The organism is Leifsonia sp. 71-9 (genome assembly GCF_001898805.1).
In the GTDB taxonomy this organism is placed as follows: domain Bacteria; phylum Actinomycetota; class Actinomycetes; order Actinomycetales; family Microbacteriaceae; genus Leifsonia.
The window spans coordinates 15,180-61,973 of the sequence record NZ_MKVJ01000017.1; the positions used below are offsets into that span (position 1 = coordinate 15,180).

The 46,794-nt window shown below is 71.0% G+C and carries 47 protein-coding genes and 1 tRNA gene; 28 read left to right on the top strand and 20 right to left on the bottom strand.

From position 1 onward, the window contains the following. Window positions 1-427, top strand: a 427-nt coding sequence (locus tag BGO91_RS09820) for a glycoside hydrolase family 3 C-terminal domain-containing protein (RefSeq protein ID WP_290472578.1), incomplete at its 5' end; no start/stop codon positions are given. 39 nt (window positions 428-466) lie between these two features. Here BGO91_RS09820 and BGO91_RS09825 read toward each other — a convergent pair. Then, the gene (locus BGO91_RS09825) at window positions 467-919 is read right to left on the bottom strand and encodes a hypothetical protein (RefSeq protein WP_290472579.1); all 453 of its coding nucleotides are present in this window, start codon (window positions 917-919) and stop codon (window positions 467-469) included. A 106-nt stretch (window positions 920-1,025) separates the two neighbouring features. Continuing rightward, a complete protein-coding gene (locus BGO91_RS09830) occupies window positions 1,026-2,174 on the bottom strand; it encodes a linear amide C-N hydrolase (RefSeq protein WP_366925295.1) in 1,149 nt (382 codons plus the stop codon). Between the two features lie 199 nt (window positions 2,175-2,373). Between BGO91_RS09830 and BGO91_RS09835 the strand changes: the two genes are divergently transcribed. From BGO91_RS09835 to BGO91_RS09865, 7 genes are all read left to right on the top strand, one after another. Then, window positions 2,374-3,534, top strand: a complete 1,161-nt coding sequence (locus BGO91_RS09835) for an ABC transporter substrate-binding protein (protein ID WP_290472581.1) — start codon at window positions 2,374-2,376, stop codon at window positions 3,532-3,534. Between the two features lie 24 nt (window positions 3,535-3,558). Continuing rightward, the gene (locus tag BGO91_RS09840) at window positions 3,559-5,361 is read left to right on the top strand and encodes an ABC transporter permease (RefSeq protein WP_290472582.1); all 1,803 of its coding nucleotides are present in this window, start codon (window positions 3,559-3,561) and stop codon (window positions 5,359-5,361) included. Then, window positions 5,358-6,215, top strand: coding sequence for an ABC transporter ATP-binding protein (locus tag BGO91_RS09845; RefSeq protein ID WP_290472583.1), 858 nt, complete (start codon window positions 5,358-5,360; stop codon window positions 6,213-6,215). The genes BGO91_RS09840 and BGO91_RS09845 overlap by 4 nt, the downstream gene beginning before the upstream one ends. Then, entirely contained in the window at window positions 6,212-6,937 is a 726-nt protein-coding gene (locus BGO91_RS09850; RefSeq protein WP_290472584.1) for an ABC transporter ATP-binding protein, read from the top strand. Before BGO91_RS09845 ends, BGO91_RS09850 begins: the two co-directional genes overlap by 4 nt. Further along, window positions 6,934-7,974 (top strand): putative FMN-dependent luciferase-like monooxygenase, encoded by a 1,041-nt coding sequence (locus BGO91_RS09855; RefSeq protein ID WP_290472585.1) that lies wholly within the window; start codon window positions 6,934-6,936, stop codon window positions 7,972-7,974. The genes BGO91_RS09850 and BGO91_RS09855 overlap by 4 nt, the downstream gene beginning before the upstream one ends. 77 nt (window positions 7,975-8,051) lie before the next feature. Beyond that, window positions 8,052-8,639 carry a CMD domain protein gene (locus BGO91_RS09860; RefSeq protein WP_290472586.1) on the top strand — a complete coding sequence of 196 codons (588 nt, stop codon included), beginning with the start codon at window positions 8,052-8,054 and terminating at the stop codon, window positions 8,637-8,639. Next, window positions 8,636-9,241: an alkylhydroperoxidase domain protein gene (locus BGO91_RS09865; protein WP_290472587.1), complete on the top strand. Its 606-nt coding sequence runs from the start codon at window positions 8,636-8,638 to the stop codon at window positions 9,239-9,241. Before BGO91_RS09860 ends, BGO91_RS09865 begins: the two co-directional genes overlap by 4 nt. Window positions 9,242-9,250: 9 nt before the next feature. Here the strand turns inward: BGO91_RS09865 and BGO91_RS09870 are convergent, their stop codons facing one another. From BGO91_RS09870 to BGO91_RS09895, 6 genes are read right to left on the bottom strand one after another with little or no spacing between them, the layout of a single operon-like run. Next, window positions 9,251-9,850 (bottom strand): DUF1349 domain-containing protein, encoded by a 600-nt coding sequence (locus tag BGO91_RS09870; protein WP_290472588.1) that lies wholly within the window; start codon window positions 9,848-9,850, stop codon window positions 9,251-9,253. Window positions 9,851-9,860: 10 nt separating this feature from the next. Continuing rightward, window positions 9,861-10,493 (bottom strand): hypothetical protein, encoded by a 633-nt coding sequence (locus BGO91_RS09875; protein ID WP_290472589.1) that lies wholly within the window; start codon window positions 10,491-10,493, stop codon window positions 9,861-9,863. Continuing rightward, window positions 10,490-11,062 (bottom strand): DUF6286 domain-containing protein, encoded by a 573-nt coding sequence (locus BGO91_RS09880; protein WP_290472590.1) that lies wholly within the window; start codon window positions 11,060-11,062, stop codon window positions 10,490-10,492. The genes BGO91_RS09875 and BGO91_RS09880 overlap by 4 nt, the downstream gene beginning before the upstream one ends. Further along, window positions 11,059-11,376 carry a hypothetical protein gene (locus BGO91_RS09885; protein WP_290472591.1) on the bottom strand — a complete coding sequence of 106 codons (318 nt, stop codon included), beginning with the start codon at window positions 11,374-11,376 and terminating at the stop codon, window positions 11,059-11,061. Before BGO91_RS09885 ends, BGO91_RS09880 begins: the two co-directional genes overlap by 4 nt. Then, window positions 11,373-11,564: a hypothetical protein gene (locus tag BGO91_RS09890; RefSeq protein WP_290472592.1), complete on the bottom strand. Its 192-nt coding sequence runs from the start codon at window positions 11,562-11,564 to the stop codon at window positions 11,373-11,375. The genes BGO91_RS09885 and BGO91_RS09890 overlap by 4 nt, the downstream gene beginning before the upstream one ends. After that, on the bottom strand, window positions 11,561-11,986 hold the full coding sequence (locus BGO91_RS09895) for an Asp23/Gls24 family envelope stress response protein (protein ID WP_290472593.1): 426 nt from the start codon (window positions 11,984-11,986) through the stop codon (window positions 11,561-11,563). The genes BGO91_RS09890 and BGO91_RS09895 overlap by 4 nt, the downstream gene beginning before the upstream one ends. Window positions 11,987-12,183: 197 nt before the next feature. On the opposite strand from BGO91_RS09895, the gene BGO91_RS09900 reads away from it, so the two are divergent. The 4 genes from BGO91_RS09900 (at window position 12,184) to BGO91_RS09915 (ending at window position 15,597) form a co-directional block, all read left to right on the top strand. Then, window positions 12,184-12,747, top strand: a complete 564-nt coding sequence (locus BGO91_RS09900) for an RNA polymerase sigma factor (protein ID WP_290472594.1) — start codon at window positions 12,184-12,186, stop codon at window positions 12,745-12,747. After that, window positions 12,744-13,268, top strand: coding sequence for a hypothetical protein (locus BGO91_RS09905; protein WP_290472595.1), 525 nt, complete (start codon window positions 12,744-12,746; stop codon window positions 13,266-13,268). The genes BGO91_RS09900 and BGO91_RS09905 overlap by 4 nt, the downstream gene beginning before the upstream one ends. A gap of 64 nt (window positions 13,269-13,332) precedes the next feature. Further along, entirely contained in the window at window positions 13,333-13,677 is a 345-nt protein-coding gene (locus BGO91_RS09910) for a hypothetical protein (protein WP_290472596.1), read from the top strand. 114 nt (window positions 13,678-13,791) lie between these two features. Next, window positions 13,792-15,597 (top strand): DEAD/DEAH box helicase, encoded by a 1,806-nt coding sequence (locus BGO91_RS09915; protein WP_290472597.1) that lies wholly within the window; start codon window positions 13,792-13,794, stop codon window positions 15,595-15,597. A gap of 230 nt (window positions 15,598-15,827) precedes the next feature. Here BGO91_RS09915 and BGO91_RS09920 read toward each other — a convergent pair whose 3' ends face one another. Together BGO91_RS09920 and BGO91_RS09925 are read right to left on the bottom strand one after the other, a co-directional pair. Further along, window positions 15,828-20,846, bottom strand: a complete 5,019-nt coding sequence (locus BGO91_RS09920; RefSeq protein ID WP_290472598.1) for an endo-alpha-N-acetylgalactosaminidase family protein — start codon at window positions 20,844-20,846, stop codon at window positions 15,828-15,830. A gap of 143 nt (window positions 20,847-20,989) precedes the next feature. Then, entirely contained in the window at window positions 20,990-22,027 is a 1,038-nt protein-coding gene (locus BGO91_RS09925) for a LacI family DNA-binding transcriptional regulator (protein ID WP_290472599.1), read from the bottom strand. A 150-nt stretch (window positions 22,028-22,177) separates the two neighbouring features. Between BGO91_RS09925 and BGO91_RS09930 the strand changes: the two genes are divergently transcribed. The 5 genes from BGO91_RS09930 to BGO91_RS09950 all read left to right on the top strand — a co-directional run bounded on the left by BGO91_RS09930 (window position 22,178) and on the right by BGO91_RS09950 (window position 28,630). Next, a complete protein-coding gene (locus BGO91_RS09930; protein ID WP_211235402.1) occupies window positions 22,178-23,482 on the top strand; it encodes an extracellular solute-binding protein in 1,305 nt (434 codons plus the stop codon). Between the two features lie 107 nt (window positions 23,483-23,589). Continuing rightward, the gene (locus tag BGO91_RS09935; RefSeq protein ID WP_290472600.1) at window positions 23,590-24,570 is read left to right on the top strand and encodes a carbohydrate ABC transporter permease; all 981 of its coding nucleotides are present in this window, start codon (window positions 23,590-23,592) and stop codon (window positions 24,568-24,570) included. Next, a complete protein-coding gene (locus tag BGO91_RS09940) occupies window positions 24,567-25,421 on the top strand; it encodes a carbohydrate ABC transporter permease (protein WP_290472601.1) in 855 nt (284 codons plus the stop codon). The genes BGO91_RS09935 and BGO91_RS09940 overlap by 4 nt, the downstream gene beginning before the upstream one ends. After that, complete coding sequence (locus tag BGO91_RS09945; RefSeq protein ID WP_290472602.1) at window positions 25,418-27,301, top strand: glycoside hydrolase family 35 protein; 1,884 nt, start codon at window positions 25,418-25,420, stop codon at window positions 27,299-27,301. The genes BGO91_RS09940 and BGO91_RS09945 overlap by 4 nt, the downstream gene beginning before the upstream one ends. 162 nt (window positions 27,302-27,463) lie before the next feature. Then, window positions 27,464-28,630 carry an AI-2E family transporter gene (locus tag BGO91_RS09950; RefSeq protein ID WP_290472603.1) on the top strand — a complete coding sequence of 389 codons (1,167 nt, stop codon included), beginning with the start codon at window positions 27,464-27,466 and terminating at the stop codon, window positions 28,628-28,630. Window positions 28,631-28,685: 55 nt separating this feature from the next. Here BGO91_RS09950 and BGO91_RS09955 read toward each other — a convergent pair whose 3' ends face one another. Next, the gene (locus tag BGO91_RS09955; RefSeq protein ID WP_290472604.1) at window positions 28,686-29,597 is read right to left on the bottom strand and encodes a DUF6578 domain-containing protein; all 912 of its coding nucleotides are present in this window, start codon (window positions 29,595-29,597) and stop codon (window positions 28,686-28,688) included. A gap of 95 nt (window positions 29,598-29,692) precedes the next feature. Here BGO91_RS09955 and BGO91_RS09960 point away from each other — a divergent pair, with 95 nt between their 5' ends. From BGO91_RS09960 to BGO91_RS10000, 9 genes are all read left to right on the top strand, one after another. After that, complete coding sequence (locus BGO91_RS09960) at window positions 29,693-30,028, top strand: hypothetical protein (protein WP_290472605.1); 336 nt, start codon at window positions 29,693-29,695, stop codon at window positions 30,026-30,028. A gap of 103 nt (window positions 30,029-30,131) precedes the next feature. Then, entirely contained in the window at window positions 30,132-30,431 is a 300-nt protein-coding gene (locus BGO91_RS09965) for a lactococcin 972 family bacteriocin (protein ID WP_290472606.1), read from the top strand. A gap of 52 nt (window positions 30,432-30,483) precedes the next feature. After that, entirely contained in the window at window positions 30,484-31,134 is a 651-nt protein-coding gene (locus BGO91_RS09970) for a hypothetical protein (protein WP_290472607.1), read from the top strand. A 23-nt stretch (window positions 31,135-31,157) separates the two neighbouring features. Next, window positions 31,158-32,201, top strand: coding sequence for a peptidoglycan-binding domain-containing protein (locus tag BGO91_RS09975; protein WP_290472608.1), 1,044 nt, complete (start codon window positions 31,158-31,160; stop codon window positions 32,199-32,201). Next, window positions 32,192-32,812, top strand: a complete 621-nt coding sequence (locus BGO91_RS09980) for an ATP-binding cassette domain-containing protein (RefSeq protein WP_290472609.1) — start codon at window positions 32,192-32,194, stop codon at window positions 32,810-32,812. Before BGO91_RS09975 ends, BGO91_RS09980 begins: the two co-directional genes overlap by 10 nt. Beyond that, a complete protein-coding gene (locus tag BGO91_RS09985) occupies window positions 32,809-33,882 on the top strand; it encodes a hypothetical protein (protein WP_290472610.1) in 1,074 nt (357 codons plus the stop codon). The genes BGO91_RS09980 and BGO91_RS09985 overlap by 4 nt, the downstream gene beginning before the upstream one ends. A gap of 120 nt (window positions 33,883-34,002) precedes the next feature. Then, on the top strand, window positions 34,003-35,532 hold the full coding sequence (locus BGO91_RS09990; protein WP_290472611.1) for a SulP family inorganic anion transporter: 1,530 nt from the start codon (window positions 34,003-34,005) through the stop codon (window positions 35,530-35,532). A gap of 120 nt (window positions 35,533-35,652) precedes the next feature. Then, a complete protein-coding gene (locus BGO91_RS09995; RefSeq protein ID WP_290472612.1) occupies window positions 35,653-36,336 on the top strand; it encodes a DUF2510 domain-containing protein in 684 nt (227 codons plus the stop codon). A gap of 70 nt (window positions 36,337-36,406) precedes the next feature. Then, window positions 36,407-36,498, top strand: a tRNA-Ser gene (locus BGO91_RS10000). Window positions 36,499-37,025: 527 nt separating this feature from the next. Here the strand turns inward: BGO91_RS10000 and BGO91_RS10005 are convergent. The 6 genes from BGO91_RS10005 to BGO91_RS10030 are packed head-to-tail and all read right to left on the bottom strand — an operon-like array spanning window position 37,026 to window position 42,519. Beyond that, on the bottom strand, window positions 37,026-37,841 hold the full coding sequence (locus BGO91_RS10005) for an inositol monophosphatase (protein WP_290472613.1): 816 nt from the start codon (window positions 37,839-37,841) through the stop codon (window positions 37,026-37,028). Then, a complete protein-coding gene (locus BGO91_RS10010) occupies window positions 37,838-38,563 on the bottom strand; it encodes a glycerophosphodiester phosphodiesterase family protein (protein ID WP_290472614.1) in 726 nt (241 codons plus the stop codon). Before BGO91_RS10010 ends, BGO91_RS10005 begins: the two co-directional genes overlap by 4 nt. Next, a complete protein-coding gene (locus tag BGO91_RS10015; RefSeq protein ID WP_290472615.1) occupies window positions 38,560-39,588 on the bottom strand; it encodes an ABC transporter ATP-binding protein in 1,029 nt (342 codons plus the stop codon). Before BGO91_RS10015 ends, BGO91_RS10010 begins: the two co-directional genes overlap by 4 nt. Before the next feature lie 11 nt (window positions 39,589-39,599). After that, window positions 39,600-40,421 (bottom strand): ABC transporter permease, encoded by an 822-nt coding sequence (locus BGO91_RS10020; RefSeq protein WP_290472616.1) that lies wholly within the window; start codon window positions 40,419-40,421, stop codon window positions 39,600-39,602. Continuing rightward, a complete protein-coding gene (locus BGO91_RS10025; protein ID WP_290472617.1) occupies window positions 40,421-41,368 on the bottom strand; it encodes an ABC transporter permease in 948 nt (315 codons plus the stop codon). The genes BGO91_RS10020 and BGO91_RS10025 overlap by 1 nt, the downstream gene beginning before the upstream one ends. After that, a complete protein-coding gene (locus tag BGO91_RS10030) occupies window positions 41,368-42,519 on the bottom strand; it encodes an extracellular solute-binding protein (RefSeq protein WP_290472618.1) in 1,152 nt (383 codons plus the stop codon). The genes BGO91_RS10025 and BGO91_RS10030 overlap by 1 nt, the downstream gene beginning before the upstream one ends. 204 nt (window positions 42,520-42,723) lie before the next feature. On the opposite strand from BGO91_RS10030, the gene BGO91_RS10035 reads away from it, so the two are divergent. Beyond that, on the top strand, window positions 42,724-43,497 hold the full coding sequence (locus BGO91_RS10035; protein WP_290472619.1) for a DeoR/GlpR family DNA-binding transcription regulator: 774 nt from the start codon (window positions 42,724-42,726) through the stop codon (window positions 43,495-43,497). Between the two features lie 119 nt (window positions 43,498-43,616). Here BGO91_RS10035 and BGO91_RS10040 read toward each other — a convergent pair whose 3' ends face one another. The 3 genes from BGO91_RS10040 to BGO91_RS10050 form a co-directional block, all read right to left on the bottom strand. Beyond that, a complete protein-coding gene (locus BGO91_RS10040) occupies window positions 43,617-44,033 on the bottom strand; it encodes a GNAT family N-acetyltransferase (RefSeq protein ID WP_290472620.1) in 417 nt (138 codons plus the stop codon). 187 nt (window positions 44,034-44,220) lie between these two features. Beyond that, window positions 44,221-45,057 (bottom strand): alpha/beta hydrolase, encoded by an 837-nt coding sequence (locus BGO91_RS10045; RefSeq protein ID WP_290472621.1) that lies wholly within the window; start codon window positions 45,055-45,057, stop codon window positions 44,221-44,223. A 180-nt stretch (window positions 45,058-45,237) separates the two neighbouring features. After that, the gene (locus BGO91_RS10050; RefSeq protein WP_290472622.1) at window positions 45,238-46,176 is read right to left on the bottom strand and encodes an NADP-dependent oxidoreductase; all 939 of its coding nucleotides are present in this window, start codon (window positions 46,174-46,176) and stop codon (window positions 45,238-45,240) included. Between the two features lie 110 nt (window positions 46,177-46,286). Between BGO91_RS10050 and BGO91_RS10055 the strand changes: the two genes are divergently transcribed. Beyond that, window positions 46,287-46,794 (top strand): MarR family transcriptional regulator (locus BGO91_RS10055; protein ID WP_290472623.1); only part of this gene is annotated, 508 nt, incomplete at its 3' end.

The following is a 46,794-nucleotide window of genomic DNA, read 5'->3' on the forward strand; positions in this document are numbered from 1 at the left end:
CGTCGTGGCGACCCCGGCGGAGGCCGACTACGCGATCGTCCGCACCCACGCGCCGTTCGAGGTGCGGGCGACGACGTTCGAGAACTTCTTCCACCAGGGCTCGCTCGACTTCACAGAGGAGGCCGTGGAGCACCTCCGCTCGCTCGCCGCGGCCGTGCCGACCATCGTCGACGTGCACCTCGACCGCCCGGCCATCCTCACGCCGTTCGTCGACGCCCCCGCCGCGATCGTGGCGAACTACGGAGCCAACGCACGCGCTCTGCTCGACGTGCTCACCGGCGCGGCGACCCCCAGCGGAGCGCTCCCGTTCGATCTGCCGTCGAGCATGGCGGCCGTCGAGGCCAGCCGCGAGGACGTCCCGTTCGACACGAAGGACCCGCTGTTCCGCTTCGGGCACGGGTTGTCGCTGGAGCGGCGGAACGCCTGAACCGTGGGGCCCCGGAGGCTGTCCGGGGCCCCATCCGCGTCAGGGCGTGCTCAGCGGGATGCCGGCCAGGGGGAACGCGTCGATGAGGATCCACTGCCGTCGGTGGTCGTCGCGTTCGCGGCGCAGTTGCAGGAGCACGCCCGCCGACGACGCGACCAGGGGCCGCTTGGTCTGGAGCAGCCGCTTCGCGTCGACGCCATGGTGGCCGGCGCGGGCCAGGGCGTCGGCGAGCTCGCGACGGGTCGAGGCGTTGTAGCTCGACCAGGTGAGCGCGCAGATGAGGCTGAGGATCCCGAACAGCAGCATGAGGCCCGCGCAGAGGAGCACCGCTCCGAAGGCCCGGGTGGAGAACGAGGCCACGTACACGATGAGGTTCGCGAACGCGGCGGCCACGAACAGGCTGCCGGTGACGTAGTACGCGATCAGCCAGCCCCGTGCTTTGGCGCCGTGGTCGTCCGGGATGGCGATGCCGCTCGTGGCGGGCTGGATCATGGAACTCCCCCTGACGGTCGCGCAGCGGCGTCCGTGACGGCTGCGGGTCGTGATGGCCTCACTCACAACCTAGACGGCCCGAGCCGCCGCGGTCAGGAGTCGTGCATCAGGCCGCCTTCGGGTGCGCGCCGACCAGCTCCTGAACGGCCTTCGTGACGGCGGCGAACTCGTCCTGCTTCCGTGCCACGATCTCGAGGGCGTCGAGGCCGACCGCGAGGAGGTCCTCCGTCAGCTCGCCCGGGTCGTGGAACTTGTGGCTGACGTCGCCGGCGAGCCCGCCCTCCAGCGCGAGGCGGCCCACCAGGTCGAGCTTGAGCACCTTCGTGCCCTCGGCGAAGCTGACCTTGTCGAGATCGATCCAGACCATGTTCGGCCGCGTCGTCGACTCGAACGCGTAGCGCTTGTTGGTGAGGTCGAGCACGACCTGCCAGATCGTCTGCGACGCATCGGGCTTGCCCGGCTCCGGCGTGCGGAACGGCTGCGCGGCGTTGCGGATGATGCTGAACATGGCCGCCATCGCGTCGAGCTGCGTCTTCGGCTGCACCTGGTGCGCGACGTAGAACGAGGCGCGCGCGAAGCGATCGCTCGCGAGCGTCGATCCCGGGAGCGGCTGGTCGCCGCCGAGCCCCTCGACCTTCTTCACGAGCTCCAGCTGCTGGTCGAACGTGGGGGAGTTCGTCATCACCTGGTAGTCGCGGCTGTGGTAGACCTTCGGCTTGCCGTCGGTGTACTCGATGATCGCCGAGTCCCCGGTGGCGTCGTTGATCGCGAGGTGCAGCGTCGGCACGATGTGGCCGGTGGGATCGAAGAGCTGCGCGATCTCGACCTGCGACGTGTTCGTCCACTCCACGGCCTCGGCGACCGTCGCGAAATTGTCGAGGTAGTACTGCAGCCACACGGCCTGACTCAGCTGCGTGGCGTCGGCCTCCGGCGTGCCGTAGTCCGACTCCGCGAGCCACAGGACGTGACCGGCGAAACCCTCCTCGTTCATCCCGTCGGTCGCGATGAGGTCGAAGGCGGTGGCGACGATGCTGCCGTACTTCGCCTTCCAGGTCAGGGTGCCGTTGGCGCCGTCGGTGCGCTCGATCCCGCGCGGCAGCTTCCACAGGTTCGTCAAGAGATCCATGTGGAAGTCCATGTTCCGTCCGACGATCACCGATCCGTTGGCGTCGGGCCAGACAACTCGTGTGCACATCGCTCGCATCCGTTCTCTCGTTCCGGCCCTCGGCGTCTCGGAGGGCTGAGCACTCCCCATCCTGGTCGCCGCCACGCCGTGGCCGAATAGGTGATCTGGGGAGGTGCGGATCGCGCGAGCACACACCCCCCGCTACGCGCAAACTTTGTGACGTCCATTGCGTGCCGCTACCGACTGTGACGGGGAGGGTCGCGGTGGGCCGCTGGGGAGTCCTAGCCTCGGTCCACCCCCGACCCCCTCCCGTTCGAAGGACACCCCCATGAAGAAGCTCCTCCGTGGCGCGGCCGTTGTCTCCGTGGCCTCGCTCACCATCGTCGGCCTCGCCGCCTGCGCCAGCGACTCCGCAGCGTCGACGGACAGCTCGTCCGGAAAGAGCACCGTGTACTTCGGCGTCTCGGCCGCGACGACCGGCCAGTACGCGCAGTACGGCGAGCAGTTCAAGGAGGCCTTCGACCTGGCGGTCGAGCAGGTCAACGCGAAGGGCGGCATCGACGGGCACCCGGTCGCGCTGAAGTACGAGGACTCGCAGTCCGACCCGAAGCAGTCGGTGGCGGTCGCGCAGAAGTTCGTGGGCGACGACAGCATCAGCCTGGTGTTCGGCGACTACTCGTCGGCGGCCTCCATCCCGGCGTCGCCGATCTACACCGCGGGCAAGCTGCTGCAGTACGGCTTCAACAACTCCAACCCCGACTTCACGGCCAAGGGCACGCAGTACCAGTGGTCGACCTCCATCACCACGAGCGCCACGTACACGTGGACGGCCGACTACATCAAGAAGCAGGGCATCGACTCCGTCGGTGTCAGCTACCTCAACACCGCCGACTGGGGCATCCCCGCGTTCGACGCCTTCAAGGCGGAGGCCAAGAAGGTCGGCCTGAAGATCACCGACGCGGAGGGCGTGCTCGACACCTCCGACGACTACCGGCCGTCGCTGACGAAGGCCGTGGCCGGCAAGCCCGAGGCGTTCGTGCACATCGGCTACGGCCCTGACGCGGCGAAGATCGTCACGCAGCTGCGCGCGATCGGCTACGACAAGACCTTCTACGGAGGCCAGGACGAGGAGTCGTTCGACGGCACCAAGGACGCCGAGGGTGCGATCAACGGCGCCGAGTTCCTCGCCTCCAACCCGGCGAAGGAGGTGCAGGACTTCGTGAAGGCGTTCAAGAAGAAGTACCCGCAGGAGACCGAGGTGACCGGCTTCGAGGCCGGCGCCTACGACGCCCTCAACGTGGCCGTCGCGGCGGCGAAGATCGGCGGCACGAGCCGGGAGGGCATCCTCGCGGGCTTCAAGAAGGTCAAGGACGTGCCGAGCGTCGTCTACGGGAAGATCACCTTCGACCAGTCGACCCGCCGCGTCGCGTCGCCGCAGCTGACCCCGAGCATCCTGAAGGACGGCAGCTGGGTCGCGTACAACGGCTAGTCCGTCGACGCCACCGCACTCACCATGCTCGACACTCTGATCGCCGGCCTGCTCCGAGGGAACGTCTACGCCCTCGGAGCGGTCGGCATCTCCCTCGTCTTCGGCGTCATGAACGTCGTCAACTTCGCGCAGTTCTCGTTCTTCGGGCTCGGCGCGATGCTGTCCTGGTTCTTCATCGTGAAGATCGGGCTCCCGTTCTGGCTCGCCCTGATCGTCGTGCTCGCGATCTGCGGAGCGCTCGGCCTGCTCATCAACGTGACCGTCGTCCGCCCGCTGGCGAAGTACCTGCCGCTGGCGGCGATGCTCTCGACGTACGCCATCTCGCTGATCCTGGACAACGCGTCGCAGATGGCGTTCAGCGCACAGTTCCGCGTCTTCCCCGACGTGCTGCCGACCTCCAACCTGCACATCGGCAACATGCGGTTCGGCACCTCGGACGTCGTGATGCTCGGGACGACGGCGGTCATCATGATCGTGATGACGCTGTTCCTGAAGTACGGCAAGGTCGGCCGCGCCATCCGCGCCACCGCGCAGGACCAGGAGGCCGCCCTGCAGATGGGTATCCCCGTCGGCCAGGTGCAGCACGTGTCGTTCGTGATCGCCTCCGCGCTCGGCGGTCTCGCCGGCGTCTTCATCGCCCTCTACGTCGGCGTCGCGAACCCGACCTCGGGCCTGGATGTCGGCCTCACCGCGTTCGTCGCGGCCACGCTCGGCGGCCTCGGGTCGCTGGTGGGGGCGGTGATCGGCGGCTTCGTGCTGGGCGTGCTGGAGGCGTTCGGCATCCACTTCTTCGGCGACACGGCACGCGAGATCATCGTGTTCGTCATCCTGATCGTGGTGCTCATCGTGCGGCCGGGCGGGCTGCTCGGCAAGGTGCCGCTGGTCTCGAGCGAACCGCTGACGGGCACCTTCCTCGGCAAGGGCCGGCCGATCCGCATCCCGCGCTGGGTGTGGCTGGCCGCCTTCGTCGTGGGCGGGGTCGTCATCCCGCTCGTCGCGAACGACTACGTGCTGACCACGGGCACCCAGGTGCTGATCTACGCGATCATCGCGGCCGGGTTCACGGTGACCGCCGGGCAGGCGGGGGTGATGGCGCTCGGTCAGGCGGGCCCGATCGCGATCGGCGCGTACACCTCGGCCCTGCTCTCGCTCTACCTGCACTTCCCGTTCTGGGTCGCGCTGCCCGTCGCCGGGATCGTCGCCGCCGTGGTCGCCTCCATCCTCGCGTCGCCGATCTGGGGCGTGAAGGGCCACTACATCTCGATCGCGACGCTGGGCCTCGGCATCGCCATCGTCGCGGTGATCCAGCTGGTGCTGCCGCAGGGCCTCTACAACATCCCGGTGCCCGAGTGGTTCGGGACGCCGCTGAACACCCCGCAGGCGTACTACCTGATCGACTTCGGCGTGCTCGTGCTGACGCTGCTCGTGATGTGGCGGATCCGCCGGTCGCACCTCGGCAAGGTGATCTCGTCCGTCGGCTCCGACGAGGTGGCGGCGCTCGCCTCGGGAGTCCGCGGGCGCAACTACAAGGCGCTCTCGTTCGCCGTCTCGGGCTTCTTCGCGGGCATCGGCGGCTCGCTGCTCGCGCACCAGTACACGTACATCGACCCGACGATCTTCACCATGCTGATGTCGCTGCTGGTGGTGACCATCGTGATCCTCGGCGGGATCAACCTGCCGTACGGGGCCGTGATCGGCGCCATCGTGCTGATCGGGGCGATGGAGCTGCTGCGGTTCACGCCCGAGCTGCGCATCATCGTCTACGGGCTGGTCCTCATCCTCGCGGTGCGGTTCCGGCCGGGAGGGATCCTGGTGAAGAACGCATGAGCGAGCCGCTGCTGGACGTGAGCGACCTCGCGCGCCACTTCGACGGGGTGAAGGCCGTGGACGGCATCTCCTTCTCCGTCGCGCCGGGGGAGGTCGTCTCCATCATCGGGCCCAACGGCTCGGGCAAGACGACGACCCTCAACCTGATCACCGGCACCTTCCGGCCCAACAGCGGGACGATCTCGCTGGAGGGGGAGCGGATCGAGCGCGCCGACAGCGCGCGGATCGCCGAGCACGGCATCGCCCGCACCTTCCAGAACGGGCGCGTCTTCGCGACCCTGTCCGTGGCGGACAACATCGAGGTGGGGCTCCACTCGACCCTCCGCGCGAACCGCCCGTTCCGCCGGCTGTCGAACCTGTTCCTGCTGCGCTGGATCCCGCTGCTCGCGGAGCTGTACATCGCGATCGTCGGGACGCCGGCCTCCCGCCGCGAGCAGAAGGAGATCGACGCGGTCGTCGAGTCGGAGATCGACCGGTTCGAGGCGCGCCTCGGGCCGCGCCGCGACGACCCGGCGTACTCGCTCAGCTACGCCAATCGTCGCCGCACCGAGATCGCCCGGGCGCTGGCGCTCGCGCCCCGGCTGCTCGTGCTCGACGAGCCGACGGCCGGCATGAACCAGTCCGAGACGGGCGAGGTGCTCGAACAGCTGCTGGAGCTCAAGGCGGCCGGGCAGACCATCCTGCTGGTGGAGCACAAGCTCGACCTCGTGATGACCGTCTCGGATCGGGTGATCGTGATGGACGGCGGCCGCATCATCGCCGAGGGGCGCCCGGACGAGGTGCGCACGAACCCCGCCGTGGTCGAGGCGTACCTCGGCCGCCGCCGCGGCCTGGGAGGGGTGGACCTCAAGTGACCGAGCTGCTCGCACTGGACGACGTGAACGTCTACTACGGCCCGTTCCACGCGCTGCGGGGCAACTCGCTCACCGTGGGGGAGGGGGAGATCGTCTCGCTCCTCGGCGGCAACGCCAGCGGCAAATCGACGACGATGAAGACCATCCTCGGCCTGGTCCGGCCCAAGTCCGGCACCGTCCGGTTCGCAGGAGAGGACGTCACGCACGCCCCCACCCGCCGCCGGATCGCCGCCGGCATCGCCTCGGTCCCGGAGGCGCGGCGCGTGTTCCCCGAGATGACGGTCGACGAGAACCTCATCGCCGGGGCGTACACCCGGCGCGACAAGGCCGGCGTGGCCGAGGACCTCGAGCGGATGCGCACCCACTTCCCCCGCCTCGCCGAGCGCCGCCGCCAGCAGGCCGGGACGCTGTCGGGCGGGGAGCAGCAGATGCTCGCGTTCGCCCGCGCGCTGATGAGCCGGCCCCGCCTGGTCTGCATGGACGAGCCGACGATGGGACTGTCGCCGAAGCTCGTCGATCAGGTGCTCGACGAGATCGTGCGGATCAACCGCGAGCTCGGCGTCGCCGTGCTGTTCGTCGAGCAGCAGGCGGAGCTGGCGCTCTCCATCGCCTCCCGCGGCTACGTGCTCGCGACGGGCGCGATCGTGCTCGAGGGCACGGCGCAGGAGTTGCTCGACGACCCTCAGATCCAAGAGGCGTACCTCGGAAAGGCGGGACAGTGACCGGCACGGCCCAGCGACCCCAGCGGCTCGGGTTCTTCACCCGGCTGCTCGACGACGGGAGCGCACTCGACCGCTACCGCAACGCGATCGACCAGTTCGTGCGCGCGGAGGAGGTCGGGCTCGACAGCGTCTGGGTCGCCCAGCATCACTTCCACGAGAACGAGGGCGGCCTCCCGGCGCCGTTCGTGCTGCTCGCGCAGGCGGCGGCGCGCACCTCCCGCATCCACCTCGGCACCGGAATCGTGACGCTGCCCCTGGAGGAGCCGCTGCGCGTCGCGGAGGACGCCGCCGTGCTGCAGCTGCTGTCGGGCGGCCGGGTGGAGCTCGGGATCGGTTCGGGAGGCACGCCCTCCTCGTTCCCGCCGTTCGGCCACGAGTCGGGCGACCGCGCCGCGATCTACGACCGGCACCGCGAGACGCTGGTGGCCGCCCTGCGCGGGGACGAGCTCACATCGGACGGCGGTGCGCTGTATCCCGCCGCACCCGACCTGCTCGGGGCGATCTGGGAGGCGACCTTCTCGGCCGCGGGCGCCGAGCGCATCGGGCGCCGGGGCAACGGCCTCATGCTCTCCCGCACCCAGCCGCGGAAGAACTGGACCGACCCGACCTCACCCGAGCTGCAGGAGGCCATCGTCGACGCCTACCTGGCCGCGCTCCCGGAGGGCGTCGAGCCGCGCATCCTGGCGTCGCGATCGGCGCTGGTCGTCGACACCGAGGCGGAGGCGGCCGCGTGGATCCGGCGCGGCATCGACCGCGGGCGCAGCTTCATCGACGCGCAGGGGCTGGAGGTGCCGGACGGGGTCTCCGACGCCGAGCTGCTGGCCTGGCTCGACGTGCACATCGGGACGCCGGAGCAGGTGCTGGCGACGCTGCGCACCGACACGATCCTGGCGCGCGCGACCGACGTCGCCTTCCAGCCGCACCCCATCGACCCGCCGCACGCCGCGGTGCTGCGCTCCCTCGAGCTCATCGCCGCCGAGGTCGGGCCCGCACTCCTCGACTGGGCGCCGGCCCTGCCTGCGCCCGCGCACCGCTGACCCGCTGAACCCCGCGGAGAGCCCGCCCTTCCGCCCTCCGACCCACAGACCCCCGCGAACCATCGAAAGGACCGTCCATGCCCACCGACGTCATCGACCAACTGGTCGGCATCGCCCCCGGCGACGCCCTCGACGCCCTCCGCGACCAGCGGCCGAGCGCGCGCGCCAACGCGCAGGCCAGCTACGACGCCCTCTTCCACTCCGACGAGCGGGAGGAGGTCGGCCAGCGCGAGCGGCTCGCCATCGCCTACTGGACGGTCGCGCTCTCGCAGTCACCCACCGCCTCCCACTATCGCGACCTGCTCGCGGCGGAGGACGCCGACCTGCTCGCCGCCCTCGAGGCCGCGCTGCCCGGAGCGCTCACCGAGGGCCCGTACGGCGACTACCCCGCCGGGCCGCTGACCGTCGAGAACGTCGCCGGTCTCGTGTGGGCACCCGACGCGGCGCTGTCCGCGGCGGCCGGCGAGCGTCTCGCCGCCGCGCTCGCCCACACGCACCTGCTCGTCTACCGCCCGCGCGACTCGTCGGCCGACGCCCTGCAGGCCCTGCTCGACGCCGGCTGGTCCACCACCGGCATCGTCACGCTGTCCCAGCTCGTCGCGTTCCTCAGCTTCCAGCTCCGCGTCGTCGCGGGGCTCACCGTCCTGAAAGGAGAGCTCGCATGAGCGACACCGTCATCCGGCACGACTTCGAGGCCCCCAACGCCTTCACCCAGGCCGAGCTCGGCTGGGAGGCGTGGCTGGAGCCGCTGCCCCTCGACGAGCTGACCGAGCGGCACTACGAGGGACTCGTCGACAAGGGCCGGGCGAACAGCCCGTACTTCCGCCTGCTGGTGCGCGACCCCGACATCCTGGGCGCCCGCACCCGCACCGACAACGACATCTTCTACAACGAGAAGGGCGGCCTCACCCGCGCGCTGCGCGAGCTCTCGGCCGCCAGCGCCTCCCGCACCAACGGCTGCATCTTCTGCGCGTCCGTCCACTCCCGCTTCGCCACGCACAAGTCCAAGCGCCCGGACGACGTGCAGCGGCTGCTCGACGAGGGGCCGGCCGGGCAGCAGGACGACCCGCAGTGGCGCGCCGTCATCGACGCGTCGGTCGCCCTCACCGTGATCCCCGACGCGTTCGGTCCCGAGCACGTGCGGCAGCTCCGGGAGGCGGGGCTCGACGACCTGGCGATCATCGACGCGATCAACGGCGCGGCCTTCTTCAACTGGGCCAACCGCCTCATGCTGTCGCTCGGGGAGCCGACGCCGCCGGCCGCCTGAGCGGGCGGCTCAGTCGCCGTTGCGGAAGTCGCCCGGCACGTCGGTGGAGTACGCGATCGTGTCGAACACCGCGACGCAGGTGTCGCCCATCGGCGCCTGCGACATGAAGCCGACGTTCACCGGGCCGTCGTAGTCGAGCCGGAAGACGCGCACGAAGTCCCACGTCACGCCGTCCCGCGAGGAGTGGAACGCCCAGCCGGTGCCGGAGCGGACCACGCGCAGGTGGACGTGGTCGTCGGTGACGATCGTCGAGTTGCAGTCGTCGGAGAACGTGTTGGTCACGACGGACACGACCATCGGCTGCCCCTGCGGCGAGTTCTCGAAGCAGAGCTTCGCCCAGTGGTCCCGGTCGCCCCAGATCGCGAGCACGCCGGCGTCGAAGGTGGTGCGCGGGGAGGTCACCCGCACCCGCGCGCTGAGGGCGAAGTCCTCCGTCGGCGTGAAGCCGAGCGAGGTCGCCGCGTGCTGCTGCGGGCCACCGAAGGCGTCGTTGGTCCAGTCGCTGCCGGCGACCGCCGTCACGACGACCTCGCCCCCCGCGGTCTGCTCGGCCTGTCCTGCTCCGTTGCTCCACGTCAGCGGCGGGAGGTTTTCGACGACAACTGTCATGCGAACCAGGCTAGGGGATGGGACGCACCGCCGGCGTGGAGGTGTCGACCCGGACGGGGGTGCGGACGCGGGCCCGGAAGCCTCCCGTCAGCTGCGCGAAGACCGTCGGCTCCGTGCCGAGCGCATCCCCGAGCCGGAGGACCGCGTCGTCGATCGCGTCGACGATCGTGCGGGGCGACGCGCCGCGACGGCAGTCGACCGTCACCTTGAGCGCGGGCTGCCGCCGCACGCGGTACGCGCTGACGGCGACCCCCGCCACGCCGGGCACGCCGCGCAGGCGTTCGACGAGCAGTTTCGCGGGCACCGCGGTGTCGATCTCGATCTCGCCGTCCTCGCCGCGGGCCCGCACGACCGTGGCCGTCGAGCCGCCGCCCTGCCGGAGCGCGAAGGCGAGGAGCAGGACGATCACGACGACCGCGACGGCCAGCGCGATCACCGCGGCGAGACTCACCGTCGTCCCGGTCCAGAGCGGGCGACCGAGCACGTCGTCCGTCCAGGTCAGCGCCGCCGTCGACCAGGTGCGCCAGAGCGCGCCGGCGCCCGGGACGACGAGCAGCCAGACGAGGGAGGCCGCGATCGCGAGCGAGAGCAGCCCGACGACGGCGAGCAGTGCGCGGTTGAGCGCGCGGTTGGTGTTGTTCACGATCCGACCTTTCCTGCCGCGGAGACGAGCACGGAGACGCGGGCCGGGCGGGCCGGCGCGGCCTGGGCGAACTCCGCCGAGACGGCCTCCCGGACCGCGTCGCGGTCGACGCGCGTACCGGAGACGGGGATGATGCGGACGGTGGCGCTGCGGCGACCGAGCGCCACGCTGACGGCGTCGGGCGAGACCGCGGCCGTCCTCGCCGCCGCGCGGGCGAGCGCGGAGGCGAGCATGGTGTCGTTCGCGACCACGATCGCGTGCTCGGCCTCCAGCGGGCGGCGTGCCCGTCGGCCCGGCAGCAGCGCGACCGCGAGCAGCAGCACCCCGACGAGGCCGGCGACCACCGCGACGGCGATCAGCGGTGCCTGCGATGCGCCGGGGAACCCGGCGACGGCGGACAGCATCCCGCGCGGTGCGAGGAGGAGCGGACGGAGGCCGAGGAGCGACAGCACGCTTTCTGTCGCGACCCACGCGACGACCAGCGCCACGCACAGCGCGACGATCACGGCGGCGGTGGAGCGCGGCGAATGCGTCTCGCGTCGCACGATGCGGGTGGCGGGGATGCTCATCGCACCCTCCTCTCCGTGATGACGGCGCCGGTGGCGCGCACGTCGACGCGCGCGACCTCCAGGCCGGTGAGTTCTGCGAGCCGCCGACGGGCGTCGGCGGCGGCGTCGGCCAGCCGGACGGTCAGACCGGCGGCGGAGCCGGCGCCGAGCGGCGGGAGCGCCACCGGCGACTGGACGCGGACGGCGAGCGCGCCGCCGGCGTCCGAGATCCGCACGGAGGTCTCCGCCAGCCGGACCCCGAGCGCCTCGGCCGCGACCGCTCGCGCGAGGCGCTCCAGCGCCTTGGGGGCGATGCGGTCGCGCCCGGCCGTCATGACGACGAGCGGCGGCCGCGCAGCGCGTCGGCCAGACGTGCCACGTCGATCTCGCCGCTGAGCAGGCGCCCGACGAAGTAGCCGACCAGCATCGCGGCGGCCACGCCGAGGAACACCCAGAAGCCGAACACGGCCCAGACGACGGCGAGCGCGCCGGCGACCAGGACGCCGAACCGGGCGGAGGTCACTGGACTCGCGCCTCCTGCTCGTCCTCATCGTCGTCGGACGGGACGTGCACGTCGTTGATCGTCACGTTGACCTCGGTCACCTGCAGGCCGACGATCTGCTCGATCGCCTGGGTGATGGCGGTGCGGACGTCCGCGGCGACCTTCTGGAGGGCGACGGGGTACTCCGCGACGATGGTGACGTCGGCGGCGACCTGCGTCTCGCCGACCTCGACGCTGATGCCCTGGCCCAGGTCGGTCGCGTTGATGGCCTCGCGGATCGCTCCGAAGGCACGGGCGGCTCCGCCGCCGAGCGCGAACACGCCGGGGACCTCGCGGGCCGCGATGCCGGCGACCTTCGCGACGACGGCGTCGTTGATGACCGTCTTGCCCTGCGCCGACACGATGCTCGAACCGGCGGTGGTGGTGGTCGTTGTGTTTGCCATGCGTGATCCTTCCCTCTGTCCGCGGGGACGTCCCGCGGTGGTCACCGTGGTGACTCCTACCGCTGAGACGGGCGCAGGCATGCATTCGTCACGCTCTCGGGCGAAGTTTTTTTCCCGGCCCTCCGCTCGGCGTGCTGATCGTCTGTCTAACATGATGCGTGTGGTCGCCCAAGAGACCGCCGAGCAGAGGGGGTGCTGTGCCGAGGTCCAGCGTGTCCGAGCTGTGGGAGGCGGCCGACGGCCTCCTCGCCGGGCGCGCGGCCGACGGCGACACGGTCGCGTTCGAGGTGCTGGTGCGCCGGCACGGTCCGCTGATGCGCGCCTATGCCGCCCGGATGCTCGGGTCGACCGACGAGTCGGACGACGTCGTGCAGGAGACGTTCGTCACCGCGTGGCGGCGGCTCGGCGAGCTGGACGAGGGGGCAGCGGTCAAGAGCTGGCTGATGCGCATCCTGAGCCGACGGTGCATCGACCGCATCCGCGTGCGTCACGAGCACGACGACATCTCGGAGCTCGACGCACCGGCCCCGGCGCGCGAGGAGCCGAGCCGGCTGGCCGAGACGCACTCCGCGACGGAGGCGCTGGGCGCGGCGCTCGACCGACTGCCCGAGCTGCAGCGGCGATGCTGGGTGCTCCGCGAAGTGGGGCAGTACAGTTACGACGACATAGCGGAGGAGCTCGGCATCCCCGCATCCACGGTGCGCGGCCAGCTGGCCCGGGGCCGCAAGAGACTGCTCGAGGCGATGGAGGACTGGCGATGACCGATCCGCTCCTCCCGCCCGACGAGCTGATCGACGGGCACACCCTCGACGAGCTGAGCGACTACCTCGCGGCCGGCCGGCAGCCCGCCGACCCGACGATCGACGACTCGCCCCAGTGCCGGGCCGCGCTCACCGCCCTCGAGCGCCTCGGCCGCGCCACGCAGGACCTCTTGGACGAGGAGGCCGCGGCCAGCCCCGCCGACGACGACTGGGTCGGGCGCATCCTCACGGGCATCCGCCTCGACGTGCAGTCGGGGCGCCGCATCCCGATCGCGCATCCCGATCCGGCCGCCGACCTCGCACTGACCGAGGGCGCCGTGCGTGCACTCGTGCGCGGCGTCGGCGACGACATCGACGGCGTGCTCGTCGGGCGGTGCCGGTTGGACGGGGACGTGGAGACGCCCGGCGCGCCGGTCGCCGTGCACGTCGAGATCTCCGTGCGCTACGGGGTGCCGATGACCGAGACCGCCGCGGCGTGCGGAACGCGGTCGCCGCGGAACTCGCCCGGCACGCCGAGCTGACGATCGCCTCGGTCGACGTGCTCGTCACGGACGTGCGGGAGCCCCGCACCGGGAAGGACGCGCGATGAGCGGCACCCTCGCGACCGACGGCCCCGGCCCCGACGCCGGGTCGACGGCGGCGCTCTCGGCCCTCATCCTCGAGGTGCCCGGCGTCGCCACGCTGTACCCGGCGGCCTCCCCGGTCGGCCAGGTGGTCGCGGCGATCGGCTCGGCCCTCACCACCGGCGACGCGGAACCCGACACCGTGCTCGTGAGCGGCGACCGCATCCGCGTGCGCATCGGCGTCGACGGTGTGGAGGCGGCCGCCGAGGTGTGCCGGCGCGTCTACGTCGTGGTGCGCGACTGGGCCGCGTCGACAGGCCGCGCCGGCGCCGTCATCGACGTGACGGCCGCCACCATCGGCGGCTGACGCACGACATTCATGCCGAATGTCGACTCTGGAGGCGCCAGAGGCCACATTCGGCACGAAGGTGCGGCACCCGCTCGCGGCGCGCTCGCAGCCCGCAGGGACTACCGTTGGACGATGACCACGTCCGATTCCGTGCCCAGCGAGGCCGAGACCGCCGAAGCCGCGTTGACCTTCTCCGACCTGGGGCTCGACAGCGCTGTGCTGAAGGCCCTGAAGGACGTCGGCTACGAGACCCCGTCCGCGATCCAGGCGGCCACCATCCCCCTGCTCCTGGAGGGCCGCGACGTCGTCGGGCTCGCCCAGACCGGCACGGGCAAGACCGCCGCGTTCGCGCTGCCCATCCTCTCCCGCCTCGACCTCTCCCAGAAGACCCCCCAGGCGCTCGTGCTCGCGCCGACCCGTGAGCTCGCGCTGCAGGTCGCCGAGGCGTTCGAGAGCTACGCCGCGCACCTCAAGGGCGTGCACCTCCTCCCCGTCTACGGCGGGCAGGGCTACGGCGTGCAGCTCTCGGCGCTGCGCCGCGGCGTCCACATCGTCGTCGGCACGCCCGGCCGCATCATGGACCACCTCGACAAGGGCACCCTCGACCTCTCCGCGCTCAAGTACCTGGTGCTGGACGAAGCCGACGAGATGCTGAAGATGGGGTTCGCGGAGGATGTGGAGACCATCCTCGCCGACACGCCCGACGACAAGCAGGTCGCCCTCTTCTCGGCGACGATGCCCGCCCAGATCCGCCGCATCTCGAAGAAGTACCTGCACGACCCCGAAGAGATCACGGTCAAGTCGAAGACCACCACCTCGGCCAACACGACGCAGCGCTACCTCGTCGTCTCGTACCCGCAGAAGGTGGATGCGCTCACCCGCATCCTCGAGGTCGAGAACTTCGAGGGCATGATCATCTTCGTCCGCACCAAGAACGAGACGGAGACGCTCGCGGAGCGGCTCCGCGCCCGCGGATACTCGGCGGCCGCCATCAACGGCGACGTCGCCCAGGCCCAGCGCGAGCGCACGGTCGACCAGCTCAAGTCGGGCAAGCTCGACATCCTGGTCGCCACCGACGTGGCGGCGCGCGGCCTCGACGTCGAGCGCATCAGCCACGTGGTCAACTTCGACATCCCGATCGACACCGAGTCGTACGTGCACCGCATCGGCCGCACCGGCCGCGCGGGTCGCAGCGGCGCCGCGATCAGCTTCGTCACCCCGCGCGAGCGCCGGCTGCTCACCGCGATCGAGAAGGCGACCCGCCAGCCGCTCACGCAGATGCAGCTCCCGAGCGTCGACGACGTCAACACCACCCGCCTCGCCCGCTTCGACGACGCGATCACGGAGGCCCTCGGCCAGGAGGACCGCATCTCGCGGTTCCGCGACATCATCGCCCACTACGTCGAGCACCACGACGTGCCAGAGGCGGACGTCGCGGCGGCGCTCGCCGTGGTCGCACAGGGCGAGGAGCCACTGCTGCTCAGCGGCGACGACGCGCTGACCCAGCGGGTCGAGCGCGACTCCCGCTACGAGGACCGCGGAGGCCGTTCGGACCGTGGAGGCCGTGCCGGCGACCGCGACGGTGCTCGCGGTGATCGTGCCGCGCGCCGCGAGCGCAGCGACAAGACGATGGCGCCCTACCGCATCGAGGTCGGCAAGCGGCAGCGCGTCGAGCCGCGCCAGATCGTCGGCGCCCTCGCGAACGAGGGCGGCCTGAGCCGCGACGACTTCGGGCACATCCGGATCATGCCCGACTTCTCCATCGTCGAGCTGCCCGCCGACCTCCCGGGCGACACGCTCTCGCGCCTGTCGGGCACGCGGATCAGCGGCAAGCTGATCGAGCTGCGTCCCGACCGCGGCGCCGGCGCGCGCCGCGAATCCCGCGGCCGCGACGACCGCGGCCGCGACGACCGCCCGCCGCGCAAGCCCCGCCACTGACCCCGCGCGACATTCGTCACGAATGTCGTGAAAGAGCGCGCGTAAGTCCACATTCGGCACGAATCGCGCGGCAGACGTAAGACGACATCTGTGACGAATGTCGCGAAAGCGCGCGCCAAAGTCCACATTCGGCACGAATCGCGCGGGTAGGCGAACGTGCGAACGAACGGTGCCCCCGCCTCCCGGTGATCGACCGGGAGGCGGGGGCACCGTCGTAGGAGGGGCGGCCGCTACGCCCGGCGCGTCCGCCGCAGGCGGAGCACGACGCCGGCTCCGATGCCGGCGGCGGCCAGCAGCGCGAGCAGCGCCGCGACGCCGAGCGCGGTCGAGCCGGTGGAGGCGAGCGGGCCGTCGAGGCCCGGCGGGACGACCGCCGCACCGCCGCCTCCCGAACCGCCTCCGGCACCGCCACCCGGACCGCCGTTGCCGCCGCCCGGCACGTCGGCCGCCGTCACGGTGATCGCGCGCTCGGCGACGACGTCGCCGTCCACCACGACCTGCAGGGTGTGCGCCCCGGTGGCGAAGTCGGCCGGGACGGTGGCCGTCAGGCTCGCCTCCCCGTTCGCGTCCGTCGTCACCGTGCCGAGCGTCAGCGGGTCGGAGTGCAGGACCACGGAGGCGCGCACACCCTTTCCGAGTCCGCTCACGCCGACGGTGAGGTCGTGTCCGGCCGTGACCGCGACGGGAGCCGAGATCGCGGGGGTCCCGGCGGCGCAGGGCTCGTCCGCCGCCCGAGCTCCGGGCGCGAACCCGATCGGGAGGTCGGCGGCCGTGCCGTAGACGCGCAGCTCGGCGGCCGCGGCGAACGGCTGGCCGTTGAGCGAGCTGGTCGCCGTGAACCGCACGAACGACGCGGTCACCGGCGCGAACGGCACGACCTGGGTGTCGGGGGAGTCGACCAGCGCGCCGGTCGCGACGGTGGTCCAGGAGGCGCCGTCGTCCGAGACCGCGATCTCGTAGCCCTTCACGCGACCGTTCTGGCCGCCGCTCTGCCGGCCGAGGTAGCCGAAGCCGTCGACCGTCGACGGACCCGCCAGCGCCAGGGTGACCCAGTGCGGATACGGCGCCGACGAGTTCGTGTAGTCGGTGTGCCAGATCGTTCCGGGATCGCCGTCGAGCACGTTTCCGACGGGGCCTTCCCCGGCGCCGGAGGAGAGGTTCTCCGAGTCGGCGGTCGCCGTCATGGAGCCCGGCGACAGCATCGGCCGGTCGGAGACGGCCGTCTTGGCCGATCCGGTGACCGACTTGGTGACGCAGTCGTTCGCGTACGTCGCCACCACCGACAGCGTCGCGCTCGTCCCCGCCGCCGAGGCGGGAGGCGTGACCAGCCACGTGGTCGTCACGCTCTTCCCCGGGGCGACGCTGCCGAACAGGTTGCCGCCCTTCTTCGCGACCTGCGCAGTCCACCCGTCGGGCAGGCCGGTCAGCTCGATGCCGACGTTGGTCGCCGCGGTCAGCTCGTTGTTGGTGAAGGTCGTGACCAACGAGCCCGCGACGCCGGGGCTGAGGTCGGTGCTCGCCGGGGCGCCCACCGAACCGCAGGACGCGCCTCCGGCCTCCTCGCCGAGATCCTCCACGCGGAAGTCGTCGAGCACGAAGTCGGCGCCGTTCGCACCGCCCAGCTTGCGCAGCCCCACCCAGGTGTCGCCGCAGCCGGCGACGATGTCCTTCGCGTAGTGCGCCGTGTCGAGGGCGGGAGCGATCGCCTCCCGGTTCACGTCGGCCGAGGAGACCGTGCCTCCGCCGACCGTGTCCGCCCCGGTGACCCAGGCCCACTGTCCGTCGAGGTTCGTCTGGTAGTCGAACGACACCCGGTACTTGTGGCCGGCGACGAACGGGACGGTGGCCGGCACCGTTCGGTAGACGAGGCCGGTGTTCTCCTCGTGCGCCTTGAGCGAGTGCTCGCCGCTCAGCACGTCGTCGACGCCGAGACCCTTCAGGGTGCCTGAGTCGTACGGCGAGTGCGTGTTCTTCCACGCCTTCTGGCTGTAGGGGTCGTGCAGCTCGCTGATGGAGGTGCGCGGGTCGGTGCTGCCGCCGGCGTCGCCCTTCACGAACGGACCCCAGCCCGGCTGGTTGCCCTCGAAGTCGTCCGCCGCGATCACCGCGCCGTCGGTGGGAAGGGCGGTGGAGGTGTCGAGCATGACCCGGGCGTCGTCGAACGTGACCGCCGCCTTGCCGGCCACCGCGCCGAGGGCGACGGTCACGGTCCCGTTCGCGGGAGCGGTGAAGCCGACGGACGCGCGTTGCGAGTACGTGCCGTTCTTCGCGTCCGAGGCCATCGAGTTGGCGGCCGGTGTCGTGTCGAACGTGTTCGCGGCGATGGTCCCGGCATCCACCGAGAGGGTGGTCGCCCGGCGCTCTCCCGGCCCGATCTCCACGTTCGCGCTGAAGGAGTACCGCTTGCCGGGCTGCAGTCCGGTGACCTTCTGCGAGAGGGACGAGCGGTCCGTTCCGAGCACCGCGACGTTGTCGCCGCTCTCGGCCGTGGCGACCTTCGCGCCTCCCGTCGCGTTCCAGGCGGTCAGGTCGCCCGCGTTGAAGCCGGGGTCGACCAGCCCGCTGCCTGCGCCGTACTCGGCGGACGTGTGGGGCGCTGCACCGTCCGCGGGAGCGAGCACGTACGGCACGCCCTTCGCACCGTTCAGAGTGACGGCGCCGTCCGTCGCGTGGATGTCCGAGACCTTCACCCGGCCCTGGTCGGTCAGCTTGTAGAGGGTGAAGTCGGTCGTGCCGGCGAACTGCGGGGTGAGCGTGAAGGTCGCCGCGCCTCCCGCCGCGTTGACGTAGTACATCTTGTCGGCGTGGGCCGGCGACGAGACGCCGTCGGCATTCGGCTCGCCCCACGGGAGCAGGTAGGTGCCGCCCGTGGCGACGGTCGCGCCGTCCATCACGATCTGCCGCTTGCCGTCCTTCATCGCGACGGTCACGCCGCCGGTGAGGGTCGCGGTCTTGCCGAAGTCCCACGACTGCACCGGGAAGTGCTGCAGGAACTTGGTCGGGAGGTTCGCCGACCAGATGTTGGAGTAGAAGGTGTTCCAGTCGTTCTGGCCGGTCCAGCCCTCGAACTCCTTGATGTCCGCGCCGCCGAGCAGCGGGTCCACGTTCCAGACGTCGCGGTCGGTGTTGGCGATGAAGCGGACGATGTTGGAGTTGATGCCCTTGTTCGTCGCGCCGCCGTAGTTCTTGTCGTTGGCCCAGTGCGACCAGATCGACGAGCCCTCGAACTTGTACGCCCACTCGGTGGCGACCTGGAGGTCGAGGTCGCGCAGCTGCGCCGCGAGCCCGTCGGCCAGCCAGCCGCTCGAGTAGTAGGCGTCGATGTAGACGCCGGCCAGGTCGGGCACCTCCTGCTTGAGCTGCGCGAACCGGTCGACGATCGCGCCGGAGCCGAGGTCGTAGCGCTGGTCGATGTGGTAGCTCTGGTTCAGCCAGTCCCACCCGTTCACCTGGCCCTGCACCATCCGGTCGCTGAAGGTCTTGGCCTGCGGGTATGCCTCGGTGGCGTTCACGTGCACGGCGACGTCGGTGTTGTACTTCTTGCCGTCCTCGACGAGCGTGTTGAAGTCGGCGAGGCCGCCGGCGCGCGTGTTGTAGTCGCCGCCGTAGTCCGGGTGCCCGGAGTCGTGGCCCTCGTTGGCGTAGCCCTTGTCGAGCACCCACTGGCCGAGGTCGTCGGTGGTCATCGAGATGCGCTTGACGTTGTCGAGCGTCTTCAGGAACGGGTTCGTCGCCTGGCTCGCGAAGTTGAACGGGATGTGCTGCACGACCCGCTCGGCGACGCGGTCGGCGCCGAGGGGCCGGGTCGAGGCGTCGCGGTAGGCGATGGCGGCATCCTGCCAGTCGATCTTCCCGTCGCCGTTCGCGTCGGCCGAGAGCACGACGGTCGCCCGCGGCAGGGCGTAGACCGCGACGCGCGGGTCGGTCGCGCCGGCCGGGGCGTAGGTCCAGTTGCCGACCGAGAGCTGGGCGCGGCGGGCGCCGTTGCCGGCGTCCACGATCTGCGACTGCAGGCGCGTGTTCCAGTTGGTGTTCGAGTCCTGGGCGGAGTCGTCGGTCGCATTGGTGAGGATGCCCGCGGCGAGCTGCGTGCCGCTGACGAAGCCGTACGGCGTTCCGACGCTCCGCGCGTCCACCGGGGTCGAACCCGTGATCGCGAGGAACCGGTCGGCGGTGGTCGTGGAGTCGGTGGAGATCTGCGTGCGCGCGAGGGCGGCGGCCGGGTCGGACGAATCGACCGACACGAGCGACAGGTCGGGGATGGCGAGCTGGTCGACGGTCGAGGCCGCGCCTCCCTCGATCTTGGTGACGGCGAACTCGACGGTGCCCTTCGCGGCAGCGGTGATCGCCGTCGTGATCGTCAGGTCCGCGAGGTCGGCGAAGGTCGACACATAGGTGGCGGTGTCGGCCGTGGTCGTCATGGTCGTCGTCGCCGTGTGCGCGGTCCCGTTGATCGTGAACGTGTCGAGCTTCTGCGCCTGTCCGCCGAGGGTCTTGCCGTCGAGGTCGTACGAGATCACCTGCGGGAACTCGCGGGCGACCTGGACGGTGAGCCCCGCGCCGTTGCCGATCGCGACAGGGGTCGCGGCGTCGGCGGGCGGGTCGGGCGTGACCGGCGGCGGGGTCGTGTCGCCGGTGGCGAAGACGCGGAGCTCCCCGGCGGAGACGTTGGCGCTGCCGTTGATCGTGCTCGTCGCGACGAACTTCACGTAGCGGCCGGTGACCGGCTGCGAGAAGACGAGGTTCTGCACGTCCGTGGCCGAGGTCGGCTGGCGGAAGGTGCCGGTCGCGGCCGGCGTGCCCCAGTCGGCAGCGGCATCCTTCGCCACCGCGGCGCTGTCCGTGACGTAGACGGAGACATCGGCGACCGGCCCGTTGGACTGGTTCTTCACCTGGTACTGGATGCCGGTGAGCGGGAACGAACCGCCCACGTCGAGGGTGATCCAGTGGGGTAGGGGATCCGGGTCGCCGCCGTTGTACTTGGTGGCCCACTGCGTGTTCGGGTCGCCGTCGAACGCCGCGAGCGCGGTGCCGTCGAGGGCGGGCGGCGCGGGGTACGGCGCCGATTCGGAGTCCACGCCGACCAGCGCGTACTGGGTCTGGGCGATCGCGGCGCCGGCCGGGGGAGGGGCGTCGGCGGCCGCGGCCGGAGCGGCCGCGATCGGCACGAGGGCGCCGGCGGCGACGAGCGCCGCGGCTCCGATCGTGGCTGACAGGGCGCGGAGGCCGCGCGGGGGATGAAGGCTCACAAGGTCCACCTAGCTGCATCGTTGGGAAGGTATTGCCCGTATGGCATCGATAACACTAGGGGATTAAAGCCGGGACGGGAACCCCTGATATCGCTAGCAGAGTTCAGGCGGCTCGCCGTCGCGGCCGAGGTCAGCCGGTGCGGTCAGCCCGCGACGGGCGCGGGACCGCTCGACGCGCGCACAACGAGCGTCGGCTCGACCGAGGCCGGTGCGAGCGTGGTCCCCGGCTCCGTGATGTAGCGCAGCAGGTGCTCGACCGCCAGGCGCCCCATCTCGTCGAAGGGCTGCGCCACCGTGGTGAGCGACGGCGAGCAGTACTCCGCGAGGGTGATGTCGTCGACGCCGACCACCGAGATGTCCTCGGGGATGCGGCGGCCCAGCTCGTGGAAGGCGCGGATCACGCCGAACGCCATCTCGTCGCTCGAGACGAACACGGCCGTCACATCCGGGATCCGGCCCAGGATGAGGCCGTTCTGGTACCCGGAGGCGGGCGACCAGTCGCCCTTGAGCTCCGGCGGAGGCGTGATGCCGGCGGCCTCGAGCGTGCTCCGCCAGCCCTCGCTGCGGCTGACCGCATCCAGCCATTCCGTGGGGCCGGAGACGTGCCAGACGGTCTCGTGGCCGAGATCGAGCAGGTGCTGCGTGGCGAGCCGGGCCGCCTGCGACTGATCGACCGCGACGATCTCGGTGGTCGACGTGCGCGAGCCGTCGATCGTGATGGTCGGGATGGAGCGGGTGAGCTCCTCGATGCCCTTGGTCACGTGGATGAGCGGCAGCGCCAGCACGATGCCCTCGACGCCCTGGTCGGCGAGGCGCGACATGGCCTCCTCGATCGCGGAGGGGTCGAGCGACGGGCACGTCGCCGCGCTGACCGCGTAGCCGGCGTCGCGCGCGGCGGCCTCCACCCCGACCGTCACCGCGGTGCGGGAGTAGAAGCCGGTCTGCAGCAGCACGATCCCGAGGGTGCGGCTGTGCCCGGAGGACAGCATCCGCGCGGCGTTGTTCATGCGGTAGCCGAGCTGCTCGACCGCCGCCAGCACCTTGGCGCGCGTCTTCTCCTGCACGTTGGGGTGGCCGCTGAGCGCGCGCGAGACGGTCTGGGCGGAGACGCCCGCCACTCGCGCGACGTCCGTCATCCCGGGCGGCTTCGGCGCAGCGTCACGCCCGTCGGTAGTACTCATGCATGCAATGATAACGGCCGCATCGCCCGCACTACGGAGATCTGCGACCCGATTACCCCCTTCGGGCTACACGGGTTGTTATCGGTATCATTCTGTGCGACACTCGCTTCTCGAACCCGCTGAAGGGTGTCTGTGTTCAAAGGAGAGGCAGTGAAGAAGTCAGCAGCAATCCGTTTGACGGGCGCGGCGGGGGCGGTCGCACTCGGTCTGATGAGTCTGGCCGGGTGCTCCGGCGGATCCGGTTCCGGCTCGTCCGATTCCGCACCGGCGACGGTCACGTTCTGGGGCTGGGCCCCGGGCTACGCCGACGCGGTCAAGGCGTTCAACGCCTCGCACAAGGACGTCGTGGTCAAGTATCAGGAGGTGCAGCCCGGCTCCAAGGGCGGCTACCAGAAGATGCTCAACGCCGTCACCGCCAACAACGCCCCCTGCCTCGCGCAGGTCGGCTACGAGACCCTCCCGAGCTTCGCCGCGCAGGGCGCGCTCGAAGACGTCGCGAGCTACGCGAAGGCCGACGAGAAGGACTTCCAGCCTGCCGCATGGAAGTCGGTCAGCATCGGCGATGCCGTCTACGGCGCCCCGGTCGACACCGGCCCCATGGGCCTGTTCTACAACAAGGAGCTGTTCGACTCGCTCGGCCTGAGCGCCCCGGCCACCTGGGACGAGTACAAGGCCGACGCCGAGAAGATCCACGCGTCCGACCCGAAGAAGTTCATCTCGTCGCCCTACCTCGACTACGACTACGCCGGCCTCGCCTGGCAGACCGGCGCGAAGTGGTTCGACGTCGACGGCGACTCCTGGAAGGTGACGATGGCCTCCGACGCCAACGCGAAGGTCGCCGACTACTGGCAGGGCCTCGTCTCCGAGGGCCTGATCAGCAGCGCGCCGATGTACGACCAGGCCTGGTACACCGGCCTCGGCGACGGCAGCATCGCCACCGTCGTCGGCGCCGTCTGGCAGGCGGGCGTCATCAAGGGCGGCGCCGCGGACGCCTCCGGCAAGTGGGCCGTCGCCCCGATGCCGCAGTGGTCCGCCGGCGACGACCAGGTCGGCAACGCCGGAGGCTCGGCCACCGCCGTGCTCAAGGGCTGCTCGAACGCGAAGGCCGCGTGGGAGTTCGCCCACTGGATGAGCACCGACAAGGACACCTACAACACGCTCGTGCAGAAGGCGGGCCTCTACCCGGCCGCCACCGGCCTGAGCGACCTGCCCGCCCTCACCGAGGCCGACCCGTACTTCGGCGGCCAGAAGATCTTCGACGTGTTCGCCGACGCGGCGCCGCACGTGAACCCCGACTGGACCTGGGGCCCGGTCATGACGAAGACCGCCGCCGACCTGGACGACGGGCTCGGCAAGGCGTGGGCCGGCCAGGGGACGATCACCGACGCGCTGAAGAGCGCGCAGGACAAGACCGTCGCCGAGCTGAAGAAGCAGGGGCTGAAGGTCTCCGAGTAGGAGCCGACGGCGACACGGGGGCGACGGATGCGGCGGTCCGATCAGGGACGGACCGCCGCATCCCGTCGTGAGAGCGCACGGGCGACCGCGCGCAGAGAGAAGGAATCGTGACCGACCTGGATGTCGCCGAGTACCGGGCGACCCCACCGGCGGGACCGGCAGGACCGGCGGCCTCGCGGGCGACGCGGAAGCCGCGCCGGCCGCGCCGCTCGTTCAGCTGGCGCGCACCGCTGCTGTTCCTCGGGCCGTTCGTCGTGCTGTTCGCGGCGCTGAACATCGCCCCGATCGTCTACGCGTTCGTGAGCAGCCTGTTCACGGTCAAGCGCTCGGGCCTCGGCCTGACCGCGCCGACGCAGGAGTTCGACCCGTTCGCGAACTACGCGCACGCGTTCGGCGACCCCGACTTCGTCGCCTCGCTCGGCCGGGTCGCACTGTTCGGCGTCGTGCAGGTGCCGGTCATGCTCGGCCTCGCGCTGGTGCTCGCCCTGCTGATCGACTCGAAGTCGGCGCGCGGCAAGGGCTTCTTCCGGCTGTCGAGCTTCCTGCCGTACGCCATCCCGGGCGTGAGCGCCGCGCTGGTCTGGTCGTTCATGTACTCGACCACCTCGAGCCCGATCAACCACATCCTGGAGCCCCTCGGCATCCAGCTGCCCTTCTTCGACGACGGCACCGTGCTGTGGTCGGTGGCGAACATCGTCACGTGGAGCTGGACCGGTTACAACATGATCATCATCTACGCCGCGCTGCAGTCCATCCCGGCCGAGGTGCTGGAGGCGGCGAAGCTCGACGGCGCCTCGGCGTTCCGCGCCGCGTGGAGCGTCAAGATCCCGATGGTGCGCAGCGCGATCATCCTGACGGCCGTCTTCTCGATCATCGGCTCCGCGCAGCTCTACAACGAGCCGACGGTGCTGCAGCCGATCTCCGGCGGATCCGTCTCCTCCACCTTCACGCCGATCATGTCGGCCCAGGCCGCCGTCGGCGCGGGCAACTACCCGTACGCCGCCGCCCAGTCCGTCATCCTCGCGGTGATCGTCGGCGTGATCTCGTTCGTGTTCTTCCGACTCACCAGCAAAGGGGACAAGGCGTGACCCTCCTCAGCCCGCGGCGGGACACCACTCCGCTCAGCCGCACCGTCGTGATGGTGCTGCTCGCCGTCTCCACCGTCTACTTCCTCTTCCCCCTCTGGTGGCTGCTCGTCGCGGCGACCAAGCCGTTCGGCGAGCAGTTCTCGGGCAACGGCCTGTGGTTCGACGGCTTCGGCCTGTGGGACAACCTCGCCCGCCTCACCGCGCAGGGCGACGGCATCTTCTGGCAGTGGATGCTGAACAGCCTGATCTACTGCGGCGTCGGGGCCGCGATCGGCACCCTCCTCTCCGCGATGGGCGGCTACGCGCTGGCCAAGTACGACTTCCCCGGCCGCGGCGCGCTGTTCGGCGTGATCCTCGCGGCGGTGCTCGTGCCGAAGATCCTGTTCACGCTCCCGCTCTATCTGATGTTCTCCGGGGTGCACCTGATCAACAACCCGCTCGCCGTGCTCCTCCCGAGCATCGTCAGCCCGTTCGGCGTGTATCTGGCGCGCGTCTTCGCGGCGCAGTCGGTGCCGGACGAGGTGATCGAGGCCGGGCGGATCGACGGCGCGAGCGAGTTCCGCATCTTCCGCGCCATCTCGACCAAGATGATGCTGCCGGCGCTCGTGACGATCTTCCTGTTCCAGTTCGTCGAGATCTGGAACAACTACCTCCTGCCCGCGATGGTGCTCGGCGACGACCGCATGCAGCCGGTGACCGTCGGCCTGGTCGGCTGGAACGCCAGCCACGTCGCCGTTCCGCCGCCGCTCGTGGTGATCGGCTCGCTGGTCTCGGTCGTACCGCTGATCATCGCGTTCCTCGCGCTGCAGCGCTTCTGGCGCGCCGGGATGACCGCGGGAGCGGTGAAGTGACCCGCGGTGACGCGACCCTGACGGCGACCTCCTCCCTCCTGACCTACGAGGACGGGGTGCTGCTGCGCGGCGGCGTGCCCCACCAGGTGCTCTCCGGCTCGCTGCACTACTTCCGCGTGCATCCCGCGCAGTGGCGGGACCGCCTGGAGCGGCTCGCCGCGCTCGGCCTCAACACGGTCGACACCTACGTGGCGTGGAACTTCCACCAGCGCCGCGCTGACCGGCCGGCCGCGTTCGACGGCTGGTGCGATCTGGAGGCGTTCATCGCCCTGGCCGGCGAGATCGGGCTCGACGTCATCGTGCGCCCGGGACCCTACATCTGCGCCGAGTGGGACAACGGCGGCCTGCCCGCGTGGCTTACGGCACAGGTCGGGATGCGCGCCCGCAGCTCGGAGCCCGCCTTCCTCGACGCCGTCGCCGCGTGGTTCGACGACCTCATCCCGCGCCTCGCCGCCCTGCAGGTCGCGAACGGCGGACCGGTCGTCGCCTTCCAGGTCGAGAACGAATACGGCAGCTACGGCGACGACGGCGACTACCTCGCCTGGCTGCGGGATGCGCTGGTCGCCCGCGGCGCGACCGAGCTGCTCTACACCGCGGACGGCCCGACCGATCTCATGCTCGACGGCGGCAGCCTCCCGGGCGTGCTCGCCACGGCGACGTTCGGCACACGGACGGGGGAGGCGTTCGGCCTGCTGCGCGCACGCCGCGACGGCGAACCGCTGCTCTGCGCCGAGTTCTGGAACGGCTGGTTCGACCACTGGGGCGAACGGCACCACGTGCGCACCGTGCCGAGCGCGGACGCGACGCTCGCGGAGATCCTCGACGCCGGCGGCTCGGTCAGCCTCTACATGGCGCACGGCGGCACCAACTTCGGGCTCTGGGCGGGCGCGAACCACGACGGACGCCTGCAGCCGACGGTCACCAGCTACGACTCGGACGCGCCGATCGCCGAGCACGGGGCGGTCACGGCCAAGTTCCACGCGTTCCGGGAGCGGTTCGTCGCCGCGGGCGCGCGGGAACTGCCGGTGCCGGCCGACCCGCGCGTCCTGGCGCCACGCGCGGTGCCGGTCACCCGAGGCGCGGGGCTGCTGGAGGCGCTGCGCACCACCCCGCTCACCGCGACGCGGGCGACCCCGCCGAGCTTCGAGGAGCTCGGCCTCCCCTCCGGGCTCGTGCTCTACACCGCCACGCCCCGGCTGCCGCGCGGCGAGAACACGATCACCGTCAGCGGCCTGCACGACCGCGCGCAGGTGTTCGTCGACGGCGTGCCCGTCGGCATCCTGGACACGGACGGCTCGGTCCCGGTGACCGGCCGCGGCGAGCGGGTTCAGCTGGAGATCCTGGTCGAGAACCAGGGCCGCATCAACTACGGGCCGCTGCTCGGGCAGGGCAAGGGCATCCTGGGCGGCGTGCAGATCGGCCGGCGCCTCGTGCACGGCTGGAGCGCGCGGGCGCTGCCGCTGGACGAGTGGACGCAGGAGGAGGTCGCGGGGCTGGCGGGGGCTGGTGCTGGGCTGGGTGCGGGTGCGGGTGCGGGTGCGGGTGCGGGTGTCCGCGAGGGCGCGGGAGCGGGTGCCGGTGCAGGCGTGGGCGCGGCCGCCGGGTTCTCGACCGCGCGGTTCGCGCTCGACGATGGCGAGCCGGCCGACGCCTTCCTCGCGCTGCCCGGCTTCGGCAAGGGCTTCGTCTGGGTGAACGGGCTCCTGCTCGGGCGGTACTGGGAGATCGGGCCGCAGGTCACGCTCTATGTCCCCGCGCCCGTGCTCGTGGCCGGCGTCAACACCGTGACCGTGCTCGAGCTCGAGCACGCGGGCGAGCGCGTCGAGTTCCGCGCGCGTCCCGAACTCGGCCCGCCCGAGGAGTACGTCGAGATATTCTGACCCCCCTCACATTTGGACCAAATGTCGCCTTTGGCGGCGCCAAACGGGACATTCGGTCCAAATGTGCGTGCGCATCCCCACCACCGCCGCGTGAAGTCAACGGTTTTACGCGCGGACGCGGCGCGGAGATGATGAGGTGGTCCCGTGGAAAGGAGACCGCTGATGGAGTTGCGCAGGAATCGTCCGCGACCAGGAGGCACCACCGTCTCGAGCTCCACCATCCCGAGCGGCGTGCGGTCGGCATCGGAGTGGTCGTGGCGGCTGCTCGTCATCCTCGGGCTCGCGGCGGTCGTCATCTACCTGGTGATGGTGTTCCAGGAGATCGTCATCCCGTTGCTCGTCGCCCTCCTGGTGTCGGCGCTGCTGCAACCGGTCGTCGCCTCCCTCGTCCGCCGCCGGTGGCCGAAGTGGCTGGCGATCCTGCTGACCCTCGTCGCGTTCGCGGCGGTGCTCGGAGCGCTCGTGACCCTGGTGGTGTGGCAGGTGCGGGCGGGCCTCCCGCAGCTGGAGCGCGAGTCCGTCGCCGCGTACGACCGGGTGCGGGACCTCCTGCGTCAGCCGCCGTGGAGCGTGACCGATGCGCAGCTCGCCGGCTACATCTCCAGCGCGGGCGACCTGATCAAGAAGGACAGCGGTCAGATCATCGGCGGCGCGGTGCGCGTCGGTTCGACCACCGGCCACCTCCTCGCCGGTGCGCTGATCGCGGTGTTCGCCACGATCTTCATGCTCATCGAAGGCGGCGGCATCTGGCGCTGGATCACGCGCCTCTTCCCGCGCAGCGGACGCCCGGCGATCTCCGCCGCCGGCGACGCGGGCTGGACCACTCTGTCGAGCTTCGTCCGCGTGCAGATCCTCGTCGCGCTGGTCAACGGCGTCGGGATCGGGCTGGTCGCGTTCTTCCTCGGGCTGCCGCTGGCCATCCCGATCGGCGTCGTGGTGCTGCTCGCCTCCTTCATCCCGGTCATCGGCGCCATCGTGTCGGGCATCATCGCCGTCGTCATCGCGCTCGTCTTCGCCGGCCCGGTGCAGGCGATCATCATGCTCGCCGGTGTGCTCCTGGTGCACCTGCTCGAGGCCCACGTCATGCAGCCGCTGCTGGTCGGGGGAGCGGTGAAGGTGCATCCCCTCGCCGTCGTCGTCGGCGTCGCCGCGGGAACCGGCATCGCCGGCATCCCCGGCGCGCTGTTCGCGGTGCCGCTCATCGCCGTCGCCAACGCGATGGTCACCGCGATGCTCCGCACCGTCCACGGAACCCCACCCGCCAACGCCCCCGGCCCCGAGCCCGTGACGGTCGCGGATCCAGCCGCGCCCCTGGCCCCCGAGACGTGACTTGTTGCGGGTGCGGGAGGCCCCGTACCCGCAAGAACTCACACCTCGCGGGGGTCTATCCCCAGGCCGGGTAGGGAACCCCGGAGCGCGCCCGCCGCATCCGCGCGTCGGTGGACCCCGACATGGCCACCACCCCGCCCCCCATCGGGAAGGACGACGCCTCGGCGGCCGCGGTCCAGACGGCTCCGTCGGGCGTGCGCGCCACAGCCCCGAACCGGCCGGCCTCCAGCGTCTCCGAGAAGCCTCCCGTGGCGGCCGCCTCGACCAGGGCGCGGAGCGTCGCCACCCCGCTCGCGTCGGCGGGCAGCGACCACAACGCCCGTTCGAGCTCGACGGAGAGCGCGTCGGCGCCGGCATTCCAGCGGACCGCGCAGGCATCGCGATGCACGGGATCCAGCGTCACGGAGGCATCGGCCCGCGCCCGGAGGATGCCGACCCGATCTCCGAATCGCTCGGCCACCTCCTCCACGATCGCGATCAGGAGCGGAAGGAGCTCGGCGGAGGGCTCTGCGCCGCGCCGGCGATCAGCGCCTGCGGCTGCGGCGGCCGCGGTGGCAGCGCGCGGCTCCGGCAACCGGGTCCCGTCCGGGATGCGGAACACCACGCGGTAGTCGGCGCCGGAGTAGCCGTCGGGTCTCTCGTCGACGGGCACCGACTCCACCGCGCGCTCGACGGTGTCGTCCGGGTCGCTCGTGCGATAGTGCGCGCCGGCCACCGGGACGAGCCGCTGGTGCACCGCGACGATCGCCTCCACCCGCCCGCGCACGTCGACCGGGGAATCGTCGGGGTCCATCGGATGCCGGTCGTCGAAGTAGGTCGGGCCGTCCTCGGCCCCGCCGCCGCCCCCGTCTCCGCCGCCGGGCACGGCCCGCAGCGAGAACCCGACCTCATCCCCCACCCCGAACGGCACACCGCAGCACGCATAGTCCGGACCCCAGACCACCACCTCGACAACCCTCGTCCCCATCCCCCCACGCTATCGAGCCGCGAGACGTGAGTCCTTGCGGGTCCGGGAGGCCGCGCACCCGCAACGACTCACCTCTCGCGGGCTAGGTTCGGAGGATGGACACCCCGCCCGCGCGCTACTGCCCGAGCCGCAACGAGGGCCGCCACTGCACCCGGCCGCTCGGGCACCCCGGACTGCACCGACGCGGCGCGCTCCTCTGGTCGGAGGCATCCGCCGACCCTCCCCGCTGCACCGGATCGGGCGCGCCCGGCAGTCCCGCCCGCGAGCTCTCCAACGGGTACCCGGGAGGCCGTGCCCTCTGCGAGCGCTGCCTGCGCTTCATCGCGCTCGATGCGACGGGCAGGCTCGTCGAGCACCACACCACCGACGCGGACGAGACGGACGCGGAGGTCGCACGCCGGCGGGAGTGGTTCAACACGATCGGGTGGTGAGGCGGCCGTTTTCGCCCACTACTACAGCAGATACTTCCGGTCGGGAATCTGACATGCTACAGTGATTCGCAATATTCCACATACAACCAACGGGGGTTGGATCATGAGGATCAGAGGCAGGATCATCTCGACCGCGTTGGCGGCGGGGGCACTCACGGCGGGGGCATTGCTTTCGGCCGCCCCCGCGAGCGCCTACGTCAGCTATCCCGAGGGAGGCACGTGGGACTACGGGAACTCGGGGCGGACGTGGTCCGACTACCACCATCCGTCCAAGCTGCACCGATCGACCGCGTGCAACTCCTACACGTGTCTTCGGTCGGCGGACGCCGCCCGCGGTTCGTGGTCTCGCGCCTCCGTCGCGTGGACCGTGACCGGCAACACCTGGTACTACTACAACTATTGACGCCCGGGGTGCGTCCTCCGCGCGCGGCCCCGTCGTCGAGCGGGGGATCTTCATGAGGCCATCGACCCTCCTGCCCGTTCTCGTCGTGCTCGTCGCTCTCGGGTCGATGACCGGGTGCGCTCCGTCCGGCGAGTCCGGATCGCCGCCACCGGCGACCGGGACGTCGGCCCCCATCGCGGATTCGGATGACCCCTGGGCCGGCGAGTTCGCCGACGCCTACCGGCGGGCCACGACCGATTTCGAGCGCGCGGCCCTGGCCGACGGGCGCATCACCGATGGCGAGTTCGCCGAGATGTCGAACGCGTTCGCCGAGTGCCTGACCGAGCGCGGCGTGACCTTCGGCGGATTCAAGCCAGGAGGGTCGTTCGAGTTCGTCCCCGGTCCGTCGATGAACTCCGACGACGCCAACGACATCACCGATGAGTGCTCGGCGCGAACGGGGCTCGACACGATCGGCTATCTGTATTTCGCACAGCAGCGGAACCCGCAGAACGAGGATGACGCCACGCTCGTCTCCGAGTGCCTGGTGCGCAAGCGGGCCGTCGCCCCGGGCTATTCGGCGCGCGACTACCGTCGCGACTCTCCGACCGGGACGCATCCGTTCCTCGACAAGAAGTCCGGCGAGACGGCTCTGATCGCGTGCGAGGCGGACCCGCTCGGCCGCTTCGAGCAGGGCGCAGGCATCGAGCAGGGCGCGGGATGATGCGCGTGCCGCCGAGGGTGCTCGTGATCGCACTCGCCTGCGTCTCGGTATTCGCGGCCGGCGCCGGCGCGACCGCACTGTGGCTGACTCCGGAGGCCCCGCCTTCGCTCGCCCCGCCGACGCGGGCCGCCGACGCTCCGGTCGCCGTCCAGGAGTTCTCCGATACGCGATCGGTCACGGTGACGCTCGCGGTGGATCGCGGCGCCGAGCTCGAGGCCGGGCTGAGCGGACGCGTGACCTCCACGTCGTGCGAGCCCGGCGGCTCGCTCGCCTCCGGTGCCGCGCTGGCCGCCATCGACGGTCGGCCGCTCGTCGCCCTGTCGACGGCGGTGCCGCTCTGGCGTGATCTGCACGATGGCGACCGCGGCGACGACGTCGAAGCGCTTCAGGCGGAGCTGAGCCGGCTCGGCCTCCCGACGCCGGTCGACGGACGCGCCGGGCGAGGGACTCTCACGCGGGTCGCCGAGCTCTTCGCCCGAGCCGGCGACGACTCCGTGGCGGACGCCGTTCCGGCGGACCGCATCGTCTGGCTCCCCTCCGCCGTCGTGACGTTCGGTTCGTGCGACGCGCCCGTGGGATCCACCGTCGCCGCGGGGGCGACCGTCGCGACGACCACGGGGGCGGCCGTCTCCGCGTCGATCGACAGGATGCCGCCCGACCTGACGCCGGGCGAGCGGCACCTCACCGTGGACTCCGTGGCCGTGCCCGTGGAGGAGGACGGGACGATCTCGGACCCGGCGGCCGTGCACGATCTCGCGGCGACCCCGTCGTACCAGCGCAGAGCACACGAGCGGGATCGCGGAGTCGCGGATGCCAGTGGGGGAGCCGATGCCCAGTCCGGCGGTCTGCCGGCCGAGCTGTCGCTGCGCTCTCCGATCTCGATCGGCGTCGTCCCGCCGTCGGCCGTCTACGCGCTCTCGGGACGAACAGGCTGCGTCGCCTCGGGGAACACGCCGTATCGGGTGGAGGTCGTGGGCTCGCAGCTGGGGCGGACGTTCGTCCGGTTCGCCGGCGAGAGTCCGCGGTCGGTCCGGATCGGCGGGGAGGGGCGCCCGCCGTGCACGTGACCCTGGAGGCCGTCGGGCATCGCTTCCGACGCTCCGACGGGTGGCTGTTCCGCGATCTCTCCGTCCGGCTCGATCCGGGCGAGGTCTACGCGCTCACCGGCCCGTCGGGGTCGGGTAAGAGCACCCTCCTCTCGCTGATCGCGCGCCTCGACCGGCCGACGGAGGGCGCGGTGCAGCACGCGGACGTCTCCACCGTCGGGTGGGTGTTCCAGAACCCGTTCGGTTCACCGCACCGGTCGGCGCTCGACCACGTGGCCCTCCCTCTCCTGGCGTCCGGCTCGACCGTCCGAGCGGCGGAGGCGGAGGCCGAGGAGTTGCTGGCCCGATTCGCGCTCGACGGCCTCGGCGACCGTCGATTCAGCGAGCTGTCGGGTGGAGAGGCACAGCGGCTGATGCTCGCGCGAGGGCTCGCGGCGAAGCCCCAGCTCCTCCTCGTCGACGAGCCGACGGCTCAGCTCGACCGCCGCACCGCCGAACTCGTCGACGCGGCCATCGCTGCCGTGGCGGACCCGCACACCGTGGTCGTCGTGGCCACGCACGACCCGCGGACCCGGGATGCCTGCAGCGCCCACATCGATCTGGGCCGGTGGGTCCCGAGGAGCCAGGAGTGAGGCTCCGCGCGCTGCTCCGCGAGGCCTATCGGGACACGGTCGGTGGCACCGCGCGCTTCGCGACCTTCGGGCTGACGCTTCTCCTCGTGCTGGCGGGGCTCGCCGTCGCCGACGCTGCCGCCGTCGAGCAGCAGGTCGTCGCCGCGCAGGAGTTCCGCGCCTCGGGAGCGGCCACCCGCATCATCGCCGCCGAGGGTCGCATCGATCCGGCAGCGTGCGAGGTGCTGACCACGGTTCCGGGGGTGTCTGCGGCCGGGGCGATCCGCGCGTCCGGCGAGCCGATCGTCGTCCGCTCCCTCCCCGGCGCACCTGTTCCGGCCTACGAGGTGTCGCCGGGATTCGCCCGGGTGGTCGCGCCGAATGCCGACGTCGCGGCCGGCGCCCTCCTCTCGAAGGATCTTGCCGACGACCTCGACGCGCCCGCCGGCACCACCCTCCTGACGGACCGCGGCGAGATGAGGATCGCCGCCGCCTTCGACTACCCGACCGACGGGCGTCGGGCCGGTCTCGGGTACGCGGTCCTCGCCGCCACGCCGGAGCGGACCGCGTTCGACGAGTGCTGGGTGTCCGCCTGGCCGGAGATCGCGAACATCCGCGCGCTCCTCCTCGGCACGCTGCGCGCGGACGGCGGCGGCCAGGAGGAACCGCCGCAGCTCGTGCAGCTGAACGCCTCGCTCGGCGAGGAGTTCGGAGGCGGCACGACGTTCCTGGACCGGCCGACGCGCGCCGCCGTCCCGGTCGCCGCGCTGGTCGCGCTGGGGCTCGGCTACCTGAGCGTGCGGTTGCGCCGCCTCCAGCTCGCCTCGGCGTTGCATGCCGGGGTCACCCGCGCCGACGCCGTCGCCATCCAGCTTCTCGAAGCGGCGGCCTGGGCGGGGACGGCCTGCGTCATCGGAGCAGGCTTCGCGGCCGTCGCCGCGGCGGCACTGACCAGCGCTGAGTCGCTCGCGGTGTTCCGCGCGCTGGCCGGGATACCCCTCGCGGGGTTCGCCGGCGCGCTCAGCGGGGCGGCGATCGCGGCCGTCGAGGCGCGGGAGAGGCAGCTGCTCCGCTTCTTCAAGGAGCGGTGAACGCCGGAGCGACGGCCCGGTAGGGTGATCTGGTCCGCCTCCCGGTGCGGACGCCCTCCTCCTCCCCCGCTGCCGAAAGGACTGCCGCGCGGTCGTGCGCGGCCGTCGGCGCACGACCCGATGCCTCTCGCCCCCTCCGCGCCTCCGTCCGCCGCGTTCCGCCTCCCGAACGGGCAGGTGCCGGTGCGTGCCGTGCTGAAGCGCCCGCGGCTGTTCGCGACCGAGGTGCTGGCCGGGATGGTGACGACGCTCGCGCTGATCCCCGAGGTGATCTCGTTCTCGCTCATCTCGGGCGTGGGACCGGATGTGGCGCTCATCTCGTCCGTCGTGCTCGCGGTGGCGATGTCGTTCCTCGGTGGACGGCCGGCGATGGTGACAGCGGCGGCCGGGTCAGTGGCGCTCGTGATCGCGCCGATGGTGCAGGCGCACGGCACCGCCTACGTGCTGCCGACGGTGCTGCTCGCCGGCGTCATCCAGGTCGTGTTCGGGGTGGCGGGGCTCGCGAAGCTGGTCCGCTACATCCCGCGCTCCGTGATGATCGGGTTCGTGAACGCGCTCGGCGTGCTGATCTTCGTCGCGCAGCTGTCGCACGTGATCGACGTGCCGTGGCAGGTGTACCCGCTGTTCGCGGCGACCGTGCTGATCGTCCTGTTCCTCCCGCGCCTGACGAAGGCCGTGCCCGCCCCGCTGGTCGCGATCGTCGTGGTGACGCTCGCGGCGTTCGCGCTCGGCCTGCCCGTGCCGACCGTCGGCGACGAGGGGAGCGTCAGCGGGGTGCTGCCCGGCCTGACCCCGTGGACCGTGCCGTTCGACCTCCAGACCCTGCAGATCATCGCCCCCACCGCGCTCGCCGCCGCCCTCGTCGGCCTGCTCGAGTCGCTGCTGACCGCGAAGCTCGTCGACGAGCTGACCGACAGCCGCTCCGCGAAAGGTCGCGAGTCGTGGGGGCTCGGCATCGCGAACATCCTCGCCGGGTTCTGGGGCGGCGTCGCGGGATGCGCGATGATCGGCCAGACCGTCGTCAACGTGCAGATCGGCCGCGCCCGCACCCGTCTCTCCACGCTCGTCGCCGGGCTGTTCCTGCTGCTGCTCGTCGGCGTGCTCTCCCCGGTCATGGCCGCGATCCCCATGGCGGCGCTCGCCGCGGTCATGATGATCGTCGCGCTGCAGACCGTCGACTGGCACAGCGTGCGCCCCTCCACTCTGCGCCGGATGCCCGTGCCCGAGACCCTCGTCATGCTCACCACCGTCGCCGTCACCGTCGCGACCGGCAACCTCGCGATCGGCGTCGGCGTCGGCGTGCTGCTCGCCCTCGTGCTCTTCGCTCGCCGCATCGCGCACGTCGTCCGGGTTTCTCGCGACTTGTCGGAGGATGGAGCCGTCGCCCACTACCGCGTGCACGGGCCGCTCTTCTTCGCCTCCAGCAACGACCTCGTCGACCAGTTCTCGTACGCCGACGATCCCACTCGCGTCGTCGTCGACCTCAGCGCCTCCCACGTCTGGGACGCCTCCAGCGTCGCCGCCCTCGACGCCGTCGAGACGAAGTACGCCGCCCACGGAGCGGAGGTGGAGCTCGTGGGCCTGGACGAACGCAGCCACGCATTCCACGGCCGCCTCTCGAAGCTGGCCCGCGAGCCCCGCGAGACCTGACATCTCGCGGGTGCGGACGCCTCCCGACCCACGAGATGTCACGTCTCGCGAGCGGTCATAGGTTCGCGCGGTAAGGTCGCGGGTGCGGCCGGAGCAGGCCGCGGGATGGAGGCGCGCACGATGACCGACGCGAATGGGACTCCCGGCGGGGTCGCCCCCGGCTGGTACGCCGACCCCTACGGCGCCGCGCCGCAGCGCTGGTGGGACGGCACCCAGTGGACCGCCCACGTCTCGCAGGCGACCGTGCCGCAGGCGTCGGGGCAGCCGACCGCGCCGCAGTACCGGCAACCGCAGGCGGCCGTCCGGGCTCCGCGCCCCGAGCTGAACCCCGCGACCCCCGTCGGGACCGTGTGGATCTGGCTGGTCGCCCTTCTGCCCCTCCTGACCGTCGCGCTGCTGCCGACGATCCAGATCCACCTGCCGGCGATCAACCTCAACGACACCACGCCGACCATCCCCGACCCGATCGCCCTCATCGGCGGCCCCTGGTACTTCGTGCTGATGGGCGTCAGCTGGCTGTCGTACGCCGCCCAAGTGGTCTTCAGCTGGCTCGACCACCGCGAGCTCACGCGCCGCGGCGTCGTCCGCCCGTTCCACTGGGCCTGGTCGTTCCTCAGCGGGATCGTCTACGTCATCGGCCGCACCGTGATCGTCCGCTCCGTCGCGAACCGCCGCGGCATGGCGCCGATGTGGGGCGCGATCGCCGTCGTCGCACTGTCGTTCATCGTGTCGATCATCTGGACGATCACCCTCACGTCGAGCATCTTCGACCAGATCTCCCGCATGGCCTACACCGGAGCCTGAGAAACCCGTGTCCATGACGGCCGCCCGCGTCCGTTATGATGGCTGACGTGCGCCTGCTCGCGGGCGCCGAGGAGACGTCGCATAGTTCGGCCTAGTGCACCACCCTGCTAAGGTGGAGTCCCCGTAAGGGGACCGAGGGTTCAAATCCCTCCGTCTCCGCCAATCGAAACCCCCGGAATCCCCGTGATTTCGGGGGTTTTTCTGTTGGACGAGGACGAGCTTGCCGTGCGATCCGTCGATTGCTGTAAGACGTAGGCGCCGATCGCGAGACGCCGCAACGCGCCAACTGGAACCGGCCGCTAACCATCAGCCACGGCACCTGATCCCGGACATAACCTCTCGCCATGAGCAGAATCGACGACGGCAGCTTCAGAATCGAGGCGGTGTGGAAGGAACTGGTTGAGTATTGAGAGGGCGACCACAGCTACGTCTTTGACGCCGCCTGGGGGGTCGAGCCGGGGGATCTGTACGTGCCCGCGCCTCAGGATTGGGACGCCGTGACTCCTGAATGGATGAATGGCCGTCGCGATGAGATCGTGGCGCGTTTGATCACTCGCTCCCACCACAACGTCGTTGAACTTCCACGAGGGCAGCGACGGCGAGAGCCACGCTCCCGAGGTGATGCTGCGTGAACGAGAGTTGGCCGGACGGGTGAACGGCGCTGATGCGCGCGGTACAACCGCAGGCCGTCACCCGATCGGCAGTCCGTGAAGCGACGCCGCCTCCGCCCCCGTCCACAGCTCGAAGAGCTCGGCCGCGATGTCCGGGGCGGCGACGAGGATGCCGCCCTCGGCTGGGAAGAGGGTGGGGCGGCCGGTGTGGTCGAGGACGGTGGCGCCGGCCTCGTGGGCGATGAGGGTCGCGGCGAGGTGGTCGATGGGGCTGAAGCGGTGGATGATCGCGCCGCTGCCGCGGCCGGCGGCGGGGCCGAGGAGGGTGAGGGTGCCGGAGCCCATGACTCGGAGGGTGCAGTAGGCGTCGGTGAGGCGTTGGGAGAGGTCGCTCATCCCGGGCCAGGTGAGGTGGCCGGCGAGCTCGCTGCCCACGACGCCGCCGCGGAGAGAGGCACCGGATCGGATGGTGAGGGTGTCGCCGTCGCGTCGGGCGCCCTGCCCGGCGATCGCGTCGAAGATGGCGTCGTGCCAGGGGTCGGCTATGACACCGATCAGGGGGCGGTCGTCGATGGCGAGGGCCAGCGAGAACGCTGTCCACGGGAGGCCGTTGGCGAGGTTGGTGGTGCCGTCGACCGGGTCGAGGTACCAGGTGGGGCGGCCGCCGATCGCCGTGCCGCCGAATTCCTCGCCGACGAACGCGTGGCCTGGGAAGCGGTCGAGCACGACGTCGCGGACGCGCAGCTCGATGGAGCGGTCGAGTTCGGTGACGAGATCAGCCGGGTTGGCCTTCGTGGAGACGGAGACGACGCGGTGCGAGCGGGTTTCCGCCGAGGCCCACGCGCCGAGCTCGAGGGCGAGAGTGCGGGCGGCGAGGATGTCGTCGGGGGTCATCGGTGCCTTTCGGAGGTTGCGGTCGAGGTCGGGACCGGTTGCAGGTGGTTCGCGGTCATCGCCTGGAGCCGGTCGAGCCGGTTCGTGGTGATGGTGTCCACGCCGAGCGCGAAGGCGCGGGCGAGGTCGTCGGGCTCATCGAGAGTCCACACGGTGACCGGCAGGCCGAGATCGTGCACGCCGCGGACGAAGGCGTCGTCGGCGATGGGGAAGGGGACATTGACCGTCACCGGGTCGAGCTCAGCGATCTCGCCGGCGGTCGGCACCCGCAGGGCGCGCCAGGGCAGCCAGAGGCGGGCGTCCGCGTCGAGCGAGCGGAGCACCCGCATCCCGTCGAGGTCGCCACACCAGTCGACGACGACACCGGAGGCCGTGGCGACCGCGTGCGCGGGGGCGGCGAAGCGTGCATCGTCCAGGTCGATCACCAGGCGGCTCGGGGCGTCGGCGAAGAGGGGGAGGACCTCCGCCAGTAGTGGAGGCCGTTCGTCGGGTCCGCCGAACCGGGCGAGGTCGGAGGTCGGGACCTCGGCGATCGGGCGCGGGTCGAGCCAGAGGCGCGCGAGGGTCGGGTCGTGCAGCACGACCACGTCGCCGTCCGCGGTGAGGCGGACATCCACCTCGACGACATCGGCACCTTTTGCGATGGCCGACCGCACTGCGGGGAGGGTGTTCTCGCGGAACGTGTACGAGTCGCCGCGGTGCGCGGAGGCGCGGGGGGTCATGCCGGTACCGCTTCCGCGCGCTCGAGCAGGCGTCCGTCGCGGTAGACCAGGGCCGACGACACGGCGGCGAAGCCTACGCTCCCGATCTGCGGCGCCGGTCCGGCGACATAGGCGGAGAGCGTGACGTCGTCGCGGCGCAGGCGAAGCTCGTTGAAGTGGCCGTGCGGCACGACACGGTCCACGACCGCCCGCAGACCGCCCGGCATCGGTACGGGGGTGAACGACACGTGCTCGGGGCGGATCCCGACGACGTCGTGGCCCGGGATGACGCGGGTGCCGTCGAACGCGCCCTCGAACCGGTTGAGCGCGCCGATGAAGGTCGCGACGAACTCGGTCGCCGGGCGCGCGTACAGCTCGGCCGGTGTGCTGAACTGCTCGATCCGGCCGGCGTTCATCACGGCGACGCGGTCGGAGATCGAAAGTGCCTCCTCCTGGTCGTGCGTGACGATGACGGTCGTGATGCCGAGTCGCTGCTGCAGGTCGCGGATGTCCTCCCGCACCCTCACTCGCAGCTTGGCGTCCAGATTGCTGAGAGGCTCGTCGAGCAGCAGCACGTCAGGCTCTTGCACCAGCGCGCGGGCGAGTGCGACGCGCTGCTGCTCGCCGCCGGAGATGCGCGGTGGCCGGGAGTCGCGGTGGTGCAGGAGGTTGACCAGGCGCAGCATCGCATCCACCCGCTCCGCCACCTCGGTCCGCGGCAGCCGGCGCAGGCGGAGCGGGTAGGCGACGTTCTTCGCGACGGTCAGGTGCGGCCAGAGTGCGTAGTTCTGGAACACCATCGCGCTGGGCCGCTTCTCCGGACCGAGCGGGGTGACGTCGCGCCCGGCCATCGTGATGGTGCCGGCGTCGGGGCGTAGGAAGCCGGCGATCATCCGCAGGGTGGTGGTCTTGCCGCAGCCGGAGGGCCCGAGCAGGGACACCAGCTCGCCGCGCTCGACGGTGAGGTCGAGGTCGTCGATGATGGTGCGGCCGCCCAGGCTCTTGCTGAGCGAGGCTAGGCGCAGGCCGGGGGAGGGTGACGTCATCGGGTGGTCCTTCACTTGATCTGGAAGCCCTCGGCCAGCTGGCCGCCCATCACGTGCTTGCGCACGGCGAGCAGCAGCACCACCGAGGGGACGGCGAGCAGGATCGAGAACACGGCGGCGACCTGCTTGGGGTAGTTGAGGACGAGGCTGTACATCTCGGTCGGCATGGTCAGGATGTCGGGGGCGCCGACGAGATAGGTGCCCTGGGCCTCGTCGAAGGCGGCGAGGAACGCCATCACGGCTCCGACGAGGATGCCGGGGAGCGCTAGCCGCAGCGTGACGGTCAGGAACACGCGTGCCCGGGAGGCGCCGGCATCCCTGGCCGCCTCCTCCAGCGACCGGGGTACGGCGACGAACGCGGCGGCCGGGATCCAGGTCATGAAGACGATGGTGCCGAGCAGCTGGACGATCACCACTCCCGCGATCGTGTTCATCAGCCCGAGCGCGTAATAGAGGGAGGCGAGGGTGGCGAACAAGCCCATCCGCGGGAAGGCGTTGGTGGCGAAGAGCCCGATCAGGAACAGCCGCCGGCCGGGGAACTCGAACCGCGCGAACGCGTACGCGGCGGGCAGGCACACCGCGGCCGAGGCGATGACGACGATCGGGGTGATCAGCAGCGAGTTCTGCACGGAGGAGCCGAGCGCCGGATCTGTGAAGACGGTCTGCCACCAGCGCAGCGTCCACGAATCGGGCAGCAGGTTCGGGTAGGTCCAGCTGCCGGCGAAGGCGTGGGCTCCGAGCCAGAGGAGTGGACCCAGCACGAAGACGAGCAGCGTGATCGCGAAGGCGGTGGCGCCCGTCGTGCGGAGGACGGCGGAGATGGCGCGGGGCATCAGATCCGCCCCTCGCGGCGGGCGCTGCGGAAGTTCGCCCAGACGTAGAGCGCGCCGATGCCGGCCGCTGCCAGGAAGACGACGAACGCCATGACCAGCGACTGCTGGGGCTGGTTGTACGACGTGAAATAGCTGGCGAGGGAGACGCCGAGCATGGTGGGCGCGTTCGGGCCGGTGAAGTAGGGGACCGTGTAGGAGCCGATCACGCCGATCGCGGTGAACGTCACCGCGATCACGAGGGGCACGGCGCTCATCGGCAGCAGGATCGTGCGGACGATCCGCACGGTGCCGGCGCCCGCGTCGCGCGCGGCCTCGATGAGCGCATCCGGGATGGACTGCAGCCCGGAGGTGATCATCAGCACGGCGAAGGGCAGGGAGGTCCACGCCGAGCCGATCACGATGGCGACCGCCGTATACGACCAGACCGGGCCCTCGATCCCGAACTGGGCGAGCAGGCTGCGCAGAAAACCATCGGCGGCGTAGAAGGTGAGGATCGCCCAGGAGGCGATGACCACCGGGATGAACAGGGGCACGATCGCGATGGCGGACAGCACCCGGGCGAGCCGGCCGCCCTGGAGGCGCAGGAACAGCCCGATGCCGCCGGCCAGGACGACGACGATCGCGGTGCTGGCGACGGTCACGGCGAGCGTCAGCGCGAGGTCCTGCCAGAACGCCTCCGTGGTGAAGACATCACCGTAGGCGCCGAAGCTCGGCACGATGCCGTCGGCCCGGTGGACGTTCTGCCCGACCGCCGCGATGACGGTGTTGAGGCCGCCGGTGAAGCCGACGCTGAAGGCGAGCGCGAGGATGACCGGCACGCCGACGAAGAGGGCGATGACGACCACGGGCGGAAGCGCGAGCAGGAAGCCCGCCACCGCGGACCGCCGCGCCGGGTGGGCGCTGCGGTCCGCGGGGGTCGCCGCCGTGGTGGCGATGATGGCGGCCATTACTTGCCGGGGACCTTCTGGGCCCACGCCTTGTTCATGTCCGCGGCGGTCGTGGCGAAGTACGCGGGGCGCAGGTTCGCGATGTCCGCGTCCTTGAAGAGGTCCTGCACCGCGGAGGGGAGCTTGTCCAGCGCGATCACCGGGTAGCCGGAGATGCTGTCGGAGACCAGCGCCTGGGCGTCCGGGGTGAGCAGCCAGGAGGCCAGCTTCTCGGCTCCGGCCTTCCGGGGGGAGGCCGAGGGGATGCCGAGGTAGCTGGCCCCGCCGGTCAGCGAGGGGTCGGAGATCTGCGTGTACGCGATGTTCGCGGGGATCTGACCGTTCTTGCGCCCGGTCACGAACTGGTCGCTCCACACCGGGGCGATCGAGATTTGGCCGCTGGAGAGGAGGTCGAGCACCTGGTTGTTCCCGTTGGGGTAGACGCCCTTCTGGTAGACGTACGGGTTGAGGCCCGCGAGGGTCGCGAATCCCTTGTCCCAGTCGCCTTCGACCTCCGGCGCAGAGCCGGTGACCAGCTTCGTGCGATCGGCCGCGGAGACGTTCTGGTCCAGGACGGTCGTCACGAACGACTGACCACTGCCGCCCGTGTCGGGGGAGTTGTAGGTGAACTTGCCCGGGTTGGCCTTGATCCAGGCGAGCAGGTCGTCGAGGGTCTTCGGCGGGGTCGCCACCGTCTTGGTGTCGTAGGCGAGCACGACGCTGGAGCCGCGGTAGGGGATGCCGCCGTTGCCGCCGGCGGTGACGAGATCCTTCGGCACGTCCTTCAGCCCGGGCACGGTGCTGCTGGAGACCTTCTCGAGCAGACCGGACGCGGCGACCTGGGAGACGAAGCCGGCGTCGACGAGGTCGTAGCCCGGGTCCTTCTTCTGGATGGTCGCAGCGGTGAGCTTGGCGACGGTCTGCTGGTCGTGCAGGCCGTGCAGGTCGAAGTCCACGGAGACGGTGTATCCGGGGTTGGCCTTCTCGAACGCCGGGATGAGCGTCTTCTGCCAGAGGTCCTGGATGTTGGTGTCTGCGCTGAGGAATACGGTCAGCTTCTTGTCGGCGCCGTCGGTGGACGACGCGGCCGAGCTGCTCTGCGCGCAGCCGGCGAGGGCGAGCCCGACAGCCGCGACGGCTGCGAGAGAGGCGATCAGGCGGGGGGTTTTCACGGAGCACTCCTGTGGGGGAAGGGTGTCGGGGAGCGTTCGCTCTGTCGTCGAGCGAACGAGGCCAACGCTAACTGCGTTGCGCATTCCTGGCGATAGCTGCGCATAAGGCTTCAAATGCGAGCTAGTGACTGTTCATTTCGCGTTAATATGAGCGCAAATGAACACCGGGAGGCTGTGGATGTTCACATCTACGAAGGGGCGAACATGCTGACGCATCAGCGCGAGGCGGCGATCGTCGAGCGGCTCCATGCCGTCGGGAGTGTGACCGTGGAGGAGCTCGCGCGGCTGCTCGCCGTCAGCGGCACGACCGTTCGGCGCGATCTCGAACGTCTCGAGCGTGCTGGGCTGCTCCGTCGGGTGCACGGCGGTGCGACGGTGCCCCGCTCCGCGGAGGGGAACGCGACAGGCAACCTCGACGACGACACCCGTGAGAAGGAGGCGATCGCCGCCGCCACCGCCGCTCTCATCGCGGATGGGGAGGTGGTGCTCCTCGATATCGGCATCACGACGCTGCGGCTCGCGCGGCACCTGCGGGGCCGACCGGTGACGGTGATCACCAACAGCCTGGCTGTTCTCGACACGTTGCGGGACGACGACACCGTCTCGCTCGTGCTGCTCGGCGGCATGGTCGGCTCGAAGCCGCGCACCCTCGTCGGGCCGCTCACCGAGGAGTCCCTCGCGCGCGTGCGCGCCGACGTCGCCGTGATCAGCAGCACGGGGGTGAAGCCCGACGGGGCGGTCGTGACCGATCTCACCCAGGAAGCGAGCATCAAGAGTCGGATGAGCAGGGCCGCCGACCGGGCGATCCTGGTCGCGACCGCGACCAAGTTCCCCGGGAGCGGCTCGTATCGGATCGCTTCGATCACGGACTTCGACATCGTCGTCACGTCGACAGCCGCCGATCCGGCGACCCTCGACGTGGCGACCCAGAGCGGAAAGCAGGTCATCGTCGTCGACGACGGAATGATGACCACCTGAGGTGATCCCCACGGGTGCCCGACGGTGTTGCCGTGGCCCTTCGGTCGAGCCCTTCTTCCGGAACCTCCTCTTTCGCGACTGGCGGCGTTTCGGTCCCCTTCGACGAATCCCGCCTCCCCTCAGCGCAGCTGGATCAGGCCCGCATTGGTCGGGGTGAACCCGCATGCGTCGAAGTAGAAGCTCCGCAGGTGGTCCTCGAAGTCGACGTGCAGCCATTCGCAGCCGGCCGCGGCGGCGTGCTCGCGTGCGGTGCGGATGAGCTGGGCGCCGATGCCCCGGCGGCGGGCGCGGAGTGCGACGGCGGTGTCCTCGATGAAGGCGTGGACGAGGCCGTCCCAGATGACGTTGACGAAGCCGACGAGGCCGTGCTCGTCGCGGGCGGTCACCCAGCCGAGGCTGAGCCGGCCGAGCTGGTCGTTCCAGTCGTCGTCGAACTGGCGATGGTCGAAGGCCTCCGCGTGCAGGGCGTTGACGTCGTCGTTGGAGACGGGCCCGCGCCACTCGTAGTGGACGGGATGGGGATCAGAGATCGACACGGTGTGGCTCCTTGGATCGTGAGCCACGGATCGCGGCTCTCAGGGGGTGGATCGGGGACAGCGCGGCATGTTCATCGACTGCTCCCTTCAACTCCTCGCACGAACCGGTGCTGCTGAGACGATAGCACCGCGACGGGCGCGGGGTCGGCCCGCGGGCCAGAGGCGTCCGCGGGCCGACCCGGCGCTGTCACTGCTGGATGAACGCCAGGATGTCCGGGTTGATGACGTCGGCGTGCGTGGTCAGCATCCCGTGCGGGTAGCCCTCGTAGATCTTGAGGGTGGCGTTCTGGAGGAGCTCCACTTGCTTGAGCGCCGCGTCCTTGTAGGGGACGACCTGGTCGTCGTCGCCCTGGGTGACCAGCACCGGGACGGTGATCGCCTTCAGGTCCTCGGTCTGGTCGGTCTCGGAGAAGGCCTTGATGCCCTCGTAGTGGGCGAGCGCGCTGCCCGTCATGCCCTGGCGCCACCAGTTGGCGATGACCGGCTCCGAGACGGTGGCGCCCGGGCGGTTGAACCCGTAGAACGGTCCGGAGGCGACGGCCTGGAAGAACTCGGCCCGGTTGGCGGCCAGCGCCTCCCGGAACCCGTCGAACACCGAGATCGGGGTCCCGTCCGGGTTGGCGTCGGTCTGCACCATCAGCGGGGGGACGGAGGAGACGAGCACCGCTTTCGCGACGCGCCCCTGAGGCTCCCCGAACTTCGCGACGTAGCGCGCGACCTGGCCGCCGCCGGTCGAGTGCCCGATGTGGATGGCGTTGCGCAGATCGAGGTGCTCGACGACGGCGGAGGCGTCGCTGGCGTAGTGGTCCATGTCGTGGCCGGTGCCGATCTGGGAGGACCGCCCGTGGCCGCGCCGGTCGCTGGCGATCACGCGGTAGCCCTTGCCCAGGAAGTAGAGCATCTGGGCATCCCAGTCGTCGGAGGAGAGCGGCCAGCCGTGGTGGAACATGATGGGCTGGGCGTCGGGGCTGCCCCAGTCCTTGTAGTAGATTTCCGCGCCATCGTCCGTGGTCACAAACGCCATGATCAACCTCCAGGTCAAGTCGGGCCGCTGTCGACGGCTCGACGGTGGGACGTGCTCTGCTGATTCCGGAGCGCGCGTTCATGACGACGACCGACACCATCTCCGTGGTCCTACTTTCGCCCAGAACTCCCGGCACCGGAAGGGGTGGCGTGCCCGGTCGCAGACGTCACTCCGCGGACGTCAGTTCGCGTCCGGCACGACCACGACCTTGCCGCGCAGCGTCCCGGCGGCGGACTGCTCGTGCACGGCGGCCAGTCCACCGAACGGCACGCGCCGGGCGGCCGGGAGGTGGAGGTCGCCGCTGTCCACGAGGGAAGCGAGCTCGGCGAGCTGCTCCGCGTCGCTGCGGACGAAGACGACGGTGCTGCGGACGCCGCGGGCCTCGTCGCTCGGGGCGGGCATCCACGCGGTCGTGCTGACGACGATGCCGCCGTCGCGCACGAGGGCGACCAGCGCCTCGAACGCGTCCGGGTCGATCGGCGCGAGGTTGAGCAGCACATCCACCTGCTCCGTCACGGCGTCGAGCAGGGGCGTGGTCGTGTGGTCGACGACCTCGTCGGCGCCCGCGGCGGTGACGGTGGCGCGGCTGCGGGGGCTGGCCGTCGCGATGACGTACGCGCGGGCCTTCTTGGCGAGCTCGACCGCGTAGCCGCCGACCGTTCCTCCGGCGCCGACGATGAGGATGCGCTGACCCGACCGGAGGCTCCCTTCGTCGAAGAGGGCCTGCCACGCGGTGAGGCCGACCGAGGGGAGGGCGGCGGCGTCCGCGAGCGGGATGCTCGTGGGAGCCGCGACGAGCGCCTCGGCGGGGGCGATGGCGAACTCGGCGGCCGCGCCCTCGGCGGTCATGGGGAGGAAGGCGATGACCGCGTCCCCCGCCGCGAAGCCGGTGACGCCGTCGCCGAGCGCGTCGACGGTGCCGGCGACGTCGTAGCCGGGGATGTGCGGCAGCGTCACCGGGATGGGGAGGCTGCCGGCACGGATGCCGTTGTCGGCCGGGTTGAAGCCGGACGCGGCGACGCGGATGCGCACCTCGCCGGCGCCGGGGACGGGCCGCTCGACGTCTTCGATGGTGAGGACGCTCGGGGCGCCGAACTCGTGGAAACGCACTGCCTTCATGGTCTTCTCCTTCAGTCGATCCGGGGGCCGGATCCTTATTTGCTTTGATGTCGAAGCAACTGAGAGCGACGATAGCAGTGCTTCGATGTCGAAGCAAGTAAGATCGAGACATGACCGATGAATCCGCTCCGCTCGAGCCCGCTCAGCTGAACGCGTACTTCGCACTCATCGAGGTGAGCAGCCTCCTGCGCCACACCGTCGAGCAGCAGCTGCGGGATGCGGGCGGCCTGAGCTACGTGCAGTTCCAGCTCCTGGCCCGCCTGGGGGATTCGCCCGGCGGCAGCCAGCGGATGACCGACCTGGCGGACGGCGTCGTCTACAGCCGCAGCGGCCTCACGCACCAGGCGGGGCTGCTCGAGAAGGCGGGGCTGGTCACCCGGGCCCCGTCCGTGGAGGACGAGCGGAGCGTCACGGTGACGATCACGGAGGGCGGCCGCGACGTGCTCGCCGCCGTGTTCCCCGGCCACATCGACGTGCTCCGGAAGATGTTCCTCGCTCCGCTCACGGACGACGAGGTCGGCGTGCTCGCCGAGTCGCTGGGCAAGGTCCGTGACCACATGCGCGCGACGCCGCCGCGATCGGCGGAATCGCGGCGGCGCGGAGGGAGCCGGACAGGCG

Coding starts and splice junctions, on each gene's coding strand:
- BGO91_RS09860 (WP_290472586.1), top strand. CDS start 8,052: ATGCCCACCGACGTCATCGACCAACTGGTCGGCATCGCCCCCGGCGAC.
- BGO91_RS10035 (WP_290472619.1), top strand. CDS start 42,724: ATGCTGACGCATCAGCGCGAGGCGGCGATCGTCGAGCGGCTCCATGCC.
- BGO91_RS09905 (WP_290472595.1), top strand. CDS start 12,744: ATGACCGATCCGCTCCTCCCGCCCGACGAGCTGATCGACGGGCACACC.
- BGO91_RS10050 (WP_290472622.1), bottom strand. CDS start 46,176: ATGAAGGCAGTGCGTTTCCACGAGTTCGGCGCCCCGAGCGTCCTCACC.
- BGO91_RS09990 (WP_290472611.1), top strand. CDS start 34,003: ATGCCTCTCGCCCCCTCCGCGCCTCCGTCCGCCGCGTTCCGCCTCCCG.
- BGO91_RS09950 (WP_290472603.1), top strand. CDS start 27,464: ATGGAGTTGCGCAGGAATCGTCCGCGACCAGGAGGCACCACCGTCTCG.
- BGO91_RS10015 (WP_290472615.1), bottom strand. CDS start 39,588: ATGACGTCACCCTCCCCCGGCCTGCGCCTAGCCTCGCTCAGCAAGAGC.
- BGO91_RS10045 (WP_290472621.1), bottom strand. CDS start 45,057: ATGGCGTTTGTGACCACGGACGATGGCGCGGAAATCTACTACAAGGAC.
- BGO91_RS09845 (WP_290472583.1), top strand. CDS start 5,358: ATGAGCGAGCCGCTGCTGGACGTGAGCGACCTCGCGCGCCACTTCGAC.
- BGO91_RS09865 (WP_290472587.1), top strand. CDS start 8,636: ATGAGCGACACCGTCATCCGGCACGACTTCGAGGCCCCCAACGCCTTC.
- BGO91_RS09825 (WP_290472579.1), bottom strand. CDS start 919: ATGATCCAGCCCGCCACGAGCGGCATCGCCATCCCGGACGACCACGGC.
- BGO91_RS09910 (WP_290472596.1), top strand. CDS start 13,333: ATGAGCGGCACCCTCGCGACCGACGGCCCCGGCCCCGACGCCGGGTCG.
- BGO91_RS09840 (WP_290472582.1), top strand. CDS start 3,559: ATGCTCGACACTCTGATCGCCGGCCTGCTCCGAGGGAACGTCTACGCC.
- BGO91_RS09955 (WP_290472604.1), bottom strand. CDS start 29,597: ATGGGGACGAGGGTTGTCGAGGTGGTGGTCTGGGGTCCGGACTATGCG.
- BGO91_RS09835 (WP_290472581.1), top strand. CDS start 2,374: ATGAAGAAGCTCCTCCGTGGCGCGGCCGTTGTCTCCGTGGCCTCGCTC.
- BGO91_RS10020 (WP_290472616.1), bottom strand. CDS start 40,421: ATGCCCCGCGCCATCTCCGCCGTCCTCCGCACGACGGGCGCCACCGCC.
- BGO91_RS09965 (WP_290472606.1), top strand. CDS start 30,132: ATGAGGATCAGAGGCAGGATCATCTCGACCGCGTTGGCGGCGGGGGCA.
- BGO91_RS09925 (WP_290472599.1), bottom strand. CDS start 22,027: ATGAGTACTACCGACGGGCGTGACGCTGCGCCGAAGCCGCCCGGGATG.
- BGO91_RS09895 (WP_290472593.1), bottom strand. CDS start 11,986: ATGGCAAACACAACGACCACCACCACCGCCGGTTCGAGCATCGTGTCG.
- BGO91_RS09915 (WP_290472597.1), top strand. CDS start 13,792: ATGACCACGTCCGATTCCGTGCCCAGCGAGGCCGAGACCGCCGAAGCC.
- BGO91_RS09960 (WP_290472605.1), top strand. CDS start 29,693: ATGGACACCCCGCCCGCGCGCTACTGCCCGAGCCGCAACGAGGGCCGC.
- BGO91_RS09880 (WP_290472590.1), bottom strand. CDS start 11,062: ATGAGCATCCCCGCCACCCGCATCGTGCGACGCGAGACGCATTCGCCG.
- BGO91_RS09885 (WP_290472591.1), bottom strand. CDS start 11,376: ATGACGGCCGGGCGCGACCGCATCGCCCCCAAGGCGCTGGAGCGCCTC.
- BGO91_RS10005 (WP_290472613.1), bottom strand. CDS start 37,841: ATGACCCCCGACGACATCCTCGCCGCCCGCACTCTCGCCCTCGAGCTC.
- BGO91_RS10025 (WP_290472617.1), bottom strand. CDS start 41,368: ATGGCCGCCATCATCGCCACCACGGCGGCGACCCCCGCGGACCGCAGC.
- BGO91_RS09970 (WP_290472607.1), top strand. CDS start 30,484: ATGAGGCCATCGACCCTCCTGCCCGTTCTCGTCGTGCTCGTCGCTCTC.
- BGO91_RS09870 (WP_290472588.1), bottom strand. CDS start 9,850: ATGACAGTTGTCGTCGAAAACCTCCCGCCGCTGACGTGGAGCAACGGA.
- BGO91_RS09995 (WP_290472612.1), top strand. CDS start 35,653: ATGACCGACGCGAATGGGACTCCCGGCGGGGTCGCCCCCGGCTGGTAC.
- BGO91_RS10010 (WP_290472614.1), bottom strand. CDS start 38,563: ATGACCCCCCGCGCCTCCGCGCACCGCGGCGACTCGTACACGTTCCGC.
- BGO91_RS09830 (WP_366925295.1), bottom strand. CDS start 2,174: ATGGGGAGTGCTCAGCCCTCCGAGACGCCGAGGGCCGGAACGAGAGAA.